The sequence below is a fragment of the Nocardia coffeae genome, assembly GCF_019890715.1.
Classification (GTDB): domain Bacteria; phylum Actinomycetota; class Actinomycetes; order Mycobacteriales; family Mycobacteriaceae; genus Nocardia; species Nocardia jiangxiensis.
This window is the reverse complement of record NZ_JAINZY010000004.1, coordinates 230,069-287,739: the sequence shown is the minus strand read 5'-3', so window position 1 is coordinate 287,739 and position 57,671 is coordinate 230,069. Positions and strand designations below refer to the sequence as shown.

The following is a 57,671-nucleotide window of genomic DNA, read 5'->3' as shown; positions in this document are numbered from 1 at the left end:
GCGATCGAGAATGCGCAGGACGTGCGTCGCGGCGGACTGCATTCCCAGCGATACCCGGGTGTACCCGGCGGTGCGGAGGCGCTCGAAGAACGCCGGGGAGGTGGATTCGGGATTGGATTCCGTGGTCACCTCGGCATCGGCGGCCAGGGTGAAGTTCGCGCGGACGACCTCGAGTACGTCGGCCAGCCCGTCCCCGCCCAGCAGCGAGGGCGTCCCGCCGCCGACGAAGACCGTCGACACCGGCGGCTGCCGACTCGGCAGCGCATCGAAAGCCGCTGCGGCCGTGGACATCTCACCGCGCAATGCGTCGAGCCAGGACTCCGGCGAGGCCGAGCTGCCCAATTCGCCCGCGGTGTAGGTGTTGAAATCGCAGTACCCACAGCGCGTCGCGCAGAACGGAACGTGCACGTAGATGCCGAACGGCCCGCCGCCGAAATCACGCAGCGGCGCGGCGGGCAGTGCGGTCTGCTGGACGGCGGGGCTCACCCCTCCAGTGTGCGGCCGGGCCACCGCGGGGCCGGGCGCGGGTGCCGGTTCCGCACGCGTTCGATCGGGGCGATTTCGCGCCGGATCCGAAAGTGCGCACCCGGCTGTGACGGACATCTCCCGGGAGCCGGCCCCTCTCCCGCGCGAACCCGGGGATCGGCATTCGGGAGGTCGCGATCCGTGTTTGCGCGGATGATCTATGACGCATCTCACAAACTGGGACGAGCGTCCAGGGAATTTCCCTCGAATCTTCGGAAAATATGGGCGGTCGGTCCGAACTACCCGGTTGACATGGCACAATAGACCGCATGACCGGACTTGGAGTGCGCCTCGTGGCTCGTCGCCACGTCGACTTCAAGCGTGTCTGCAGTGCGAGCTGTCTGTCGGAAAGCCTCCGGTAGTTCGGCCCCTGTTCCCGGTTCCGGCGTCACCGTCGCGGCGTCCCGGCCGCTGACTACCGAAGGCGCGAGCAGCCCCTCCCGCCTGTCGCCAGGTCTGATCATCACCCCCAGGAGCGACCCCTATGACGTCGAGTACCGACGCCGGTCATACAGCCGAGTCCGAGCCCGTCGCACGCGCGGAATCCGAGCGTTCCGCGCGCGAGCAGGAAGTCGCGCGCGAGCGTGCGCAGGCCGCCCGCGAACGCCGAGCGCGCTCCCGCGCGGGCGAGCAGACCAGCGGCCCGCGTGAACGCACCGGAAAACCGCTGCGCCGCAAGTCCGAAGGCCAGTGGGCCCTGGGCTACCGCGAGCCGCTGAACGCGAACGAGCAGAGCAAGAAGGACGATCACCCGCTCAACGTCCGCACCCGCATCGAGAACATCTACGCCCCGGGCGGATTCGACTCGATCGACAAGGCCGATCTGCGCGGCCGGTTCCGCTGGTGGGGTCTGTACACCCAGCGCGAGCAGGGCTACGACGGCACCTGGACCGGCGACGAGAACATCGACATTCTCGAGGCCGCGTACTTCATGATGCGGGTCCGCTGCGACGGCGGCGCGCTGAACGTCGAGCAGGTGCGCACCCTCGGCGAGATCTCCACCGAGTTCGCCCGCGACACCGCCGATCTCTCGGACCGGGAGAATCTGCAGTACCACTGGATCGAGATCGAGAACGTCCCGGAGATCTGGCGGCGCATCGAGGCAACCGGCCTGCAGACCACCCAGGCGTGCGGCGACTGCCCGCGCGTGGTGCTCGGCTCCCCGCTGGCCGGTGAATCGCTGGACGAGGTCATCGACGGCACCTGGGCCGTGGAGGAGATCACTCGCCGCTACGTCGGCAAGAAGGAGTACTCGAACCTCCCGCGCAAGTTCAAGACGGCGATCTCGGGCCAGCAGGACGTGGTGCACGAGATCAACGACATCGCGTTCATCGGCGTCGAGCACCCCGAGCACGGCCCCGGCTTCGACCTGTGGGTCGGCGGCGGGCTGTCCACCAACCCGATGCTGGCCAAGCGGGTCGGCGCGTGGGTGCCGCTCGCGGAGGTGCCCGATGTGTGGGAGGCGGTCGTCTCGCTGTTCCGCGACTACGGCTACCGCCGCCTGCGCACCAAGGCGCGGTTGAAGTTCCTGATCAAGGACTGGGGTATCGAGAAGTTCCGGCAGGTGCTCGAGGACGAGTTCCTGAAGCGCAAGCTGATCGACGGCCCGGCGCCCGAGGCTCCGGTGCGGCCCATCGACCACGTGGGCGTGCAGAAGCTGCGCAACGGACTGAACGCGGTCGGCTTCTCCCCCATCGCCGGACGCGTCTCGGGCACGATCCTGACCAAGGTGGCCGAGGCAACCGAGCGGATCGGGTCCGACCGCATCCGGTTCACCCCGTACCAGAAGCTCATCGTGCTCGACGTCGCCGACGACAAGGTCGAGGAACTGATCGCCGAGCTCGAGCCGCTGGGCCTGCAGGCGCGGCCGTCCAAGTGGCGGCGAAACCTGCTGGCCTGCAGTGGTATCGAGTTCTGCAAGCTGTCCTTCGTGGAGACCCGCAAGCGCTCCCAGGTGCTCGCGCCCGAACTGGATCAGCGGCTGGCCGATATCAACGCCCAGCTCGATGTGCCGGTCACGATCAACATCAACGGCTGCCCGAACTCCTGCGGCCGCTCGCAGATCGCCGATATCGGCTTCAAGGGTCAGCTCGTCGACGACGGCGACGGGAATCAGGTGGAGGGTTTCCAGGTTCATCTGGGCGGCACCCTCGGCCTCGATGCCGCCTTCGGCCGAAAGCTGCGCCAGCACAAGGTGACCAGCGACGAGCTCGGCGACTACATCGAGCGCGTGGTGCGCAATTTCGTCAAGAGCCGCAACGACGGTGAGCGGTTCGCGCAGTGGGCGGTTCGCGCCGACGAGGCCGACCTCCGGTAAGGGAGTTAGAGACGCTATGACAACCACTTTGGATAAGCTCTCCGAGGACGAACTGCGGCGCATCGCCGAGGACGGCGCGGCCGCGCTAGGTCCCGACGCCTCGTCCGCCGATCTGCTGCGGTGGACCGAGGACACCTTCGGCCCGGGTTACATCGTCGCGTCGAACATGCAGGACGCGGTGCTGGTACATCTGGCCGCGCAGACCCGCGCCGGGGTGGACGTGCTGTTCCTGGACACCGGCTATCACTTCGCCGAGACCATCGGCACCCGCGACGCGGTGGAGACGGTGTACGGCGTGAACATCGTCAACGCGCAGCCCGAACACTCTGTGGCCGAACAGGATCGGCTGCTGGGCAAGGATCTGTTCGCCCGCGAGCCCAACGAGTGCTGCCGCCTGCGCAAGGTCGTGCCGCTGAAGCAGTCCCTGAGTGGTTACAACGCCTGGGTGACCGGCATCCGCCGGGTCGAGGCGCCCACCCGCGCCAACGCCCCCCTGATCTCCTTCGACGAGGGCTTCGGCCTGGTGAAGATCAACCCGATCGCCGCCTGGTCCGACGAGGAGATGGCCGAGTACATCGACCGGCACGGCATCCTCGTCAATCCCCTTGTGGAAGAGGGATATCCGTCCATCGGTTGCGCTCCGTGCACGCGGAAGCCGGAACCGGGAGCCGATCCGCGAAGCGGCCGCTGGGCCGGCCTCGCCAAGACCGAATGCGGGTTACACCAGTCATGACTCCTACCGCGACCGATACCCAACCGACCGACGCCGCCGACATCGACCGCGCGCTGCGCACCCCGGCCGCGCAATTCGACACTCTGGCCGCGCTGGAGTCCGAGGCCATTCACATCTTCCGCGAGGTGGCGGGTGAGTTCGAGCGGCCGGTGATCCTGTTCTCCGGTGGTAAGGACTCCACGGTGCTGCTGCACTTGGCGCTCAAGGCATTCTGGCCCGCGCCGCTGCCGTTCGCGCTGCTGCACGTGGACACCGGGCACAATCTGCCCGAGGTCCTGGCCTTCCGCGATCACGTGGTCCAGAAGTACGGGCTGCGGCTGCATGTGGCCGGCGTCGAGGAGTACCTCGCCGACGGGCGGCTGACCGAGCGTCCCGACGGCATCCGCAACCCGTTGCAGACGGTGCCGCTGCTGGACGCGATCACCGACAACCGGTTCGACGCGGTGTTCGGCGGCGGGCGTCGCGACGAGGAGCGTTCGCGCGCCAAGGAGCGGATCTTCTCGCTGCGGGACGCGTTCGGGCGCTGGGATCCCAAGCGGCAGCGGCCCGAGCTGTGGAACCTCTACAACGGTCGGCACGCGCCGGGTGAGCACGTCCGGGTGTTCCCGCTGAGCAACTGGACCGAGCTGGACATCTGGCGGTACATCGCTCGCGAGGACGTCGAGCTGGCGACCATCTACTACGCCCATCAGCGCCCGGTCTACCAGCGCGACGGCATGTGGATGACCCCGGGCAGCTGGGGCGGGCCGCGCGAGGGCGAGGAGCTGGTCACCAAGTCGGTGCGCTACCGCACCGTCGGCGACGGATCCACCACCGGCGCGATCATTTCCGACGCCGCCGACAACGCCGCGATCCTCGCCGAGGTCGCTGCTTCCCGGCTCACCGAACGCGGGGCCACCCGCGGTGACGACCGGGTGTCCGAGGCCGCGATGGAGGACCGTAAACGAGAGGGTTATTTCTGATGTCCGACCTATTGAGACTGGCCACCGCCGGCAGTGTCGACGACGGTAAGTCCACCTTGGTCGGACGACTGCTGTACGACACGAAATCCGTTCTGGCGGATCAGATCGACGCCGTCACCCGGGCCTCGGTCGACCGGGGCCTGTCCACCCCGGACCTGTCCCTGCTGGTCGACGGCCTGCGCGCCGAACGCGAACAGGGCATCACGATCGATGTCGCGTACCGCTACTTCGCCACGCCCCAGCGGTCTTTCGTCCTCGCCGACACCCCCGGGCACGTGCAGTACACCCGCAACACGGTTTCCGGCGCGTCCACCGCGCAGCTGGTGATCCTGCTGGTCGACGCGCGCAAGGGCGTCATCGAGCAGACCCGCCGCCACGCCGCGGTGATGGCGCTGCTGGGTGTGCCCAAACTCGTTCTGGCCGTGAACAAGATCGACCTGGTCGACGACGCCGCGGGCGTCTTCGAGAAGATCGTCGACGAATTCACCCAGCTGACAACGAAATTGGGCTGGGCGCGGGAGGACATCACCGAGATCCCGGTCTCGGCACTGCACGGTGACAACATCGCGTCTCGCTCGACGAACACCCCCTACTACGACGGCCCCTCGCTGATCGAGCATCTCGAGTCGGTTCCGGTCGACGCCGATGTGCACGGACGGCACCAGGTGGGGCTGCGTTTCCCGGTGCAGTACGTCATCCGGCCGCGCACTTCGGAGTACCCGGACTACCGCGGCTATGCCGGGCAGATCGCCGCCGGTGTGGTGCGCCCCGGGGACGAGGTCGTGGTGCTCCCGTCGGGCACCCGCACCACGGTCGAGCGGATCGACACCGCGGACGGTGAGCTCGAGTCGGCGCAGCCCGGACGCAGCGTCACCTTGATCCTCGCCGATGACGTGGACGTCTCGCGCGGGGATGTGATCGCCGCGGCGGCCGACGCCCCGGAGCCCATCGACACCTTCGACGCCACCGTGTGCTGGCTCGGCGACAAGCCGCTGCGGGCGGGCGCGCGACTGCTGCTCAAGCACGGCACCCGCACCACCCAGGCGGTCGTGGGCGCACTGCTCGAGCGTTTCGACGAACAGCATCTGGCAGCGGACACCGAGGCGGAGTCGTTGGCGCTCAACGACATCGGCCGCATCTCGGTGCGCGTCGCGGACCCGATCACCGCCGACGACTACCGGGTCAACCGGCACACCGGCAGCTTCCTGCTCATCGACCCCGCCGGCGGCAACACCCTGGCCGCGGGCCTGGTCGGCGACGTGCTGACCGCGGTCGAGGTCGGCACCGAGAGCTGATGTCGTACGACGGCGGCGAACCGCTCGACAGCGTCGGCCTCCGGGCCGGAGCCGGGCGGGTTCGCGGCGGTCTCGTGGCGCGGGGCCGGTTGGGTTCGCTCGGTGGTCCGGCGCTGATCGCGGTCGCGCACGGTAGCCGGGATCCACGGTCCGCGGCAACGATGACCGCGGTGATCGCCGACGTGGCACAGCGGAATCCGGGGTTGGACGTCCGGTTGGCGTTCCTGGACCTGAATACGCCGTCGGTCGAACAGGTCATCGATGCCGTTGCCGCACAAGGACATCGGGAGGTCGTCGTGGTGCCGCTGCTGTTGGGCAGCGCATTTCACGCACGCGTCGATCTGCCCGGCATGCTCGCGTCGGCGCGTGCACGTCATCCGCGACTGCGGCTGATCCAGGCCGACGTGCTCGGTCCGGACGCGCTGCTGATCACCGCCCTGCGCGAACGCGTGCTGGCAGCCGGGTTCGATCGCGACGACGACACGGTGGGCGTGGCCCTCGCGGCGGTCGGCTCCTCCTCCCCCGAGGCCAACCGCCGCACCCGCACCCTGGGCCGCCTGCTCGCCGCGGGCACCGCCTGGCGTACCGAGGCATGCTTCGCCACCACCGAACCCTCTCTCCCCCAAGCGATCTCGGCGCTGGATGCGCTGGGGTGCAGCCGGGTCGTCGTCGCACCCTGGTTCCTGGCTCCCGGTCTGCTGACCGATCGGCTCGCCGCCGCCGCGCCGCACGTCACCCATGCCGATCCGCTCGGGAGTCACGGGCTCGTCGCGAAAGTCGTTGTCCAGCGGTACGCGACAGCGGCACACGACCTGCGGGTGCGGTCCGACTCCGCTATCGCCGTCGCGTGATCAGTTGCCGAACCAGCGCTCCAGGACCACGGCGACGCCGTCCTCGTGGACCGAGCCGGTGACCTCGTCCGCGGCGTCGCGAGCAGCATCCACGGCATTGCCCATGGCGACGGAATGCCCTGCCCAGGAAAGCATTTCGCAGTCGTTGTAACCGTCACCGATGGCCAGGGTGGCGGTCAGGGGGACGTCGAGTTCGCGGCGCAGGCGTTCGAGTGCCCAACCCTTGGATACGCCCTGGCGGGAGGCAACGAGCCAGGGCTCGTCCTCACCGGACACCCAGCCCGCTCCGGGGAGCTCGTGCTCGCCCATCACCTCGACCATGTCGGCGAGCGAACCGCTGGGCCACCAGCCGTTCAGGCGTGTGGTCGGTTCCAGGCTCAGGTCACGGTCCTCGACGAAACGGAATTCGCCGAGCCGGAAGCTGCCGGGGTAGTAGCCGGTGGTCCAGGTGCCGATGCCGACCTTCTCCACCGACAGGACCATGTCCGGGAACAGTTTCCGCAGGACGCCGACGGACGGCTCCGGATCGAAGGTGTGCACATCTCGCGGCTTCCAGGTCGAAATATCCGCCTGCACAGCGCCGTTCGAGCAGATCGTCCGTCCCTCGCCCAGTCCCAGCTCCTGCACCACGAGCCGGGTCGCCAGGAGCGTTCGACCGGTCGCCACGACCACGTGCGCACCCGAGTCGACCGCCGCGTGCACCGCCTCGCGCACCCGCGGGGTGACCGACTCACCGGTCCGCAGCAGGGTTCCGTCCACATCCAGAGCTATCAATCGAGGTCTGTCGGCAGTGTCGTCCACCACCTCATTCTTGCCGATCGCACGAATGCACTTTCATCGCCGTGGATGATCACTGCCGATCCTCGAATTCGGGCAGTGGCAGATAGGGGGTGATCGCATGTGCGAGATTGGCAACGGTCAACGACTGCAACCACACTCGGCCCGGACCGGTGAGCGCGGCCAGGAACAGACCGTCGCCGCCGAACAGGATGTTCCGGATGCCGCGCAGGATCGTGATGTCGAATCCGACCGTGGCGTCGAACATTCCGACATGTCCGGGATGTACCCGCAGGCGCTCGCCCGGCGCCAGGTCGTATCGGATCACCTCACCGGACAACTCGGCCCACATTCGACCCGACCCACTCACCCGCTGCAACGTGAACCCCGCACCGCCGAAGATCCCCGCCCCGAGCCGCCGCTGAAAACTCAGCGAAATCCGGACATCACCTGTAGCACAGAGGAACCCGTGCCGATGCAGCAAGTAGTCCCGTCCCGGCTCCACCGGCACCGGCACGATCTGCCCCGGCAGTTTCGTCGCGAACGCCACCGTCCCCGGATGCCGCGCCGCCGTGTACTCGGTCATGAACAACCCGGCCCCCGCCAGCGCCCGTTTCACCGCCCGGAACACCCCACCCGACCCCGCCCGCGTCGAGGTGTGCAACCGAATCGACTCGGTCATCCACGACAACTGCCCCGACTCGGCAACCAGACTCTCCCCTGGCTCGAGCGAGACCTCGAGCACCGGCATCACACTTCCGATGATCCTGGGTTCCATCACTCCAGTGTGCGCCCGCCCCGCCCCCACCACCCCGAGATCCGATCCGCTTGCCGCACAGATGATCAACGAGTGTCGGCGATCGTTCGGTCACTGAATCGCACGGCCCGGCTGAGCAAGCTCGGCACTCGGCGACCGGCGGCACCGACGAGCTTCGACCATACGGTCGAGAGGGCCGGGTCGCTGGTCAGCGGGGGTCGAGGATGAGCACCGGAATCGGGCGGGAGCCGATGGCGCGTTGGTAGAGGTCGAAGGCCGGGAACAACGCCACGAAGCCGGGCCACAGGCGGGCGTGCTCGGCGTCGGTGGCTACGCGGGCGCGGACCTGGCGGCTCTCGGGGCCGAGTTGGATGGTCGTGTCGGGGTGGGCTCGCAGGTTGTGATACCAGGACGGGAGTTCGGGCTGTCCGGCCTTGGAGGCGGCGATGGCGGTGATGGCGCCGGTCTGCTGGACGATCACCGGCGAGGCCACGCTTCGCGCCGATGTGGTCGAGCAGCAGGATGCGGGCGTTCGGATAGCCGGTGATCCGGCCGCCGATGCGACCACGCGACCAGCGATACACCGCGACATGCCAACGCGTGGAACGTCTCCCGAGATACACCCCACGTCGATCGGCGAACTGCGACACCGCCGGCACCGGTCGAGCGAAGATCGACATACCACCATTGGAACGCGCCTCGCCGATCGAAGACCAGAGCAACGGCGCTGTGTCATCGTGTCGAATGGCTGCGGGGTCACATCGCGGGCCTCCGCCGTGCAGCCACAACACACTGTTCAATTCGGGTTGTCCAGTTCGGGGTCCTGCGTATCGAAGGCTCGCGCGACGGCGAGGGTGTCCTCGTAGACGTGGTAGCGGACGATGAGGCCGTTCTCGATCGTGAGGTGCAGCGCGAAACGGGAGCGGTACGCGCGGGCGGTGGGGCGGGCGGTCTGACAGATCTCGCCCAGTACCACCGCATCCGGGCCGTCGACCAGGATGCGCTCGATCACGGTGCCGACCTGTTCGGGCACGTGGTGGCAGGCGAGCTCGCGGAAATGCTCGGCCGCGTCGGCGCGGGTGGCACGGTGCCGGATCCACGGGGTCGCGGGGCGGTGAGTGTTCGTTGTCTGGCCAGTTCAGTTTCCACTCGACGGCCGGGGCGTACAGCGCGGCGATGGCGTCCGGATCGCCGACACCCATTCGACGCAGCAATTCTTCGACGACAGTGCGTGTGTTGTTCGTCCCGGGATCGTTCATACCCGACACCGTGCCCGCAGTAGTTCGTCCCGTCGATTACCTCCGGCGTAATGCCGTTGGGCCGCCGCCGGATACCCCGCCGCACCCCGCACTACTCCGCATTCGATGTCTCGGCAGGACATCGGACGGGGCAGGCGAACGGGGTGCGGCCGAGTCGGATTCGGACCGCCGCCCCTCATTTCGCGGCGGTCCGGATGGCATCAGTGGTGTCCGCCGCCGCCCGAGGAACCACCGTGCGAGCCGCCGCTCGACGCGCCGCCGTGGAAGCCGCCGCCGAAGGAGTTGCCACCTGCCGTGCTGTGCGAGGTGGCACCGCCCAACGAGTTGGAGGTGCCGTTCGACAACGCACCGCCCAGGGAGTTGTGCGACGTGGCGCCCCCCAGCGAGCTGGATGGTCCGTGCGAGGTAGAACCGCCCGAAGAGTTCGGGGTTCCATTCGACAACGCACCACCCAGGGGGTTGTGCGATGTGGCACCACCCGGCGAACTGGACGTGCCGTTCGAGGTCGCACCGCCCAAGGAATGCGGGATCCCGTTCGACGTGGCGCCGCCCAGCGAAGTGTGCGGTGTGGCGCCGCCCGGCGAGCTGGACGTGTCGTTCGACGACGCACCACCCGAGGAATTGGCGGTCGCGGTCCCGGGTGAGCTCGACATGTTGTGGGGCGCAACACTTCCGGGGGAGCTCGACAGACCGTTACCGGAGCCCGGCGAGGCCGCGGCAGCGCCTTCGTCGGAAGCGGCGGGCGCGCTCGGGGCCTGGTTGCCGTCGGCGGGACCGGTCGATGTCGTGTTGCCGCCCGACGACAGGGCCCCTCCCGGATGGGAGGTTGTGGAGTCCCCGGCAGCGGTTCCAGTGCCCGGATTCGTCCCGGGGCCGGAGGAGACCGTGCCGGGAGTCGTCCCCGGAGCCGAATTCTGCGCTCCCGCTGCCGAATTCACGTCCGGCAGATCGGCCCCGGCCTGCGGTCCCGTCATGGGCGGCAGAGTGCCGGTACCAGGCCGTGTCGCACCGGGATTCGTCAGCGAAGTCTTCGAGATCGAAGGCGGTGTGACTCGGGCCCCCGGATCCCAGGTGCCAGGCAGTTTGTCGTGGTCCGAAGAATGCCGGGGAACGCTGTCGCCCGAACTGTTGCTCGGACGAGGCAGGCTGATCCTGGGGACGATGGAACCGGACGTACTCGCGAACGGCAGCGGGTTGACGAACTGCGCGGGGTTGGCGTACGTCGAGGGCTGGAGACGATCCAGCGGGCTACAGTGCGTACCGGGGCCGTACTCACTCAACGCGTGTTGCGCCCGATCACTCGCCGAAGCCGAAAAGGTCTGCGCCACAATGCTGTACGCCTGCGTCCCGGAATAGGTTCGCAACGGCAACGCGGCATCGGACAGCACCGGGGAACTCATCGATCCCACCCCGGGGCCGGCGCCGTCGATCACCTGCACATCGCGCGCCGGATCGGGCGCGGGCCCCGCGAGGGCGGGCGCGAATTCCAGTGCCGGACCGTCGGCTCCGATCGGACCGCCGCCGAGCATGGTGGCCGCGGACATGGCCAGCGCCGAAGCTACCGCGGCACTGGACAATACCGCCGCGCCGCGCGCGTAGCGGCCGAGATCGGCGCCGGTGTCGGCCATCCGGAACGAAGCGAGCGCGGCGCCCGCCGCGACGGTGTGCGCCGGATCCGGCGAGATCACCACCGGGCGTCCGAGTTCCGCGATCACCTGCGCCACCTCGATCGGCCGCGCCGCGCCGCCGACCAGCAGAATCCGGTCGATATCGCCGATCGTGAGCCCGGCCGCGCGGACGCAACGCCGCGCCAGCCGAAGGGAATTGCGGATGTTCCAGGTGCGTAATCGGGCGGTGTCGTCGGCCGGGACGACCTTCGAGACCGGCGAGGACGCATCGGGCGCGAGCGCCCTGGCGTAGCGGGCGAGCGTAGTACCCAGCGGCCGCCCGCCGTATTCGTAGGAACGCACCGGTTTGCCCAGCACACCACGCTTTTCCCGGTCGGCCTCGGTGCGCACGACCGCGATGTCGAGACAGTTGCCGCCGAGGTCGTAGACGAGTGTGAGACCGGCCTCGGAGACGCCGTACTCGGCATCGAGCCACTCGACGGCCGCGACCGGCTCGGGCATCAACAGCGTCGCGGTGGCGCCGGCCCAGTCCAGGGCGTGCCGCAGTGCGGCCACCTGCGAGTCGGAATAGCAAGCGGGATAGGCGATCACCGGCTCGCCGTCGAATTCGGTGGCGCCGATCAGGCAGGTGGCCACGGCGGCAACGAGATCGGCCGAAGTCCAGATCCGCCCGCCCACGACGACCGGCTCGATCTCGCGCGTGAGGTCGGCGAAATCCGTTACCACGGGCGCGAATCGAGGCAGGCCGCCGATTCGCGCACCACCGGCGCTGTCGAAGGTGACGGCGGTGCGGCGAACCCGCACGGCGGGGAGGTCAGCATCTCCGGAAGTGGCTGCCCACACGGAGTTCACTGTGCCGATGCTCATGCCGAAGCCAACAGTCATTGCCATCCTGTCAAACGCACCGAGACCACGGCCCGGGGGACGAACCTCGTGGTCGCGGTCGTTTACCAAACAGCGCCCACAGGTTAGCTGGTCGATATCGTTCGCGGATGCCCAATGGGCGGAAAAGGTTTCATACCCACCGGTCCACATCGCATATCCCCTGATAGACCGGCGTCCAGATCAGAAAAATGGATGGCGGAATATGCGACACGCCCAATCAACCACAAAAACCAGCTACCTTTCAGTAACTGACTCCACAAACCAACCGGTGCGCTGTGAATGTGCCACAACGACTTTCCGGCATCCTCATTCGATGAGGCAATATGGAGTGGCTGAATAGTTGCCCCCGAAAGAACGGCGAACGTTTCAGACAGAACGACCACTTCGGACAGACCAGCCGGTATTCGATATCCGGCCTCGGACAGCGACATTCGCAGCCGACATCAGCACCCGTCGACGACGTGCCGCGCAGGGATTCGACCGCAGAACCGCTCCGCCATCCGACCCCGCGCGAGCGGCAGCCACCGACCCGGGCCACACTGCCGGACACCACAGTCGGCGGACCGCGTCTCGGCCTGGGCAGAAGCCGATTCACCCGGGAGGCGAGAATCAACTTCTGCCACACCGAACGAAACGACTTCGGCCGCAGAACAGAACGGCCGAGGATTCAGGCGCGCGCCAGCAGACGGCGCTTCCACCCGGGCCGCGCCGCTGCCGTTGCCGCCGCACCGCTGCGGATGGCCGAGGGACGACGAGCGGAGACGAGCGCATCGAAATCGACCGCGCCGCAGGCGGGTTCGGTGAGCCGACCGGTGTTGAAGTCCTCCACGAGCCCGCGCACGGTCTCCTGAGCACAGGACTTGTTGGTACCGATGAACCCGGTCGGACCGCGCTTGATCCAGCCGGTCACGTAAACGCCCGGCACGACCTCGCCGCCGGGAGCCGACTGCGCCCGTCCGGCGTCGTTCGGGATGACCCCGGCCGCATCGTCGAAAGGCAGGCCGGGCAGCGGCACACCGCGATAACCGACCGAGGTGAGAACCAGTCCGGTGTCGAGGGTTTCGGTGGAGCCGGTGGGCACCGCACGCACCGCGCCGTCCGCGTCGGTGGCGAGTTCGTTGTGCGCCAACTCGATTCCGGTGACCCGGTCGGTGCCGACCAGGGCCGTCGGCGAGGACAGGTAGCGGAATACGATCCGCTTGCGCCCGCTCACCGGACGATCGGCCAGACCGCGCAGCAGCCGCAACTTGTGCTCGATCTTCTGCGGCATACCCGGAACAGGTTCGGGCACATCGCCTTCCACGACAATGTCCACGTCGGCGGCAAGCAGTCCCACGAATTCCGGCACAGTGAAGGCGGATTCGGCCGGACCGCGCCGTGCGATGATCACGACCTCTTCGATCTTGCTGTGCCGCAACGCTTCCAATGCCCGAGGTGACATATCGGTATGGGACAGCGACTCGGGGTCCGCGGTGAGAATCCGCGCGACGTCGAGTGCGACATTGCCGTTACCGACGATGACCGCCCGGCGCTGGGTCAGATCGTATTCGCGCTCGGCCTGATCGGGATGGCCGTTGTACCAGGCCACGAAGTCGGTCGCCGACGCGCTGCCCGGCAGGCCCTCACCGGGAATGCCGAGTTTGCGATCGGTCGAGGCGCCGACCGCGTAGATCACCGCGTGGTTGTGCTCGAGCAGTTCCTCATGCGAAACATCCTGTCCCACAGTGAGGTTCAGATAGGCGCCGAATCCTGGCTGCTCCGACATCACGTCGTACAACCGGCTCACCCGACGAGTCTTGGTGTGGTCCGGCGCGACGCCGAACCGGGCCAGGCCGTACGGCACCGGCAGCCGGTCGATCACCGTCACCGAGACATCGGGCTGGGTCAGCAGTTCGTCGGCGGCGTACATCGCCGAGGGGCCCGAACCAACGATCGCCACCCGCAGCGGCCCGCCCTCGACCCGCGCGGCGGGCACCGGCTGTGCCAGCACCGCGCGCGGGCGCACCTGCCGATAGAAGTCGGCATTGATCTCGATGAAGGGCTGCTGCTCGGGAGTGAGCCGCTTGGTCGAGGTGATGGCGTCGACGGGGCAGGCCGTAGCGCACGCCCCGCAGTCCACGCAGGACGCCGGATCCACGTACAACATCTCCGCACTCAGGAAATCCGGCTCGTCCGGAGTGGGGTGGATGCAGTTGACCGGGCATGCGTAGACGCAGGACGCGTCGCTACAGCAGGATTGGGTGACGACGTACGGCACTGTGCGCTCGCCCTCAGCTCGCCTTGGCCACGCGCAGCGGCTCCGACCGGTAGCGGCTGCTCGGGCCGTCGATGCGCAGCATCTTCCACATCTGCTTGGCGACCGGATTCATCAAGCCGATCTCCTTGGCCAGCGCACGCACGTCGACGAAGTAGTCGGCGAAGACCTTCCGGGCCTCCTTCGAGCCGTAGAACAGCTCCTTGCGGACCTCTTCGGGAATGTCGAACTCGTCGAAGAAGGACTTCGGCGGCGTGGCGATCGACCGGCCCAGGATCCACATGATTAGCGGCATGGCCAGCGACAGCACGAACTTGTTGAACGACTTCTGCTCGGGCACATGATGCTTGAGGAATTCGTGCGCGAAGGAGATGTGCCGCGCCTCCTCGGCGACGTGGATCGACATGACCCCGCGCATGATCGGGTGCACCTCCTCGCCCGAACGCAGGATCGCCTTCTGGATGTGATCGATCGGCTCCTCGCCGGCGAGCACGGCCATGAAGAACAGGTTCGGGGTCAGCGTGGCCACCGGAACGCCCAGGTACCGCAGCTTGCGCACGAGCGGGCCCATGCCCGGTACGTCCGCGCCGATGCGGTTCACCATCTCCTGGAACATCTGGGTGTGGTTGAGTTCCTCGGTCATCTCGTGCGTGCAGTACCGGAACTCCGGGTCGCCGTTGGGCAGCGCGAAGGTGTGGTTCACCATGCCGCTGATCAGGATCGACTCGAACTGCAGACCGACCTTGGCGACGTTGGCCTGGCGGTACTTGCCGATCTCGATCTGCCGCGCCTTGGACTGCGACAGATACCACGGGTGCCGCCCGAGCGGGTCCGCCGAAACGGGCAGAATCCACCGCTCGGGAGCGGCATCGGGATCGAAATCAGGGTTTTCCCAGTCGATGTCCTCGAAAGGATCGAAGTGGCGGTTGACCGAACCTTCCGACAGCAGGGTCAGCTTGGCCGCGTACTCGCGTGCCTCACGAACGATCGGATCCTCGGGCTCGACGTGGTCGGCACCAGGCGTCGTGGCAACGGACGTCATCGTCACAGCCTCTCCACTCGTTGGGTAACTGTTTCCAATAGTTACACCAACCAGAGGTCACGTCAACCGCTGCAGGTCATCGATCCAGCGGCACCAGCCCCGCCTGGGCCGATCCGGCCGCCACCGCGGCCTCGGGCACCACGACTCCGGCCATCGCGCCGCCGCCGGCGATCAGCACCGCCGCCGCGACGCGCACCAGCCGCCGCTGCGACCACGCCGAGCGGATCCGGCGACGTTCTACCGCCCCGTGCGCCGCCTCGGCCGCGCGCTGCGCCAGGATCGCCGCACCCTCGGCGATCGTGCGCCCAGGATCCGCCGCCACGATCACCGGACGCGCGAGCTCCTCACCGAGCACCTGCGCGACCTCGCGCGGACGAGCAGCACCGCCGATCACCAGGACCCGATCCACATCGGCCATGGTGACATCGGCCGTGCGGAGGCATTTGTAGACCAGATCAACCGAACGCAGCACATGAATCGAACGCAGCGCCGAGATCGCGACATCGGAATCGGTGAGCGAACGCGGCGAGGCCAGGCGGCTCGCCCGCTTGGTCATCAGCGCCCCGAAGCCTCGGCCGCCGTACTCGCTCGAACGCACCGACGTGCCGACCACGCGATTGTCCGGCGCACCCGCGCCCACGCGGACCAGAGTCACGGTCAGCCCCGAACCACCCAGGTCGTAGACGAGCATCAGGCCCGGCGTGACCGGGCCCTGGGTGGCCTCGAACCAGGCCGCCGCCGCGACCGGCTCACAGATCAGCTCGGCCCGCGCGAGGCCCACCGTCTCGAGGGCCGCGCGTAGGTCGCCGACCTGCTCGTCCGAATAACCGACCGGATGCGTCATCGCCAGCGCGACATTCTCCTGCGGCTCCGCGCCCAGCGTCTCGGCGATCACGCCTTGCGCGACGGTCGCCACCAGATCCGCCGCGGTCAGCGTGCGGTTGCCGACCCGCGCGGTCGGCGTGGAACGCTGACTCAGATCGGCGAATTCGGCCAGCGCGCGGCCGTGTTTGGGAATCCGGCCGACGCGCGCGACGCCGACGCTGTCGAACGTCAGGGTCGTGCGCCATGTCGTGGGCACGCCCTTCTTCTTGTTCCGATGCGCGGCTCGGCCGGTTTCCCCTGCCGCGGCGCACACCGTATTGACCGTTCCGATGCTGATTCCGAGCCCAACCGTCATCTACACCCATCCTCGATCGACGAACAGCGTTTATGCAATCGTGATCCGAACGAGTCCCAGGCAATCATCCGCAACCCGGTGCTGACAACCACCGGACACGTGGTTGTCCGCTCGTGACATCTCCTGCACACACCGCTCAGAAGTGGGCACACAGCGCGGATCGACCGTCCGCACGTCTATCGGCGAACCGGGCGAATCGCCGTGGCGACTCGCCCGCGGCCGCACTCAGACTCCCGCCGGCAACTCCGGGATCCGGGTCGCGCGGGCGTACACGGTCTCACCGTCGCGCAGGTGCAGCGCCTCGGCGTCACCGCGGGTGACCTGTGCGGTGAACAGATCGCCGGTGGCGGCGTTGCGCAACTCCAGCCGCACCTCGAAGCCGAGCACCACCACCCGCTCCACCGTGGCGCGGGTGACGCCCGCCGATTCCGCGGTGCCCTCGTGCGAGGCCAGCGTCATCTCCGGATCGCGGCCGATCCGGATGTCGTGCGGACGCACCAGATGTCCGTTCAACTTTGCTACCGCGCCCAGGAAGGACATGACGAATTCGTTCGCCGGACGGTCGTAGACGTCCTCGGGAGTGCCGATCTGCTCGATGCGCCCCGAGTTCATCACCGCGATCCGGTCCGCGACGTCCAGGGCCTCCTCCTGATCGTGCGTCACCAGCACCGTGGTCACGTGGACCTCCTCGTGCAGCCGGCGCAGCCAGGTCCGCAGATCGGTGCGCACCTTGGCATCCAGCGCGCCGAACGGTTCGTCCAGCAGCAGCACCTGCGGATCGACCGCCAGCGCGCGCGCCAGGGCCATGCGCTGACGCTGACCGCCGGACAACTGCGACGGATAGCGGTGCTGGAAACCGTCCAGGCCGACGATGCCGAGCAGTTCGTCCACCCGCTTGGCGATCTCGTTGCGCGGCCGCTTGCGGATCTTCAGACCGAAGGCGACGTTGTCGCGCACCGTCATATGTTTGAACGCCGCGTAATGCTGGAAGACGAAGCCGATATCGCGCTTCTGCGGCGAGACCCGGGTGACATCGCGGCCGGAGATGGTGACCACACCCGAATCCAGCGATTCCAATCCGGCGATCGAGCGCAGCAGCGTCGATTTGCCCGAGCCCGAGGGGCCCAGCAGGGCGGTCAGCTCGCCCGCGGGAATATCGATGCTGACATCGTCGAGTGCGGCGAAGGTGCCGTAATTCTTCTTCGCATTCGCAACGGTGATCATGTGCTCGCCTCCGGCGGGGTTTGTCGAGGTCGTCATTTCGCGGTGCCCCGCTTGCGTTCGAGAAGGGTCATCAGAAGGAGGGTGACCAACCCCATGGCCATCAGCAGCGTCGCCGCGCAGTAGGAACCGAAGATGTTGCGGTCGTCCATGTATCGCGCGTTCACCAGCAGCGTCAGCGTCTGGCCGCCACCGGGCAGGCCCGTGGAGACCATGATCACCGCGCCGAATTCGCCGAGCGAGCGGGCCACGGTCAGCACGATGCCGTAGGTCAGGCCCCAGCGGATCGCGGGCAGGGTGATCCGCCAGAACGTCTGCCAGCGCGAGGCGCCCAGCGTGGTCGCGGCCTGCTCCTGATCGTCACCGATCTCGTGCAGTACCGGCTCCACCTCGCGCACCACGTACGGCAGTGTCACGAACAGGGTGGCGATCACCATTCCGGGCAGTCCGAAGATCACCCGGAAGCCGAGATGTTCGATGCCGCCGAACCATCCGGTCACCCCCCACAGCATGATCAGCGAAACACCAACCACCACAGGCGAAACCGCGAAGGGGAGATCCACCACGCCCTGAAGCAGGCTGCGGCCCGGGAAGTTTCCGCGCACCAGCGCGATCGCCGTGACGATGCCGAACAGGACGTTGAGCGGGACCACGATCAGCAGGATGATCATCGTGATGTTGAACGCGGAGATCGCCGCGGGCGTGGAGATCCAGTCGTAGAACTGGCCCAGCCCCTGGGCGAAACTGCGCCACAGGATGATCACCAACGGCGCCACCAGCAGCGCGAACAGATAGATCAGCGCGACCACGCGCAGCGAAATGCGGCTCAGCGGTGAGAGTTTCATCGGCTCGCCAGCTCCTTGCGCGCGGTGCGGTCGGCGAACAGCCGCAGCACCAGCAACGTCACGAATGAGATAACCAGCAGCGCAACGGAAACCGCGGCCGCACTGACCGGCCTGTCCACCTCGATCTGCTGCTGGATGTACTGCGAGGCCACCTGCGTGTGGCCGGGGATGTTCCCGCCGATCAGCACCACCGAACCGAATTCGCCGATGGCGCGGGCGAAGGCCAGGCCGCCACCGGAGACGATCGCCGGAACCAGCGACGGCAGCACGATGGTGCGGAAGGTGGTCCAGTTGCTCGCGCCCAGTGAGGCCGCGGCCTGTTCCACCGAATGATCCGATTCCAGTAGCACCGGCTGCACGGCCCGCACCACGAACGGCAGCGTGACGAACGCCAGGGCGATGATGACGCCGGGCTGGGTGGCGTTGAGGTGGATGCCGATCGGGCTGTCCGGTCCGTACAGCGCCAGCATCACGATGCTGGCGACGATGGTGGGCAGGGCGAACGGCAGGTCGATCAGCGAGTTCACGATCGACTTGCCCGGGAACTCGTCACGCACCAGCACCCAGGCCACCAGCGTGCCCATCACCACATTGAGCAGGGCCACCAGCACCGACAGCAGGACGGTCACCTTCAGCGCGTCCAGCGCCGCGGGTGCGGTGGCCGCGGACCAGAATCCGGACCAGCCGTTGTCGAATGCGTGAAATGCCAACGCCGCCAACGGAAGCAGGACGATCACGCTCAGCCACAGCACCGCCGTGGCAATGCCGAGCGGGCCGACCGATCCGGTCACCCGCAGCCATGATCTACGACTCGGTGTACGCACCGAAGCCGCGGTTTCGATCTCGGTCACTATTTCGTCGCCTTGTCGTAGATGGTCGCCACACTGCCGGTGTTCGGCGTGAACAGTTGCTTGTCCACCGTCTTCCAGCCCCCGAGATCCGTGATGGTCCACAACTTCTTCTCGGGCTTCGGGAAGTCCTTCCCGTACTCCGCGGCGACCTGGGGATCGACCGGCCGGAATCCGGCATTGGCGATCGCGCGCTGGCCCGCCGGGGTGTAGAGGAAGTCCTTGAACGCCACGGCCTTGTCCAGGTTGCGTGCGTTCTTGACGACGGCCACCGGATTCTCGATCTTGAACGTGATCGGCGGGATCATGTACTCGATCGGATCACCCTCGCGCTGGGCGAGGATCGCCTCGTTCTCGTAGCTGATCAGCACGTCACCGGTGCCCTGCAGGAAGGTCTCGGTCGCCTCGCGACCGGATTTGGGCTGCACCTTGATGTGATCCTTGGTGATCAGCTTGCCCAGGTAGTCCAACCCGGCCTGCGGGTTCTTCCCGCCCTCGCTCTCGGCGGCGTACGGGGCGAGCAGATTCCATTTCGCGGACCCGGAACTGAACGGGTTCGGGGTCACCACCTGCACGCCCGGCTTCAGCAGATCGTTCCAGTCGTGGATGCCTTTCGGATTGCCCTTGCGGACCACGATCGCCACCACCGAGCCGAACGGAATTCCCTTGTCCGCGTCGGCATTCCACTTCGAATCGACCAGACCCGCGGTGACCAGCCGGGTGATGTCCGGTTCGACGGAGAAGTTCACCACATCGGCCACCGCGCCCGCGGCGACCTTGCGGGACTGATCTCCCGAGGCGCCATAGGACTGCTGTACCTGCACGCCCGCGCCCGCGGCGGTCTTGTTGAACGCGGCCACAGCCTTGTCGAAGGCCGGTTTGGCGGTCGAATAGGCGAACAGCGTGAGCGCGCCGTTGCCTCCGCTACCGCCCTTGCTGCCGGGCACATCGCTGGTACCGCCACTACAGGCGCTGAGCAGCGCCACCAAGAGCACGACCACGGCGGCAGCCGGGAATCGCCGGGGGCCGGGCCCCTTGCTGGGAGACATTTCGGATGTGGACCTTCCTGCCTGCCCGCCTGGACTGCGGGTGAGGGATCGAGATGCCGCTTTCGTTGCCCTGCAAGAGATTCCGGCAACGCCGCGACGAGGCCCGAAGGGGCCTGGCGAATACGAACACATCTGGAAATTCGATCGCGGCCAGTCTAGGCGCGCAGTAGTGTCCGCCCTATCAGCGACAGTAGATATCCGCGACCACGAGGCAACCGACCGCGATCAACGCCAATTCATGGCGGACCTTCGGCATTGCACTCGATGACACGGGCAGACTGTAGCAGAACGGGACGAATCACCGCGACCCAACGAACCCCAGGGGGCATCTGTGACCGCAACGCCGAGCGAGTCCACCGACGGCGGCCGGACGACGGGCGAATCCGCCGCTCCGGACCGCGTCCGCCGCACTTTTCCCGGTATCAGCACACGTGCGTGGGAGCATCCGGCGGACCGCACCGCACTGGTGGCGATGCGCACCTTCGCCGGATTCGACACCGTGCTGCGCACCCTGTCCGGCCTGCTGCGGGAGCGCCAGCATCGGCTGATGTATCTGGCGACCGCGGTCCGGGTGGACGAGCGGCAGTTCAAGACACTGCACGACCTGCGGACCGATGCGGTGCGCATCCTGGACGCACCCGTCGCCCCGGAGATGTTCGTGCTGCAGGACCCGGTCGCGAACGCCTTCACCATCGGCATGGACGAGCCTTTCATCGTGCTGACCACCGGACTGGTCGAACTACTCGACGTGGAGGAGTTGCGGTTCGTCGTCGGGCACGAACTCGGGCACGCGATGTCCGGGCACGCGGTCTACCGGACCATGCTGATGCACCTGCTGAACCTGGCGTCCTCGTTCGGCTGGATGCCGATCGGCGGCTGGGCGCTGCGCGCGATCATCGCCGCGCTGATGGAGTGGAGCCGCAAATCCGAACTCTCGGGCGACCGGGCCGGACTGCTGTGCGGACAGGATGTGGAAGCCTCGGTGCGGGTGCACATGAAGTTGGCGGGCGGCGCGATGGTGAGTGAGATGAGTCATGCCGCATTCCTGCAGCAGGCCGACGACTACGACCGCACCGGCGATCTGCGCGACGGCGTGCTCAAACTGTTGAACATGGAACTGCAGACGCACCCGTTCTCGGTGCTGCGGGCGGCAGAACTGCGCCGCTGGATCACCGGCGGTGAGTACGACCGGATCCTGGACGGCCGTTATCCGCTGCGCGAGCAGGACAAGAACACCCGGATCAGCGACGAGATCCGCGAGGCCGCCCGCACCTACCGGGAAAGTTTCGACGCCTCGGAAGACCCCCTGGTCCGCACGGTGCGCAACCTCGGCCGCGATGTCGGGAGCGCGGTGAGCACCGTGGGACAGGAGGTAGGCGAGACCGTCTCGAAGATCGGCAAGAAGCTCGGGCTGTAATTGTGGCCTCCGCTCCGCTCCGGCGGGTTTGCGGCGCCCTTGGGCTCACCGCCCGGCCCCGTGTCGGGCACTCGTTCCTCGCACCCGCCACGCGTCCGGGCGGCAAGCCGCGCCGCAAACCAGGGGTTTGCGTTGTCTCAGGTTGGTGGAACGAGGTGTCCGGGGGTGTCCGGGTTGTGGCCGGAGATGTGGCTCGACCGCGCCGCATATTCAGCCGGTCGACCGAGCCGCGAAACCTCTAGTCCTCATCGACCTCGGGCGGGCTCTCCAGCAGATCCAGGATCCATTCCTCGGAGGCCGACTCCTCGCCGTCCTCGTCGGCCTCTTCGATCCGCAGGCGATTGTGCAGCCGAACCCCCAGGCCGAGCAGCTGGGCGGCACGCACCATCTCGATCGCCTCGTCGGGAGTGGCGTAATGGGTGGCGATCAGTCGGGGGCTCTCCTCGAGCTCCTCGGTGTCGAGCAGCTGGGTGAGCTCAGCGAAATCCTCATCGGTTGACATGGGCGAGAGCGTACCCCGGGCTACCGACAGCGGCAGGGCGTTCATGCCAGGGCAGAGGCGTACTCCCGTCCCACCGGTACGCGGGCTAGGCTGAGCCTGTGCATCGCATTGCTGGATGGTGGGACGGGTTCGAACTGTGGGTCGCCGGCCTGCCGTTCCTACCGCAGTTCGCGGTGGTGCTGATCGGGATGGTCCCGATCAGTTTCCTCATCGCCTACCTGCTCGACGGTCTCCTGCGCGAGGGCCTGCGCATGCTCGGCCGCGACCGTGTGACCGAACCGGAGCCGACCCCGCCGATCGATGCCGAGAACCACGCGGTCCCCACCGAGCCGGACTCCGAGTCAGCGGAATACGGGCCGCACCCGCTGGAATACGGACCGCAGCCATTGGAGTACGGACCACCGTTGCCCCGGCCCTCGGACGTGCGGCAGAAGGAAACGGTGTGATGCCCCGCTCGCGAGTCCAACTGGCCCTCATCGCACTGATCGTGCTCGTGATCGTCGCCTGGCTGCTCACCCGCTAGACAGCGCGCATTGCTGGACGGCAGTGCGGTAGCGGGCCGATGATGTCCCTATGACGTCATACGACGAACCGCTGAGCGACGCACCCGACGACGTCAGCGATGCGGACCTCCCGCCGCAGCCCGTTCCCGACGACAGCGTGCCCGCACACCGCGGGGATCCCGCCGTGCGCCGCAACGCGCTCGGCGATGTCGCAGACGATCAGCTCAACGCCGGATATCTGCCCACCTCGTCGGGTGTGACGCACAAATCCGCCTATCCGCCCATCGACGACTACGCCTTCCTGTCCGACTGCGAAGCGAACTGCCTGATCGCCCGCAACGGAGCGGTGGAGTGGATGTGCCTGCCGCGGCCGGATTCGCCGAGCGTCTTCGGCGCGATGCTGGACCGCAGCGCCGGACATTTCCGGATCGGCCCGTACGGGGTGAACGTGCCCGCGGCCCGCCGCTATCTGCCCGGCGGCATGATCGTGGAGACGACCTGGCAGACCGACACCGGCTGGCTGATCGTGCGCGACGCGCTGGTGTTGGGCGCATGGCACAACAACGACAAACGCAGCCGCACGCATCGCCGCACGCCGATGGACTGGGACGCCGAGCACATGCTGCTGCGCACGGTGAAATGCGTCAACGGAGTGGTCGAGCTCGAGGTCAGCTGCGAACCGGCCTTCGACTACCACCGGGCCCCGGCCCGCTGGGAGTACACCGGGAAGGTCTACGAGCAGGCCACCGCGACCTGCGAGGGCGAGGCCGACTGCACCAGCCTGACCCTGACCACCGATCTGCGCATCGGCATCGAGGGACGCGAGGCCCGCGCCCGCACCCGGATGAAGGAGGGTGACGAGGTCTACGTCGCGCTGTCCTGGTCCGAACTGCCCGCACCGCGCAGCTACGCCGAAGCGGCGGAGAAGATGTGGGCGACCACCGAATGCTGGCGGCAGTGGATCACCCTCGGCAAGTTCCCCGACCACCCGTGGCGCGGATATCTGCAGCGCAGCGCGCTGACCCTCAAGGGCCTCACCTACGCCCCCACCGGCGCACTGCTCGCCGCGGCCACCACCTCGCTACCGGAAACCCCTGGCGGAGAACGTAATTGGGACTACCGCTACGCCTGGGTGCGCGATTCGACCTTCGCGCTGTGGGGTCTGTACACCCTGGGGATGAACCGCGAGGCCGACGACTTCTTCGCCTTCCTGCACGACGTGGCCACCGACGGCAACGGCGATACGCTCCCGCTGCAGGTGCTGTACGGCATCGGCGGAGAACGCACCATCACCGAATACGAACTCGGCCATCTGCACGGTTACGACGGCGCCAAACCGGTCCGCATCGGCAACGGGGCCTACAACCAGGACCAGCACGACATCTGGGGCACCATCCTGGATTCGGTGTATCTGCACGTGCGTTCCCGCCAGCAGGTGCCCGAAACGCTGTGGCCCATGCTGGAGAAACAGGTGCAGGGCGCGATCGAGCACTGGCGCGAACCCGATCGCGGTATCTGGGAGGTCCGCGGCGAACCGCAACACTTCACCTCCTCCAAGGTGATGTGCTGGGTCGCGCTGGACCGCGGCGCGCATCTGGCCGAGATGCACGGCGAGACCGACTACGCCAAGAAATGGGCCGAGCTGGCCAGGGAGATCCACGCGGACATCCTCGACAACGGCGTCAACGAGGACGGCATCTTCACCCAGACCTACGGCGGCGACACCCTGGACGCGTCCCTGCTGCTGGTGCCGCTGCTGCGGTTCCTGCCCGCGGACGATCCGCGGGTGTGCAAGACCGTGCTGGCCATCGCCGACAACCTCACCGAACAGGGCCTGGTGCTGCGCTATCGCACCGACACCACCGACGACGGCCTGTCCGGTGTGGAGGGCACCTTCACGATCTGCTCGTTCTGGCTGGTCTCGGCGCTGGTGGAGATCGGCGAGGTGCAGCGCGCCCGGCACCTGTGCGAGCGGTTGCTCGGCTACGCCAGCCCGCTCGAGCTGTACGCCGAGGAGATCGACCCGCGGACCGGACGTCACCTGGGCAACTACCCGCAGGCGTTCACCCACCTGGCCCTGATCAACGCACTGACCCACGTCATCCGGGCCGAACAGTCCATCAGCGCAGGCAAATTCCGCCCCGCGCACCCCGCGGGGTGAGGCGTTCGTCGTCGGGGTGAGCCAGCGCGCGGAAGCCGTCGGCGAGACAGTCCTGTAGGACGGCCAGGTCCGGCACGGCGGCGGTATCGGCGTTGATTCCCACGCAGCAGTTCCCCGCGTGGGAAATCAGGATCACGTTGAATGCCGTGCCGAGTGTCGGGCCGAAGGCATACATCCGCTCGATTTCCGCACCGGCGATGTACATCGGCACCGGCGAGCCCGGGACGTTCGAGGCAACGAAGTCCACATGCTTCAACATGGCCCCGACCATGCCGACGGGTAACCGATTCAGCACGGCCGCCGCGGCTGCCGAATACGGCATGGCGGGTTCGCGACGACACTTCAGCACCGTTGCGTGCAGGGTCCGCATCAGATCCGCGGGGTCGGCGGTGTCGGCCGGAAGCGCGAGCCGGGCCAGGGTGATGCGATTGCCGCCGACCGGGTCGTCAGGCTTGCGCAGGCTGATCGGCATCGTCACGCGAAGCCGATCGATGGTCGCGCCATGACGGGCGTGGTAGGCGCGCAAACCCAGCATGATCGCGGCCAGGAAGGCGTCGTTGAACGTGCAGCCGGTGGCCTGCGCCGCCTCGCGCAATTGCGCGACCGGCACGTCGAGCGTCGCGAAGCGCCGTCCGAGACCACGCCGCGTCATCACCGGAGACCAGGTATCGGTCACCGGCCACACCAGATGCGCGAAGGATGCGGCCATCGCTGCACCGTCCCGGATGGTGCGGATCGGGTCTCGCACCGCCCGCCGGGCCAGTGGCAACAGGTGCGACAGACCGCCGCGAGCCAGCGCCGAGCCGACGGCCCGGTTCCAGGCCAGGATGGCGGCCAACTCGCCGGGCTGCTCGTAGGGCTGCACAGGCGCCGGACCACGATCGGCCGCGGACCGAGTGAAATCGACGATCTCGTTCGCCAGTTGGATGCCACCCACGCCGTCGCTCAGCGAATGATGGAACTTCAGAACCAGCGCCGCCGCACCGTCGGTCAGGCCGGTCAGCAGGGTCAGCTGCCACAGCGGCCGTACCGGATCGAAGGAGGTCATCGCCTCGTAGCGGGCGAACTCCAAAACGGACGACATTTCCGTCGATGCGGGCAACACGATGTGCCGCACATGCCAGGACAGGTCGAAGTCGGTATCCCGTGTCCATCGTGGCGGAGCCGAACCGATCGGCATCGCGACCAGCCGGTCCCGGAATCTCGGCGCCACTCGCGACGCGCGATCCACCGTCCGCAGCAACCGATCCACCTCCGGAGCGGTGTCCAGGAGCAGGATCGACACGACCGTAGAGCGCAGGATCGCGTCACGCTCCATGGTCCAGGAGAACAAATCCGACTGGGTCAGATGGGATTCGCGTGGATCGGTCGTCATCGTGCAACCGACGCTATCCACCTCGATCGGCGGACCGCTAGAGACCGAACGCCCACCCGGCGGCGCCCAAAGACCCTAAGGAGCCGGAGCAGGTCTTATCTCACGCACGCTCGCGGATTTCCCGGAGGCGGATCAGGGAGGATTCGATCTCGGTGAGGCGGCGGTCGCGGGCCGGGCCGGATTGTTCGGCCGCGGCCTCCTCCGCTGCGCGCAGGGATTCGTCCACCGAACGTAGTGTCTGATTGGCGATTTCGGTGAAATGGTCGCGCAGGGTGCGCTGCACGCCGCGCAGGCGGTGCCGGGATTCCTTGCTGACCTGGAAGATCACGTCGTCCATCAGGCGCGCGACGGCCGTCTTGGCCTCGGCCTGACGACGTTCGCGACGCAGTTTGCGGTCCTCCCACAGCGCGTTGACGCCCAGCAGTACCGCGGCCGCACCCGAATACCAGTTCACCGGCGGAATGTTCAGCACACTGGCCAGCACCACGCCGACCATCAGCAGACCGCCGTAGGAACCCCGCATGATGTTCAGGATCGGTTGGATCACACCGATTTTCGCCGATGCGAGCGGTTCCAGAGAGGCCACCGGCTCGAGCACGTCGGCCGGATTCTCCAGGCGCAGATCCGCGAGTACCGCGTCGTAGTCGGTGTCGGGGAACTTCTCCGCGACCTCCTGCGCCAATTCCACCGAGCGGTAGTGCGCGATGACGAAGTTCTCCTCCACCGCCTCACAGATGCGCGCGTCCAGATCCGCGCCGAATTCCTTCCAGCCGCGCGCCGGATCGCCCTTGACGATCTCGGCTTCGGCGTCGCGGACCAGGCTGCGCAGCCGGTGACGCAGATCGTGTTCGATATCGGCCATCAGATCCGAACAGCCGTCCGCGAGGGTGATCTGCCAGTTCGCCGAACGCTGCCGCAGACTGTCGGCCTCGGCGCGGGAACTGCGCAGCTGTTCGGTGATCTCGGTGAACCGCTGCGGATCTCGTAACGTCTCGGCCTCGCTGCGCAGGGTCAGCGCCAGATGATCGGTGATGGTGCGGATATCGCGCACCGCCGCCTCGTGGGCCAGCGCGTCCGCGCGCCGCAGCACGTACTCGCGCAGATGCTCGATCAGTTGCGGCACACCGGATTCCAGGTCCCGGCGCTGATCCGCACCGGCCCGCAGATGTTTCTCGGCGGAGATGGGCGCGACCGCGAATCCCAGACCCGCCTGGTCCAGCAGTTCGCGATTGCGTTGCTGCACCTGAGCCCAGACCGGATACCGGTCGATCTTGTTCAGCACGCAGATCACCGTCGGGCAGACCTGCTGGATCCGCGCCAGCAGCACGATCTGTTCGGGGGTGTACTCATTGCCCGCGTCGGCGACGTACAGCACGGCGTCGGCGGCGGCGATCAACGACCAGGTGGTGGGCGTATCGGCGGGTGCGCCCGGCGCGTCCATCACGACGAAACCCTCGGCCAGCAGCGGGCTCGGATCGGTGAACTCCGCGCGGACCACACCGTCCAGGGACATCGCCGCGGCCGGATTCAGCGGGTCGACCGGCTGCCGTTCGGTGCGGCCGCCGGCGACCGTGCGCACCAGCGTCGCGGTGGCCTGCGGCCCGTATTCGGCGATCACCGGGACGCTGACCGGACTGTCGGTGGCGCTGACCACCGTCCCGACCAGGCCGTTGACCAGGGTGCTCATCCCGTTCTTGGGTTCGCCGACCACGACCAGGCGCACCCGGGGATCGGCGACCCGGGACCGGGACATGCTCAGCCGGGCGGTCAGATCGGCGCGCCCGGCCGCACGGGTGAGCCCCAACAGCTCGTCGAGCTGCCGCAGCAGCGGCGCCATCACGTCGGGATGTTTGGCCGCGGCCGGATCGACCGTGGTCACAGTGCGATATGCGGGTCGGGAGCGGGATGGATCAGCAGGTGTGCGGGATCGGTGTCGGTTCCGGGCAGCAGACCGCCGGACAGCCCCGCGGTCAGCCCGACGTGGCCGGAATCCTGCCACGGGGTGTAGTCGTTCGAATCGTGCACCTGCGCAATGGGTTTCGTCGGCAGGTGCGGGCTCATGGTCAGCTGCGGCAGCGTCGGGGCGGGCACGCCGGGCACGGTACCGTGGGCGCCCGGAATCTGCGGCGCGGTGACGGCGGGCGGGGTTTCGTGGCTCGGCATCGTCGGCATGCTCGGCGTGTGGGAGGGCATGCCCGGCTCGCGGGTCGGCATCGGAACCTCGTGCGACGGCGTCGAATCGTGCGACGGCACGGGCTGCCGGGTGACGCCCGAATCGGAGGTGGACGTCGGGCCGTGGGTGGGCCGCGGGCCGTAGGCCGGCGTCGAATCGTGCGTCGGGGTGACCTCGCGCGTCGGCGTGGAATCCCGTGTAGACGTGGAGGATTCGTGACTCGGGGTCACGGTGGTCGGCGCGGTACCGGTACTCGGGTCGACCGTGGTCGGTCCGGGACGCGCGTCGGTGGTCGTGTCGTCCGTGTACGTCGGGTTCGGGTGCCCTGCGATGGTGGAGGTGGTCCCGGCGCCGTGCTCACTCGACGGCGTTCCGGTCACAGTGGGCTCGGTGGAGGGGCCGTATGCGTGGGACGGTGCCGTGCCGCCCGCGGTCGGGCCGTAGGTCGAATGCGTCGGCTTCAGCGGGTGCGACGGGTTCGCACCGCCCAGCTGCGGGATCGGCGGAATGGTCGGCATGGCCGGGATGCTCACGTGCGGCAGCGGGGAATGATCCAACGTCGCGGTCAGGGGTTGTGCGACCGTCGGCCCGGTGCTCGCGCCGTGCTCCGAGCCCGGGGAGGTGGGCCCCGGTGTGGCCGCGGGGACCGGACCGGGTTTGGGCAGACCGAGGAACGCCGCGGGCCCGACCGCAGCGGCCGCACCCAGCGGTATCGGCCCGAGATGATCCGGCAGCGCGCCGACCAGCGTGTGCACCGCCGCATCCGGATGCGCCGCGGGTTGCAGTGGCGTCGTGACGACCGGCTGCGGCACCGGGGGTGCGGCGATCGCCACGACAGCGGGCTGAGGCGCGGTGGCGACGGCGGGCGTGGTCACCGCCGCGGGCGCGGCGACCGCCGCGGGTACGGACGAGACGACGGGCCCGGCCACGGGCAGCGACGGCGACAATGCGGCGGTGGCCGGAACGACCGGCCCGGCAGCGGAGACGACCGGTCCCGCGATACTCACCGGCATCGCCGCACCGGGCACCGCTGCCTGCGGGATACCGGCCACCGGAACCACGCCGGGCGTGCCGACCGGGCCGTGCGCGGACCCCGGCCCTTCAGTAGCGGAAACGCCCATCCCCGAACGGATTCCGGGCGTCGGCCCGACGAGGTTCTGGACCAGTGCGGACTCCTGGCCCGGCGCCGCGGTCGGAGCGGACTCGCCGCCGCCCAGCCACTGTCCGTAGGTGTCGATCTGCTCCCCGATACCGCCGGCGACGCCACCCGCGGCCTGCGCACTCGCATGCAGCCAGACCCCGTCGAGTCCGGCATGCGCGTCGAGATGCGCCTGAACCCCGGCGTACACGCTCAACTCGACACTGCCCACCCCGTCGAATCCCGAAACCACGTGCAGCGCATCGTTTTCCGAGCCGAACGGACCGAAACCCGCTCCCCCGTCGGCGGCCGAGGCCGACGGATCACCCAGATCGATGGGCCCGGGACCGTCGGCGACGTCGGACATCGAGGCATCGGCCGGATGGACCAGGCTCGTCAACGTCGCGCCCTGACCGCCCTGCGCGGCGATCGGCGCCGCCGCCGGATGAATGCCGGGCAGACCGAAATCCGAACCCCCGTTGCCGGAATTCAGCTTCGGGATCTGAAATTCCGGGACCGAGGGGACGCTGGGCATCGCCGGGACGTCCGGCATCGCGGGAACGCTCGGCAGATCGAACGGCGAATCACCGGTGCCGGGAGTGTTCCCGAAGCCGGGAATACCGTTGTTCAGACCCGGGATTCCGTTGCCGAGGTTCGGCACCCCGTTGCCGAGACCGGGCACGGCGCCCGTACCCGGCAGATGATCGGTGCCGGTACCCGGCACGACCCCTTCGCTCGGACCGGGGACCACACTCAATCCCGGTGTGCTGCCATCGGTTCCGGGCATCCCGTGCATACCGGGAATCTTGCTCAGATCGGGCTGCTGTGCCCCGGCTGCGGGCCCGGTCTCGATCTGAACGTGAAATTCGAAGCCCGGCGGAAGATTAGGGAAGGCGAGCAGCGGATGGTCCGAGGCGGCCGCACCCGGATGGCTGAGGACCGGCGGCACCGAATCCGGGGCCGGATCCGGATAGGTGACGACCGGGCTGGGCGCATTGGGCTGCGGATCCTGGAGCGACCAGCCCGCAATCCGGCTGGCGTCGTGGGATTCACCGTTCTCCGGCGTGGTGCTGCCCTCGGCCACCAGGGCACCGCCGGTGACGTACGCCCCTGCCCTCGCGACCCGCGCAACGCCGGTCGCGACGCGATACGCGGTGTCCCCGGCGTGATCGCCCGGGTCCTTCGCGTCTGCGTCGAGGGGCAGGTCACGCGTCATACACACTCCACTCTCAGGTGTCCGGCCCGGAAACCGAACGGGTCTTGCCATCTGTCGAGAACAGGTAACACCATATTTCCGGATGGACCGGCTGTCACATCCTCCAGGCACGGTGAATACCGGATCATGGTGCGCCACACCAGGGTGCCAGTGCGCGGTTCGATTCGAAAGCCCCGATATCGACCGGCAGAGCGGACCGAACGACCGGAAACATCCCCGCCCGATCCCGCGATCAGAACGAGCACACCGGCCGGAGGCTATTTGCCCTTCGGTTTGTCCGATCCGGCCTCGGTCGACAACGCGGCGACGAAGGCCTCCTGCGGAACCTCGACACGTCCGATCGTCTTCATTCGCTTCTTACCCTCCTTCTGCTTCTCCAGCAGTTTCCGCTTGCGGCTGATGTCACCGCCGTAGCACTTGGCCAGCACGTCCTTGCGGATCGCCCGGATGTTCTCGCGCGCAATGATCTTCGAGCCGATGGCCGCCTGGATGGGCACCTCGAACTGCTGCCGCGGAATGAGTTCGCGCAGTTTGGTGGTCATCTTGTGGCCGTAGGCCTGCGCGGCGTCGCGGTGCACGATCGCGGAGAACGCGTCCACGGCCTCGCCCTGCAACAGGATGTCGACCTTCACCAGATCGGCTTCCTGCTCACCGGCCTCCTCGTAGTCCAGGCTCGCGTAACCGCGGGTGCGGGATTTGAGCGAGTCGAAGAAGTCGAAGATGATCTCCGCCATCGGCAGCGTGTACCGCATCTCGACGCGGGTCTCGGACAGATAGTCCATGCCGCCGAGTTCACCGCGCCGGGACTGGCACAGCTCCATGATCGAACCGATGAATTCACTCGGCGCGATCACCGTGCACTTGACCACCGGCTCGTACACGTGCCGCAGTTTGCCCTCGGGCCAGTACGACGGGTTGGTCACCACATGTTCGGCGCCGTCCTCGAGCACCACGCGGTAGACCACGTTCGGTGCGGTGGAGATCAGGTCCAGACCGAATTCGCGCTGCAGGCGTTCGCGGGTGATCTCCATGTGCAGCAGGCCCAGGAAGCCGCAGCGGAAGCCGAAGCCCAGCGCCACCGAGGTTTCCGGGGTGTAGGTCAGGGCGGCATCGTTGAGCTGCAGCTTCTCCAGCGCGTCACGCAGGTCCGGATAGTCCGAGCCGTCGACCGGGTACAGGCCCGAGTAGACCATCGGGCGCGGGTCCTGATATCCGGCCAGGGCCTCGGACGCGCCGTCGCGGGCGGTGGTGACGGTATCGCCGACCTTCGACTGCCGCACATCCTTCACCCCGGTGATGAGGTATCCCACCTCGCCGACGCCCAGGCCCTGCGTCGGCTTGGGCTCCGGGGAGACGATGCCGATCTCGAGCAGTTCGTGGGTCGCACCGGTGGACATCATCTTGATCTTCTGGCGCGGGGTGAGCTTGCCGTCGACCACACGCACGTAGGTGACCACGCCGCGGTAGGTGTCGTAGACCGAGTCGAAGATCATCGCGCGAGCCGGAGCGTCCGCCGCGCCCACCGGCGCCGGGATCTGCTCGATCACCGCATCGAGCAGCTCGGTCACGCCGACGCCGGTCTTGCCGGACACGCGCAGCACGTCCTCGGGCTCGCAGCCGACGATGTGGGCGATCTCGGCCGCGTAGCGGTCCGGGTCGGCGGCGGGCAGGTCGATCTTGTTCAGCACCGGAATGACCGTCAGATCCTTGTCCAGCGCCAGGTAGAGATTGGCCAGCGTCTGCGCCTCGATGCCCTGCGCCGCATCGACCAGCAGGATCGCACCCTCACACGCCTCGAGCGCCCGGGACACCTCATAGGTGAAGTCCACGTGACCGGGAGTGTCGATCAGGTGCAGGACATAGTCCGAACCGTCGACGGACCAGGGCAGCCGCACGTTCTGGGCCTTGATGGTGATACCGCGCTCACGCTCGATATCCATCCGGTCCAGGTACTGCGCGCGCATCGCCCGCTCCTCGACAACTCCGGTGAGCTGCAGCATGCGATCGGCCAGGGTCGACTTCCCGTGGTCGATGTGCGCGATGATGCAGAAATTCCGAATTTGCGACGGATCGGTAAACGTGGTATCGGCGAAGCTGGGCACTGGGCTCCTGGTCACGAAGGGTATTCAGGCGGCATCCATGATCCCACGAGCCCGCACCGACCCGACCCCGAGGTCCGAACTGGCCGCGGCAGTGCGCAAACCGGCGGCACGGCCGGTTCGGATCGCATATCTCGGATCGCATATACCGAGACGCCTCGAGAATTCGATACCGTGCGTGCATCGGACTATTCATCATCGGTGTTGGACAGGCATCAGTGACCGGCCGTAATGTCGTCGGGGCGTGAGGCGAGTCACTCGCGGTCCGGACATTCATTTCACGGGTTCGCGGCGCATTACGCGCCGTATTTCCCGGATCGAAAGGAGTGGACGATGGCGTTCACTCGCAATTCCGCGACGCCCCTGGACTCGGCGGTGAGCAAATTCTTCCGCCGCGTCGTCCCACTGCTGATCATCATGCTGATCTGCAATCAACTCGACCGCGCCAACATCGGATACGCCACCAAATACCTGGAGGCGGACGTCGGAATCGGCGCGGCCGCATACGGTTTCGGAGCGGGCATCTTCTTCGTCGCGTACGCGATATTCGAGTTGCCCAGCAATATGATGCTGGAGAAATTCGGCGCGCGAATCTGGCTGACCCGGATCATGGTCACCTGGGGCCTGGTCGCGGCCGCCATGGTCTTCGTCCGCAATGCCGAGATGTTCTACGCCCTGCGCTTCCTGCTCGGCGCGACCGAGGCGGGTTTCTTCCCCGCGGTGATCTTCTATCTGGCCAAATGGCTGCCCAACGCGCACCGTGGGCGGGCGACCGCACTGTTCGTCGCCGGATCCTCGGTGGCCGCTGCGGTGTCCGGCCCCATCTCGGGACCGCTGCTCACCATGAACGGACTGCTGGGTGTGCACGGCTGGCAGTGGATGTTCGGTATCGAAGGGCTGCTGTCGGTCGTCGTCGGCGTGATCGCGTACCTGCTGCTGGATTCCCGGATCGCCGATGCCCGATGGCTCAGCGACGCCGAACGGACCGCCCTGTCCGAGGCGGTCGAGGCCGAGGAGCAGCGCATCGTGGCCACCTCCGACAAACGCACCCTCTCCCGGTGGCGGATGCTGGCCGATCCGCAGATGCTGCTGTTCTGCTGGATCTACTTCGCCATTCAGCTCTCGATCTACGCCAACACCTTCTGGCTGCCGACCATCGTGCGACGTATCCACGGTCTCGGTGACATCACCGTCGGACTGCTCTCCGCGCTGCCCTGGCTCAGCGCCGTCGTCGCGATGTATCTCACCGCCCGGATCGGCGACCGCCGCGGTAATCGTCGTCCGTTGCTGATCGGCTCCCTGCTCACCGCAGCCGTGGGCACCTATCTGGCAGCGGTGGTCTCGCCCTGGCCTGCACTGATCTTCCTGTGCGTCGCGGCAATGGGCTTCAAGAGCGCGAGCCCGCTGTTCTGGTCCATTCCACAGTCCACCCTGCATCCGCTGGTACTGGCGCCGGCCATCGCGGTGATCAATTCGCTCGGCAATCTGGGCGGCTTCGTCGCGCCCTACGGCTTCGGCCTGATCAAATCGGCCACCGGCACAGTGACCTGGGGGCTGTACGCGCTGGCCGCGGCCTCCGCGCTCGCCGCGGCGTCGGTTCTGTTGATCCGGCGTCATCGACTCGGCGGACCGGCCGCCGCATCCGGCGCGACCGAGTCCACACCCCGTTTCGACAGCGGTGAACCCACCCCTGCCTGATCCTCGCCCACCCATCGGACAGAAAGTTGTTCATGACCGTGTCCTCCGCGACTACCCGATCCCACCCGGCACCCCGCTCCGCCGCGATCCCCGTCGTCACCGAGATGCGCGTGGTCCCGATCGCCGGACACGACAGCATGCTGCTGAATCTCAGCGGGGCGCACTCGCCGTACTTCACTCGAAATCTGTTGATACTCACCGATTCCGACGGCAATACCGGTGTCGGCGAGGTGCCGGGCGGCGAACCCATCCGGCGTACCCTCGAGGACTCGCGCGAGCTGGTGGTGGGGCGGCGCATCGGCGATCACCATGCGGTCCTGGCCGACATCCGGCGCACCTTCGGCGAGCGTGACGCGGGCGGGCGCGGAGCGCAGACCTTCGATCTGCGAGTCACCGTCCACGCGGTCACGGCGGTGGAATCGGCGCTGCTGGACCTGCTCGGACGGCATCTGGATGTACCCGTCGCCGCGCTGCTCGGCGAGGGCCAGCAGCGCAGCCGGGTGCGGGCGCTGGGATATCTGTTCTTCGTCGGGGATCGGAACCGGACCGACCTGGCCTATCGCGGTCCCGCCGACGAGGCCGCGGACGCGGACGAGTGGCTGCGCCTGCGGCACGAGCAGGCGCTCACGCCCGAAGCGGTGGTGCGCCTGGCCGAGGCCGCGCAGGCCCGCTACGGATTCGCCGATTTCAAACTGAAGGGCGGTGTCCTGGCGCCCGCCGAGGAGGCCGCCGCGGTCCGCGCACTCGCCGAACGGTTCCCCGAGGCCCGGATCACCCTGGACCCCAACGGCGGCTGGCTCCTGGACGAGGCGGTGCGCACCGCACGGGATCTGCGCGACGTCCTCGCCTACGCCGAGGATCCCGTCGGCCCGGAGGGCACGCTGTCCGGCCGCGAAGTGATGGCCGAATTCAAACGCGCCACCGGCCTGCCGACCGCCACGAACATGATCGCCACCGATTGGCGTGAGATGGGCCACGCCATCCGCTCGAACGCGGTCGACATCCCACTCGCCGACCCGCATTTCTGGACGATGGCCGGTTCGGTGCGCGTCGCGCAACTCTGCGATGCCTGGGGCCTGACCTGGGGCTCGCACTCCAACAACCACTTCGACGTGTCGCTGGCCATGTTCACTCATGTTGCCGCGGCGGCGCCGGGCGAGATCACCGCCATCGATACGCACTGGATCTGGCAGGACGGCCAGCGCATCACCGTCGATCCGCTGACCATCCGTGACGGACAGCTCACCGTCCCCGACGCGCCCGGCCTGGGCGTGGAGCTGGACCTCGAACGGGTCGAGGCGGCGCACGAGCTGTATCTGCGCGAAGGGCTGGGCGCGCGCGACGACGCCCGCGCCATGCGATACCTGATCCCGGACTGGCAGTTCGACAGCAAACGTCCCGCACTGTGCCGCTAGGCGGTTCGCTGCGACCAGGCGGGATGAGAACCGTGGAATCGGCCGTTATGCTCGCGGACTATGGCCGGTACGTGGAGCTCACTAGGCAAGCAGTTGGGAACCCTTGCCCGGGAACAGGGCCCTCGGATCGTCCGACAGCAGGCGCCCAAGCTGGTCGATCGGATGCAGCGCTCCACGATGTGGGATCGGGCGGTGGGCAAACGCCGTCCGCCCGGTGTGGCGGTGCGGCCGACGGCATCGGTTCCGGTGCCGACGCACGAGCGGGCCCGTCAGGTGGTCTACTGCCCGCGTCTGGACGGGCGGGCCGATCCCGGCGAAATCGTCTGGACCTGGGTGCCGTTCGAAGAGAACCCGAACGAGGGCAAGGACCGCCCGGTGCTGGTCGTCGGCCGCGCCGGGAACACTCTGCTCGGGTTGATGCTCTCCTCGAATCCGGAACGTTCGCGCGATCACCATTGGGTCGAGATCGGTTCGGGCCCTTGGGATTACCAGGGCCGGACGAGTTGGGTGCGGCTGGATCGCGTACTCGACGTGCCCGAGGAGGGCATCCGGCGCGAGGGGGCGATCCTGCCGCGCCGGACCTTCGACATCGTCGCGCATCGACTGTGCCGGGAGTATCACTGGCAGTGAGCCGGGCCGGAAGTTGGCGGCATTCTCCTGATTTCGATACAGTTCCGTCCGTAGTAAACGTCCGACCAGGGCGATTTCACTCGGAGTCCACCCGGCTGGTAGTCTCGATCGTCGGTGCGGCGCTACCCGAGCATCACGGTTTTCGACGTAGTGCGCCCAGAGACTTCCCGGTAGTACAGAACACACCACACAAACGACAGGAATCAGAGGAACTACGCGTGGCCAACATCAAGTCCCAGATGAAGCGGATCCGCACCAACGAGGCGGCGCGTCTGCGCAACCAGTCGGTGAAGTCCGCGCTGCGCACCTCCATCCGCAAGTTCCGCGAGGCCGCCGCGGCCGGTGAGAAGGACCAGGCCAAGGACCTGCTCGTCACCGCGAGCCGCAGCCTGGACAAGGCCGCCTCCAAGGGCGTCATCCACGCCAACCAGGCCGCCAACAAGAAGTCGGCGCTGGCGCTGGCGTTCAACAAGATCGGCTGATTCTTCGCGGTAGTACCTACCGCATACGCTTTACCGCCGCCGTGGCAGAGGGTCTGTGAAAGCAGACGACCACGGCGGCTTTTGTCGTGCTTGCAGCATTCGTTCTGACCCGGGATCGAACTTTGCGTGCCGTGATCGACCGGGGCGGGGAGCTGCGGCATCGAGATCGGCGGTGACTCGCCCGCGACCGGGAAGGATTACCTGCCCGCGATCCGGGAGCCGAACCGCAGCCGAACCGCCGATGGGTGGGACTCAGCGTGCAAACGGGTGGGACTCAGGCAACGCCGTGTAGGTCCAGAATGGTGGACAGGGCGTGTTCGAGGGCGTACGTCGTGTCGGCGGCCCCGCCCTTGACGTCGGCATTGAGGGTGGCGACGATCTGCAGGGCCGAACCGATCGTCGCGGCTGTCCAGCCGCGGGCCTGGCCCTGTGCCTTCTTCACTTTCCACGGGGGCATGCCGAGCTGAGAGGCGAGTTTGAACGGGTCGCCGCGACCGGCCGAGCCGACCCGGGCGATGGTGTGCACCGAATCGGCGAGGGCGTCGGCGAGCAGGACCGCGGGCACGCCGCGGTCGGTGGCCCAGCGCAGCGCCTCCATCGCGGCGGGACGATCGCCCGCGACGGCCAGATCCGCGACATCGAATCCGGTCACCTCCGCCCGGCCCGAGTAGTAGCGACGCACCGCGGCGATATCGACCTTGCCGCCGGTGTCGGCAGCGAGCTGGGAACAGGCCGCGGCGAGCTCGCGCAGATCCGAGCCGACCGCCTCCAGCATCGCCTGCACCACCTCTGCCTGGACCCGCAGACCCGCGGACCGGAATTCGTTGCGCACGAACTCGACCCGCTCACCGGCCTTACTGATCTTGGCGCAGTTGTGCGTGACCGCACCAGCCTTCTGCAGCGCCGGAGCCAGCGCCTTGGCGCGACCGCCGCCGGAATGCAGGATGACCAGAACCACGCCCTCGGGCGGCTCCGCCGCAGCGCTGGTGATGACCCCGACCGCATCCTTGCCCGCCTCGGCCGCGGACTCCAGGACGATCACCCTGTCCTCGGCGAACAGCGACGGGCTCAGCAACTCGGCCAGCTCGGCGGTGCTCGCATCACCGGCCCGCAACCGATCCACCGGTAGCGCTTCGGGATCCGGGGCGTCCGCACGCACGCCGGAGACGATCGAGGCGACCGCGCGCTCGATGAGCAACTCTTCCTCACCGAGCACGAGATGGACGGAGGCAGGACGATCGGTCACGTCCCGCATCCTACGGTGAGCCACCGACACCGCCGCACCTCGCCGCCGCAAGGGTTCGGCGAGCGTCACCGGGCGGCACGGCTGTCCTGCGACCGCTCTTCGGGTGGATCGGCCCCTGACGGATCCGGCGGGCGGGTGATGCGGTGGAACAGGATCAGCAGGCCGCCGACCAGTATCGCGAGGGCGAATCCGCCCCGCGGCCCGTCCGGTAGCGACACCGAGATACCCAGCGACGCACCATGTTCGGCGACGAACAACAGCCACCACAGCGGTGGTCCGGTCAGTCGCAACACCAGTACCCCCGCGGGCAGCCAGGCACAGGACAGCACCGCGCCGAGCGCACCGATCACCGTGATCGGTGCGATCACCGGCTCCACCAGCAGATTCGCAACGATGGCGAGCAGCCCGACCCGTCCGGTCAGTGCGACGATCAGTGGGGCGGTCAGCAGGAAGGCCGCCGTGGCGACGCCGACGGCCTCGGCCGGACCGCGCCGCCAGCCACGTTCCTCGAGCCAGTGCGACCATCGCGGCGCCAGCACGATCAGCCCGACCGTCGCCAGTACCGACAGCGCGAACCCGATGTCCAGGGCCAGCTCCGGAGACCACCCGATCAACCCGATCGTCGCACCGCACAGCGCGGGCAGGGCTTGCTTGCGACGACCGAGCAGCACCGCGAGCACGGCCACACCACCCATCACCGCCGCGCGCAGCACCGTCGGCGAGGGCCGCGCCAGAACGACGAAACCGATCAGAGCCAGTGCCGCGAGCACCGCGCCGACGCGAGGATCGATGGTCAGCAGACGCATCGAAATCATCACTGTGGCAAGCACAATCGTCACATTCGTGCCCGACACGGCCACCAGATGCGAGAGCTCGGTGTGCTGGAAATCCTCGCGCACCTGATCGGGCAGCCGGGATACGTCACCGTCGACCAACCCCGGCAGCAGCCCGGCCTCGGTGCGCGGCAGGGCGTGCGAGGCCGCCGCGGCGAAGTTCGCGCGAACCGATCCGGCCGCGCGCTGCCACCACGGCGCGCGCTCGACGGTGACCGGTGGCCCCTGCGCCCGAAGCACCGCCACCGTGAGATCGCGCCGCCACGGCCGATCCAGACGCGCCCGGAATCGCACCACCTGCCCAGGCAGCAGTCCCGGCCACCCGGGCTGCGCGGCGAGCACGATCACCGCACCACCCGCCCGCACCGGCACCGTACCGTGCCGATACTCCCGCAGATCCGCCTCGACCATCCACTGCCGACCGCCGAAGGATTTGGCGGGCAACGGTTTCGGATCATCGGTCGGCACGGCGATCACCGTCAGATAGGTACCCACCGCCGCCGTCCGCAACGGATGCGTCGCAACCCGGTACTCGCGCCACGCCGCCGCGATCCCGAACCCCGCCCCCGCGACCAGCGCGGCCAACAGCACCGCGGCAGCCATCCGCCACCCGCCCCGGCGAACCCGAACCGCCCCCACCCCCACCACCATCGCCACCCCGACCAACACACCCACCACCATCACCCCCACCCACCATCCCGCCAGCACAGTCACAACCGTTATCCCCCAACACATCACAGCCGCAGGAACCAACCGCGCATCCAACACCGTCGGCACCAACCCACCCGCCCCATCTCCGGTGCAAGCCTGGGGCGGGGTCATAGCGTCACCAGGTCGCGGAGACGGTTGAGGCGGGATTGGCCCAGGCCCGGGATTTCGGCGAGTTGGTCGATGGTGGTGAAGGGGCCGTGTTCAGTGCGCCAGGCGATGATGCTGCGGGCCGTGGCGGGGCCTACGCCGGGGAGTTCGTCCAGTTCGGATTCGGTGCCGGTGTTGAGATTCACCTTGGCCGCAGGGGCCGAGGAGGTGCCGGAGGTGTCCAGCGGGTGTTCGCTGCCGGATATCACGGCGCTGCCGAGTTGCGGTGCGCCCTCGTTCGGGCTCAGTGCGCCGACGATGATCTGATCGCCGTCGGCCAGTCGTCGCGCGAGATTCAGGCGTGCCAGATCGGCGCCGTCCCTGGCCACCGCGATCGCCACCGCATCGGCGACCCGGGAGCCGGCCGGAAGGTGCAGCAGACCGACGTGTTCCACCAGTCCGACCACGCTCACCACCAGCTCCGCCGGTCGGCTGGGTGGAGGCGCGGACGTGGTGGTCTCGGCCGATGTGCGGGATGCGGCGGGTACGGCCGCTACGTCCGAGGTCTGCACCATCGGCAGAGGTGGAACCGGCTGTGCGACAGGGCTTTCCTGCTGCGTCGCCAGAACAGCCACCAGCACCGCGGCAACCCCGACTACCGCGAGAACCAGCACCCCGCGCCGCCCCGGATGCAGCCGGACGCCGCGAAACCGCTCGGGCACCAGCCGCTCGTGCCACAGCGAGACGCTGCCCACCGGCTCGCTCAGCCAGTGCGGGGTATTCGGCACCCCGGACACCTCGTCGTCCCATCCCCCGGACGGCTCACCATCCCCATCGGACTCCTCGAACTCGACCTCCTCGGCATCCCACCGTCCCCCGCGCACCGCCCGCCGACCGGGGACCTGCCCATCGAGCGCCCCCAGCCGCTCTCGAACCCGCATCCGCTCGTCATCCCGCGCCATGCCAGCCACCGTAGGACCGACACCACCACCCGCTACCGCGCCGACCTGCGGTTACAACTCCCCTGTGGACAACCGATCGGCTGTGGACAACGCACCCGACCGGACCCGCGTATGTCGGTCCCCTGTGCTGATGCCGAGAACCACGCCCCGAGGTCAGCCGCAGCCGCCGGGAACCACCAGTACACCGACCGCACCCGAACCCAGGTGCACCCCGAGGGTCGGGCCGAATTCCGCAGTGATCAATTCGCGGATGTCGGGGATCAGTTCGTGGAGCTGGGTGGCGAGCGTGACGGCGGCGTCGGGGGCAGCGAGGTGCTGGACGGCGATCGCCGCGCCCGCCTCTCCGGCCGCATCCACCGCTGCGGCAACGAGTTTCGCGTAGGCCTTGGACCTGGTACGGGCCTTCTCGCGCAATTCGAGGCGGCCCTCGACCATCTGCAGCAGGGGTTTGGTCACCAACTCGGTGCCGAAGAACGCGGCCGCACTGCTGAGCCGCCCGCCGCGACGCAACTGCTCGGTGCGGTTGACCATGATGAACGCCCGGCCCCGACCGGCCGCGGCGACCGCCGAGTCGTAGACGATGTCCAGCGGCGCACCGGCCTCGGCGCGGCGCGCGGCGGCCAGGACCGGCAGCCCGGTGCCCAGCCCGGCGCCGAGCGAATCCACCAGACGAACCCGGTCGGCGGCGTCCATGTCGAGCACGGCCTGTCGCCCGGCCTCCCAGGTCGCCGAGAGCTGACGGGAAATATGTACGGCCACAACGCCATCGCCGCCGCTGAGTTCCAGCGCGCGCTCGTAGACGGCGCGCAGCTCACCCGGCGAGGCGGCCGAAGTGCTCACCGTCGCCGAGGCGTAGTCGATAGCGCATTCGTCCACGCCCTCGCGAATTTCACGGTCGTCCACCAGCACATGCAGCGGCACCACGAGAATGCCCAGGTCCGCCACCAGATCGGCAGGCAGGCTCGCGGAGGAATCGGTCACCACAACTACGGACATCGCCTCAGCGCCCTCCGGTCCGCATCGTCAGCAACTCACCTCCGAGATCACCTTCACCATCGCCCGCGCGACCGCGGTGTGCCCTTCCCAACCCCAGTGGATGCCATCCGGATTCGACTCGCCGTGGAAGACGTTGTCGCGCACCGCCTCCCCCAGATCCACCAGTGGCACAGCGGTTTTCGCGGACCATTCGCGCAACGCCCGCACCGCGGGCTCGCGCCCGGTGTGCACCCGGCCGTACGCCTCGCAGTCGTGCACCGACGGCAGCACACCCACCACCGGCAACTCGGGACGCAACTGCGCCAGCGAGTTACGGCACTGTTCGAGGTAGTCGATGCTCACCTGCGGCGGCAACGCCACCGGCCGGCCCAGTTTCGACAACCGCGGCTGCAACCAGTTGTAGCCGTCGCGCACGCGCCGCCGCACCGCGGGCGGCCGCACGTAGCGAATCAACTCACGCAGTGCGGTCGGCAGCGGCGAGGGCAGCGAGTCCATCCCGCCGGTCGCGAAGACCACCGCACCGGCCCGCGGCACCGCGGCCCACACCCGCGGGTCGCCGATCAGCGCCCAGTACGCGTCGCGGCAGGTCCAGCCGATCCGGCCGATCAGCTCGACGTCCCAATCCAGCTCCGCCGCAACCAGGTTCGGCCAGATGCGCGGATCATCGGCAGGCAGCCCGCCCTTGGGGCCGAAATAGGCCAGCGAGTCGGCGATCACCAACAGCACCGGCCGCCGGGATCCCTCGGCCACCGACTCCGGCTCGGCGCTGCTACTCACCGCGGAGCCGGTCTCGGCGACGGCCGGAGCATCCGCGTCGTCCGCGACCTCGACCTCCTCAGCCGAATCACTCTCGCCCGAACCGGATCCCAACTCCACATCGAGTGATGGGAGCTGTGCAACCTCGTCCGAGGACCCGGAACCGGCCTCGGACGACTCGCCAACGACTTCCGGCTCACCCTCGAGAACAACGGTATTCACCGACTCAGCCGATAGGGAGCCGGCGCGTTCCGCATCCACCGAAGCGTCAGCCTCGTCCGCTGTCACTTCCCCGGCATCGGACGATCTACCGATACTCGGCGAACCGACGCTCGAATCTGCCAGGTCAGCAACGGAATCCGCCGCGAGGCGGGTATCCGGCCCGGACTCGGCAGGCAACACCGGATCACCGGAATCACCAGCGACCACAGCGGTTTCGATATTCACCGACACCCCGGGCGGTCCGGTATCTCCCTCGGAATCACCCGGAGCAGTCTCCGAACCGACGTGTCCGTCCTCGTTCGCCCCCGAGTTCGGTTCCGACGCAGCCGGTTCCGGCGCGGGCCCGCCGAACAGCAGGTCCGGCAGATGCCGCACGGGCCCGCCGGACGCCTTGCGCAGCAGTTCGTCGGAAACGGTCCCGCCCTGCTCGGGTGCGGGTGTGTCACCACCGGCCGATACGTCACCGGGCCGAGCGGGCGCGGGCCCGCCGAACAGCGCGTCCGGCAGATGCCGGACCGGCCCTTCGGACGCCTTGCGCAGCAATTCGTCCGAGACCTGCCGGGTCGCATCGTCCCGGTCGTTCGGGGTGGGTTTCTCAGAGGACATCAGGTGCTACCTTCGCCGCCGCGTTCCATACATCCAGCCGCCACCCGGGCTGCTCGATGCTCGGACCGTGACTGCTGAGCTGCACCCAGCTGGTATTCGCCAGTCCACCCAGGACGGGCCAGTTCGCCGCAGGCAGTTCGAGCAGCGCGGCGGTCAGAGCCGCGATCAACCCGCCGTGCGCGACGAGGATGATCGTACGGCCGGGCCAGTCGGCGCGCGCGTCGAACAATTCGCGTACCACCGGCAGTGCCCGCGCGCCCACCTCGAGCTTGCTCTCACCACCGGGCGGGGTGAACGAAGCATCCAGCCGCCACCGTTGGCGCGCACCGGGATAGCGTGCGTCCACCTCGATATGGGTCAGGCCCTCCCAGTCGCCGAGCCGGGTCTCGCGCAGCCGCTGATCGGGCACCACGTCCAGATCGCTGTGATCGGCCAGGGCGCCGGCGGTGTCGAAGGCGCGACGCAGATCCGAGGAGATCAGCGCGATCGGCTCGATCCCCATCAGTTCGCGGGCCGCGTCCTTGGCCTGCCGACGACCCAGTTCGCTGAGATCGGTGTCGTACTGGCCCTGCATGCGGTCGGCAGCATTCCATTCGGTCTGGCCGTGCCGCAGCAGGATCAACCGGCGAACGCCGACGTGCTTAGTCATCTGTATCCGTATCCGTCTCCGACGCCGAGCCGACCACCGGACGCCGTGTCCTCGAACACGCCGCCGCGGATCCGTCGGTCACTCGGGCGATCCATCCGCCGTCCGGGCCTCGCCGACCCCCTCGACCGGCACCTGCGGGCAATCCTTCCAAAGCCGTTCCAGCCCATAGAAATCGCGCTCGTCGCTGTGCTGGATGTGCACCACCACCTCGACGTAGTCCAGTAGCACCCAGCGCCCCTCCCGGGTGCCCTCCCGGCGCACCGGCTTGTGCCCGGCCAGGCGTAGCTGCTCCTCGACGGCGTCGACGATCGCGTTGACCTGTCGCTCGTTGGGTGCGGACGCGATGACGAAGCAGTCCGTGATCACCAACTGTTCGGACACGTCGAGCACGACCACATCGGTGGCCAGCTTGTCGTCGGCAGCGCGCGCGGCCACCTGTGCCATCTGCACCGCTTCGGCGGATGCTGTCATTACGCCCGGCCTACCTTCCCGTTCCCTACCGGCACGTACAGATGCCGCTTCGATATGTACTGCACGACCCCGTCCGGCACCAGGTACCACACCGGCCTGCCTTCGGCGGCCCGGCGACGGCACTCGCTCGAGGAGATCGCCAATGCCGGGATCTCGATCACGGTCACCGCGTCGGGCGGGCTGCCCTGCAGATGCTTCTCCAGATGATCGGTGTTCAGTTCGTACCCCGGACGGCTCACCCCGACGAACTTCGCCAGTTCGAACAGTTCGGCCCAATCCTGCCATGTGAGGATGCTGGACAGTGCGTCCGCACCGGTGATGAAGTACAGCTCCGCGTCGGGATGCTGTTCCTTGAGGTCACGCAGGGTGTCGACGGTGTAGGTGACCTTGCCGCGGTCGATGTCCGCGCGACTCACCGAGAACCGCGGATTGGACGCGGTGGCGATGACCGTCATGAGATAGCGGTCCTCGGGCGGACTGACCTGCTTACCGGACTTCTGCCAGGGCTCGCCGGTGGGGACGAAGATCACCTCGTCGAGCTCGAAACGATGCGCGACCTCGCTGGCAGCGACCAGGTGTCCATGGTGGACGGGATCGAAGGTTCCGCCCATCACGCCCAGTTTGCGCCGGCCTGTTTCTTGCACGACTGCCGAGCTTACTGGGCGGCGTTTCCCTGGCGTGTCACTCCCCGCCCGTCGCGGGCGCTCGGGGGCGGCGCTCAGCGGTGTACCAGCGACCTGAATCCCGCCGCCGCGCAGCGTTCCACCCGGACCACGGACGTCCGGTGGTGATGTCCGGACTGGGTCGCGGTGCAGGAGGCCGATCCGGAGCCGGCCCACAGACATGCGCCGATCACCGCGAGGATCACCAGCACCAGGGCCGCGCGGGGCGCCATGCCGGTCATATCGCGCTCGCCTCCTCTCGCATCGTGTCGAGCTGTCGGCGGGTCTGCAGGAGTTCACCGCGTACCTCCGCTGAGGATGCGATCCGTGCGAGCCGCTCCAGATCTTCCAGCAGAGTCCGCATGGTCGCCAATCCGACGCGCTGTGCCGCCGCGACCGATTCCCCGCCCCAGAACTGCAGCCATGCCGCCGAACGCAGACTGCGCGCTCGCGGACCGACGCGCTCGAGGGTCTCGAACAGATCCGCGGCCCGCAGATACGCGACGAGTGCGTCGGCGTCGCGGCCGCATACCGACAGCGCCGCGGCCTCGGCGTGCACCAGTTCCGCGGTGAGCCCGCGCTGCTGCGGATCGTGCTCGATCAGCCGGGCAGCCTCGGCGAATTGCGCGGCGGCGTCGTGGTATCGGTTCAGCGCGTTGAGCGATTCCCCGAATTGTTTTCGGATCAGCGCGATCTCGGTCGGCGGATAGGGAATCGCGGTGTCGGGCAGGGCTTGTCCGGACGAACCGGACTCCAAGGCCAGCGGCTGCTCGAACAGCGCCGCAGCCTCGCCGTGCCGCTCGGCGCGGTGATAGGCGCGCGCCGCGACCAGGGTGTGATGCAGTGTGTCGACGGCCGAGAGCGGCTCCCACCGCCAGGCCGCGACGAGCGCCGCGTCGGCCAGGGCGGATTCGCGTCCGCGCTGTCCCGAGATCGCGGTCACCAGCAGCGAACTCAACCGGGCCAGTTGCTCGCCGGGCAGTACCGACGCGCCCGCCTCGAGTGCCCGGCGCAGGCGCTGCTCGGCCCCGGCCGGATCCACTCCCAGCCGGGCGACGGCCACTTCGGCCAGCCGCTCGGCCTCGGGCCGTGGTCCGGACCTCGCGGTCGGCGCGGTGGGCCGGATCGGCGGCCGCACATCGACCGCGGCACGAACTCCCAGCGGCAGATGGTCCACGAGGGGAGCCCGGTCCAGCCGTGCGCGTACAGACCTGCTGATCGAATCGGTGCCGTTGCGAGCGTCGTATCGGGCGCACAGTCCGTAGATCTCCGCGGTGAGCGTCTCCAGCAGCGGCGCGGCGGCGCTCTTGCCGATCCGCACGTCGGCGCGTCCCAGTTCGACCAGCCGCCGCAGCAGTACGCAGACGCCGGTGAGGAATTCCAGTCGCAGATTCGCGTCCGCGGCGCCGTCGGTCAGCCAGTCGATGTGCTCGGCGAGGATGTCCAGACCGCGCGCCTCGTTACCGGTCAGCGCACAGAACTCGATGTGCTGAGCCACCGCGTGACGTAGTCCGAGAACGCCTCTGACCAATGGGTATCCGGTGAGGTGCGCGGCACGGGCCGCATCGAAACCGCCGGTTCGCACCAGCGGCAGCAGGGCGTGCGCACTGACCCGGTGCGGCTCGTGCGCACACCGCCGCCTACCGTCCAGCACCGGAGCCCACCGACGCAGCGCATCGACGTCCGCGTCCATGGCGACCGACAGCGATCCCGCCCAATTACATTCGCACGCTTCACAATCGGTCATCTCATCCCGCGGGGCATCGAGTGCGAGGGCGCGCAACCGCGCGGCCTCCTCGTAGTCACCGAGGTCCCGGGCCAGGATCGATCGCAGCTTCAGTACCGGGCGCAGGCTGTATCCCGCCGCGCGATAGCGGTTTTCGAGTTCGCCGAACCAGCGGCGGACGGTACCCAGCGGAACCGCCGGATTGTCGATCAGGTCGCTGGTCATCCATTTCATGTACCAGTGCACCGAACGCGACAACTCCGCGGTGGCATCGGGATGCTCGTCGAAGATCCGCAGCAGCCGGACGATGGCGATGGGCGCCAGATCCCGTTCTCCCGCATACGTGTACGCCTGCACCAGGTCCAGCAGCACCTCCGCCTCCGCTGCGCGATCGGCGCCGATGCGCGCGGTCGCGGCGAGGGCTTCCAGGCACCGGGTGCGCTCACGGCCCTCGGGTACCGTGCGGGCACGGGTGAGTGCGTGCCTGATCTCCGCCGAATCCATGCGTGGATGATCGCTACCCGCTCATGCGGTGCGCTTAATAAAAGCTAATGATCACCCCGCCGCTCAGATCGGGAGCAGTCCCCCGACGACGGCGGTCAGCTGCCGGGCCGACCGGCATTCGTACATCTCGACGATCTCCGCATACCGTTTGGCGGCAGAATCACCTGTGCCCCAGGACTTTTCCGCCTCGGGATTGAGCCAGTACGCATGTTTGGCGGTATCGGCGAGACGGCGAAGAGTATCGAGCGCGGGATCGCGATAGTTGGTGCGCGCGTCGCCGAGAATCAGCAGCGAGGTGCGGCTGGTGACCGCGTCCGGCCACTGTTCGGCGAATCCTTCCAGGGCGGCACCGTAATCCGAGTGCCCCTCGATGCCCACCACCTTGGTCTCGGTGAAGATGCGCCGAGTCACCTGATCCAGCGGCGTCACCTGATCGAACAGGTGCGTCACCTCGTCGGCGCGATCCACGAACGCGAAGATCCGCACCCGGGAGAACTGTTCGCGCAACGCGTCCACCAGCAACATGGTGAAACTGGAGAATCCCGCCACCGAGCCCGAGATATCGCACAGCAGAACCAGATCCGGACGTCCGGGACGCGGTTTGCGCGAGGCGAGATCGATCGGCACCCCGCCGGTGGACATCGACCGCCGCAACGTCTTGCGCAGATCGATCTCCCCGCGCCGGGCGCGACGACGGCGCGCGGCCAGCCGGGAGGCCAGCACCCGGGCCAGACGCTGACTGCTGCGCCGCAGCTCGGCCAGTTCGTTCTCGGAGATGCGCAGGAAATCCGCATCCTCGGCCTGTCGCTGCACGCCGTAGGTGGCGACGCGTTCGCGGCCGATCCGCTCGGCCACCCGGCGCCGGGTCTCGGCCTCCACGGTGCCGCGGAACTCCTTGACCCGCGCCCGCGCGGCCCGGCGCGCGACCTCCGAACCGAAATCCGAATCGTCCACTCCCGCGGCCAATCCCGCGAGCAACTTGCTCACCAGCAGTTCGGGCTGCACATCCTTGAGCGTCTGATAGGCGGAGAACGACGGGCCGTTGGCCGATCGATACTGTCCCATCTGCTCGACCATCTGCGCGGCGAGCTGCTGCAACTGCTGGGTCCGCTCGCCGGAGGGATCCGCGACGAGCAACTCGGCCAGCATCTTTCGCAGTTCGAGGATGTCGACCTCGCCGTCGGGCCGACGCGGGATCTCCACCTCGTCCGCACCGGTGCGCTCGCCGAGCGCAGCGGGGAACCACAGGTCGAACAGGCCGTCGAAGGTGGCGCGCTGGGTGGTGCGGCGCAGCAGCGCGCAGGCCAGGCCCTCGCGCACCATCTCGCGGTCCATCAGATCCAGGACCGCGATGACCTGCCCGGCGTCCACCGTCTCCGAGGGACCGACCGGAATTCCCCTGGCGCGCAACGCCTCCACGAAGCCGACCAGATGCCCGGACAGCCCGTGCGGCGCCGCGTCCGGGAGGTCGGCGGGCGGGCGTTCCGTTCCGGGCGTTCGGGCTTTGCCGCCGAACATCAGGCCAGCTTCAACTCGGCCAGCGCACGCTGGTGATCGCTGTGATGTTTGAGCACCACGCCGAGGGTGGCGCGCACGGACCTGTCGTCCAGATCCTTCAGGCCCAGAGCCAGCAGCGTGCGGCCCCAGTCGATCGACTCCGCCACCGAGGGCAGCTTCTTGAGCTGCATACCGCGCAGCACGTGCACGATCCGCACCAGCTGCGCGGCGACCGCCGGTTTGAGTTCGGGCACCCGGCTGGCCAGGATGCGCCGTTCGAGCTCCTCGTCGGGGAAGTCGATGTGCAGGTAGAGGCAGCGGCGCTTGAGCGCCTCGGACAGCTCACGGGTGGCGTTGGAGGTCAGCACCACGAACGGGGTGCGGGTGGCGGTGATGGTGCCCAGTTCCGGGACGGTGACCGCGAAATCGCTGAGCACCTCGAGCATCAGGCCCTCGATCTCGACATCGGCCTTGTCCGCCTCGTCGATCAGCAGCACCGTGGGATCGCTGCGCCGGATCGCGGTCAGCAGCGGGCGAGAGAGCAGGAACTCCTCGCTGAACACGTCGGATTTCGTTTCCGCCCAACCGTTCTCGGCCGTACCGGACTCGGCTCCGGCCGCCCCGGCCTGGATCCGCAGGATCTGCTTGGCGTGATTCCACTCGTACAGCGCCCGCGCCTCGTCGATGCCCTCGTAGCACTGCAGCCGGACCAGTTCCGCGCCCGCGACCTGCGCGACCGCGCGGGACAGCTCGGTCTTACCGACACCGGCCGGACCTTCGATGAGTAGGGGTTTGCCCAGGCGATCGGCGAGGAATACCGAGGTCGCGGTCGCCTTGTCGGACAGGTAGCCGGTCGTGGCGAGGCGGGAGATCACATCCTCGACCGACGCGAAGATCGGTTCGTGCACCGGGGTCTGCACTGTTGGACTCCATCCTTGCGAAGTGGGCGGCCACTCCCGTCGGCCCTATCGGCCGCTACTCGACTGTATACCGTACAAACGTAACTTACCCATCGGTAACGTCACCTCGACGGTAAGGGTGCTGTCGCCGTCATGCGCCTCGCCTCATGGCCTGACCTGGCCGTCTCCCCACACGATCCACTTGGTGGAGGTGAGTTCGGGCAGCCCCATCGGGCCGCGGGCGTGCAACTTCTGGGTCGAGATGCCGATCTCCGCGCCGAAGCCGAACTGCTCGCCGTCGGTGAACGCGGTGGACGCGTTCACCATGACCGCGGCCGCGTCCACGCGATCGGTGAACTCGCGCGCGGCGCGCAGATCCGCGGTGACGATGGCCTCGGTGTGGCCGGTACCCCACCGATTGATGTGTTCGACGGCCGCGTCCAGGTCGTCGACGACCTGCAACGCGATGTCCAGCGACAGATACTCCTGCGCCCAGTCCTCCTCGGTGGCGGGCACCAGTCCCGGCAGATCACCGTGCACGGTGACGCCCACGCCCTCGAGCGCACCGATCAGCCGGGGCACGGCGGCCTCGGCAACGGCCCGGTCGATCAGCACCGTCTCGGCGGTGTTGCACACGCTCGGCCGCCTGGTCTTGGCGTTGAGCAGGATCGACTCGGCCATATCCAGATCGGCGGCGGAGTGCACGTAGACGTGGCAGTTACCGGTGCCGGTCTCGATGGTGGGCACCTGCGCGTCGCGCACGACGGCCTCGATCAGCCCGGCGCCACCGCGCGGGATCACCACGTCGACCAGGCCGCGCGCCTGGATCAGATGGGTGACGCTGGAGCGGTCGTGACTCGGCAGCAGTTGCACCGCGTCGGCCGGAAGTCCCTGTGCGACAAGCGCATCGCGCAGCACCTCGACCAGGGCGGCATTCGAGCGCGCCGCCGAGGACGAGCCGCGCAGCAGCGCGGCGTTACCGGATTTGAGCGCCAGGCCGAACGCGTCGACCGTGACGTTGGGCCGCGCCTCGTAGACCATGCCGACCACACCGAGCGGCACTCGCACCTGACGGATCTCCAGACCGTTGGGCAGCGTGGAACCGCGGATCACCACGCCGACCGGATCCGGCAGGCCCGCGACCTGACGCAGGCCCGCGGCGATGCCGTCGACCCGGGCCGAGGTCAGGCGCAACCGGTCCAGCAGCGAATCGGCGGTGCCGCCGGCGCGGGCGGTCTCGATGTCGTCGGCATTGGCCGCGAGCACCCGGTCCGCGGCGGCGAGGAGGGCATCGGCGCACGCCTGCAACGCGTCGTTCTTCTCGGCGGTGGTCAGCCGGGCGAGCGTGCGCGAGGCCACCCGGGCACGGCGAGCCGCGTCGTGCACCGCCGTGCGGACGTCGTCGAGATCCGGGGCAGTGGGAGTGGGACCATCCGTCACCCGACCGCCGCCCGTCAACGAATCACTACGCGATGCTGTCATGTCGACCAGCGTACTGACCGGGTGATACATCCCACCCCGGCATCCCCCGGCGAACCATTGCCGACCCGGGAGACCCATTCCTAAGATGTCTGACATCTGACAGGAGGTATCGCCGTGGAGCTGACGCCGGTGGCGACCGGATCGACCGTGGACGCCGTGCTGGACCAATTGCAGGCGAGTGTGATGAGCGGGACGTGGCCGGTGGGCCAACGCATTCCCGGCGAACTCGAGCTCACTCGGCAGTTGCGGGTCAGCCGCCCCGCGGTGCGCGAGGCGATCCGGGCGCTGAGCCACATCGGCCTGCTCGAGGTGCGGCGCGGCGACGGCACCTATGTGCGCAGCACCGCCGATCCGCGCCCGCTGCTCCAGCGGATGCAGCGCTGCGACGTGCGCGACGTCTTCGAGGTACAACTCGCCTACGACGTCCAGGCGGCCCGCCTGGCCGCGCGCCGTCGCACCGACGCCGACCTCGCCAGGCTCACCGAACTGCTCGAGGCGCGCGATACCGCCTCGGACGCAGGCGAATTCGGCGACGCCGATGCGCAGTTCCACCTCGCGATCATCGAGACCACCCGTAATCCGGTGCTCATCGAAGCCGCCCGGTTCTTCGCGACCCGGTTGCGCGAGGCGCTGGGCGCGGTGCGCCTGGATCACGAGGTGCCCGAGGCGGGCCCCGCGCCGCACCGCGCGGTGCTCGACGCGATCGCCGCGGGTGATGCCGAGGCGTCCGGGCGATTGGCCGCCGCCGTGGTGGAACCGACTCTGGCCGTGCTGGATTCGCTGACCGAGCAGGAGAGACGATGACGGGACATCGGCTACGCCTGCTGCTGATCGTGCTGGTCGCGATCAATCTGCGCCCGGCGGTGACGGCGGTCGGCCCGCTGCTCGACGAGATTCAGCGGCAGTTGCACCTATCCGGCGCCGCGGCGGGCGCGATGACGACGCTGCCGCTGGTCTGCTTCGGTCTCTACGGTCTGATCGCGCCGTTCCTGCGACGTTCGCCCGCACCGGAAACTCTGCTGGTCGCCGCGATGGGCTTGCTCACCGCGACGTTGCTGATCCGGATCATCCCGGTGACGGCGGTGTTGTTCGCAGGCTCGCTGGTGGCCGGTGTCGCGATCAGCATCGGCAATATCGCGGTGCCCGCGATCATCAAACGCGACTATCCAGAGCGGGTCACCACGGTGACGGCGGTGTACACCGTCGCGGTCACCGTCGGCGCGGCGGGCGCTTCGGCGCTGGCCGTCCCGGTCGAGCACGGTCTGCGTTCGAGCTGGCGACTTCCGTTGGCACTGTTGGCCATTCCCGCGCTGGTGGCGGGGCTGGCCTGGCTGCCGCGGATGCTGCGCGCCCGTGGACAGGGCGCGAGCGCACCGGGCGGGCACGGCGAGTTGTGGCGCGACAAACTCGCCTGGCAGGTGACCGCGTTCATGGGGTTGCAGTCGCTGCTGGCCTACGCGGTGATCGGCTGGATGCCGACCATCTGCATCGATCGCGGCATGGGCAAGGAAGCCGCCGGATACGCGGTGTCCCTGGTCAGTCTGACGCAGGCGGTCGGGGCGATGGCCGTGCCGATCTTCGAGCGACGCCTCACCGATCAGCGTCCGCTGGTGGGCGCCGTCGTGGTGCTGAACCTCATCGGCTTCGCCGGAATCGCCTGGGCCCCCATCGGTTCGGTGTGGAGGTGGGCGGTGGTGCTGGGCATCGGCCAGGGCGTGGCCTTCGCCGCCGCACTGTCCTTCCTGGGCCTGCGCGCCCCCGACGCGCACACCGCCCGCCAATTGTCCGGTATGGCACAGGGTGTCGGTTACGTCCTCGCCGCGACCGGTCCGCTGGTCCTGGGCGCGCTGCACGATGCGGCGCGCAGTTGGACCCTGCCGATGATCATCATGCTCGGCGTCGCGGTACTCACCGGCCTTCCCGGTCTGGCCGCGGGCCGCGACCGCACCGTCCTGCCCCATCGCGCACCGGCGGCCCGAGAAGCCGCGCATGCCACTAATTGACCACTAGCGCAATCCCGCTCGTGACAGACGCAACAATCACGCGCGGTCGACTGCTCAGGCGGCCGCGGTGTGATGAGCCACCAGGGTGGACATCTGGGCGGCGACGCGTTCGAGAGGTGCGGGCGAGCGGGTGGCCAGGGACATCACCACCGCGCCCTCGACCGCGGCGATGATGGTGGTCGCCAGGGACCGGGCCAGTTCGGGTGCGATGCGTTCGGCGCGCAGACGTTCGGCGAGGATCGACTCCCAGTCGGCGAAGGTCTCCCCCGCCGCGTCGGCGGCCTCGGGGGCGTCGGCGCGGCCCAGGGCGGCTGCCACGATCGGACAGCCCGCGGTGAAATCACTGTCGATGACCGTATCCCGCCAGAGCGCCGGAAATGCGGCCAGGCACGTGGCCATATCCGAACTCGCGGCGACCGAGCGCATCAGCGCGCTGTAGGCGCGACCGGCGCTACGGGTCGCCTCGGCGACCAGTTCCGATTTGCCGGACGGGAAATTCAGATATATCGAACGCCGCGAGACGCCGCTGCACTGCAGCAACTGCGCGATACCGGTCCCGGCCACGCCGTTGCGCCGGATGAGATCGATCGCGCCCTCGATCAGCCGATCCCGCACTCCCATGGGCGACCTTCCTGGTACGCATTTCCGCTGTCTCACCAGCATACCTTGCCGCTATACCGATCGGTGTACTACCCTCCCATTACACCGATCGGTCTACCCGTTGGTGACCGCAGACGAGGGAGCACGACGATGGCGAATCCGCACGACCCCCTACCGCTGCCCTGCGGGCAGACACTGCCCAACCGGATCATGAAATCCGCGCTCAGCGAGGGGCTGGGCAACGCGGCCCTGGCCCCGGACGAACGCTTGCGGCGGCTCTACAGTCGTTGGAGCACAGGCGGTTTCGGCCTGATCGTCACCGGCAACGTGATGATCGACCGGACACAGCTCGGCGAGCCGGGCAACGTCACGATCACCGACGACCGGGACCTCGATGCGCTGACCCGCTGGGCGAAGGCGGCGAAGGAGGGCGGCACGCCGATCTGGATGCAGCTGAATCACCCTGGGCGGCAGGCCAATCCGCTCGCCGGACGGCACCGTCCCGTCGCTCCCTCGGCGATCGCGCCGTCCATCCCCGGCATGCCGACGCCGCGGGCGCTGAGCGAGGATGAGATCGTCGAGCTGATCGAGCGTTTCGCCACCGCCGCCCGGGTGGCCGAGGCCGCGGGGTTCGACGGGGTGCAGGTCCACGGCGCGCACGGATATCTCGTCTCGCAATTCCTCTCGCCGCTGTCCAACCAGCGCACCGATGCCTGGGGCGGGGACGCCGCGCGGCGGATGCGTTTCGCCCTCGAGGTGGTGCGGGCGATTCGCGGCGCGGTGCGGCCCGGCTTCGCGGTGGCGGTGAAACTCAATTCCGCCGACTTCCAGCGCGGCGGATTCAGCGAGGACGAATCGCGAGACGTGCTCGAGGCGCTCGCCGCCGAGAGTCTGGACCTGCTCGAAATCAGCGGCGGCAGTTACGAATCCCCAGCCATGATGGGACGGCCGCGCCAGGCCGAGAGCACCCGGGCCCGCGAGGCGTACTTCCTCGAATACGCCGAGACGGTCCGGCATTCGGCGGGCGCGGTGCCGCTCGCGGTCACCGGCGGTTTCCGGTCGCGGGCGGCGATGTCCGCGGCGATCGAATCCGGAGCGTGCGATGTGGTCGGCATCGGTCGGCCGACTGCCGTACTGCCCGACGCCGCACGCGATCTGCTGGAGGGCCGCACCGATGTGCTACGCACACCGGCCATCTCGCTGGGGCTGCGCGGACCACTCGCCCGCAGCGGCGGTCTCAAATCCTTCGACGGCGCGCTGGATCTGCAGTGGCACACCGATCAACTGCATCGGCTCGGCGCCGGACTGAATCCGGATCCGGCCCGTTCCCCGTGGCGCACGGCGGCCACGATGGTGCGGCGCAACGGAATCGAGGCGCTGCGGCCCCGGCGCGGCGGGTCCGGATCGCGCCCCGACCCGCTGGCTCGCAAGTTCGCCGTCGAACGCAATGTCGGTCGGTACGTGGTGAATCCGCTGTTCCGCAACCTGAACCGGATCGGGATCCGGTCGAGTTTCGCGACCGAACTCGAGACGATCGGCCGCAAGTCCGGACAGCCGCGCCGGGTTCCGGTCTCGGTCCGGTTCGAGGACGACGGCGCCTGGATCATCTGCCAGCACGGCCTGCGCTCGGGCTGGGGCAACAATGTCGCCGCCAACCCGAATATCCGTCTGCGTCAGGGAAACCAGTGGCGTAGCGGGATCGCCGAACTACGTCCCGAGGACGATGTCGTCGCCCGCGCCCGCGCCTTCGCACCCCATCGGCTGCTCGCCCCGCTCACCGCAGCCGGGTTCGCCGCCCTGCAGACGACCCCGGTCTCGGTGCGCGTGACGTTCACCGACGACCGGTAACCGCACTCCCGTCTCGAAGGCGAACGTGCGCCGGGCGTCCGGATCGGTGATCCCGATCCGGACGTAGCCGAGGAAACTGAAGGCAGCCACTGGGATCACTCCTCGGGTGTTTCCGGTCGAGCCGAAAAGACATATAGCCGACGGTAATCGGAACAGCTCGGAGCGCTCGGTAGTCAATACGTAGCCCCGGTGACCGGGACGAATCGGTAGAAGATACGTAGTTCCACCGATTCGCCGTTCCCCGCGAGAGTCCACTGTGACTGGTAACACGAGTATGCAACCCGAACATGCCCAGTCCACATACTTCGAGACTGCATATGAGCCAACGGAGGAACATATGACCGTCACCGCGCTGCCCGTCACCGAACGCGCCGTTCCTGCCCGAGGCCACGCGAGCGATTCCGACCGGCAGCCCGCGCACGCCGCGGCCCGGCCGATCCCGGTGTCGATGATCGAGCGGATGACGCTGATCCTGGACGTGTTCGACGCCGCGACCCCGACGCTGACCCTGGTGGAAATCGTTGAGCGGACCGGACTTCCGCGGTCGACCGTGCACCGGATCCTGGATCAGATGATCCGGCTGCGCTGGCTCGCGCACACCTCCGGCGGCTACCGGCTGGGCATGCGCACCCTGGAACTGGGCGGCCTGGCCGCCGATCACAACGAGACCCGCGACGCGGTCGGCCCACTGCTGCACGAACTGGCCCAACGCACCGGTCTGGTCGGTCATCTGGCCGTACTGGACGGCCGCGAGGTGGTGTACCTGGACAAGGTCGGCGGCCGGTTCGCCGCCGCACTGCCGACCCGCCTCGGTGGCCGGATGCCCGCGCACGCAACGGCTCTGGGCAAGGCGATGCTCTCGACGCTGGAGCCGCCCATCGCCGAATCGGTGGTCCGCACCCGTCCGGCGCGGCTCACCGCGCGCACGGTCTGTGAGCCCGAGGCATTGCGGCGCGAACTCGAGCGCATCCGGCTTCGCCAGGGCGTGGCGATCGACCACGAGGAGGCGATGGCCGGAATCGCCTGTGTCGCAGCGCCGGTGCGCGTGCGCGGCGCGGCCCCCGCGGCGCTGTCTCTCACCGGCCCGGCCGATGCGATGGGTTTCGATCGGCTGGCCCGGGTCGTACTCGAGGTCGCGCACGAGGCCGGACGCGCCCTGTTCCCGAGGCGTGCGCGGGGCCGTTAGTCCGGACGTGGATTCACCCGGCGCGCGATCCGCGCCACCCAGGCCGCGGTCTCCACGTTCCCGTCCGCGTCGGCCCGCACCCCTTCGAGGGCTTCCGGCGACAGGACCGCGGTGATCCGGCCGCGATAGCGCGCGGGCTGCAGGTCCTCCAATTCCCATCCCTCGCCGAATGATTCGCGAATCATGCTGTCGCTGATCCGCGGCCCGAAGCCGGGCTCGGCATCGGAGAGCGCCAGCAGCAGGACTCGACCGCCCGGTGCGCACAGCGCGTGCAGGGCCCGCACGTAGGCGGACCGCGCCTGGGAATCCTCCCGGAAGACGTGGAACAGCGCACTGTCCAGAATCGTGTCGAAGACGCCGAGTTCGGCCGCGAGGCCGGGATCGCCGCCGATCGCGACCATATCGGCGAGTTCGAATCGCGCAGCGGGAACGCCCTTGTGCGCGGCGTTGGCGCGCGCGTAGGCGACCGCGCTGGGCGAGAGATCCAC

General features: G+C 68.3%; 50 protein-coding genes (2 of these 50 running past the window's edge). 16 read left to right on the top strand and 34 right to left on the bottom strand.

All coding sequences use genetic code 11. The annotated features are described in order from the left end of the window. Window positions 1–486, bottom strand: partial view of a radical SAM family heme chaperone HemW gene (gene hemW, locus K7711_RS18115; RefSeq protein WP_372460155.1) — the 5' portion only. The gene continues 717 nt to the left of window position 1, outside the view; only the first 486 of its 1,203 coding nucleotides appear in the window; it begins with the start codon at window positions 484–486; its stop codon lies beyond the left edge, outside the window. Between the two features lie 523 nt (window positions 487–1,009). Here hemW and K7711_RS18110 point away from each other — a divergent pair. From K7711_RS18110 to K7711_RS18090, 5 genes are read left to right on the top strand one after another with little or no spacing between them, the layout of a single operon-like run. Then, entirely contained in the window at window positions 1,010–2,842 is a 1,833-nt protein-coding gene (locus tag K7711_RS18110) for a nitrite/sulfite reductase (RefSeq protein ID WP_222970582.1), read from the top strand. A 16-nt stretch (window positions 2,843–2,858) separates the two neighbouring features. After that, on the top strand, window positions 2,859–3,575 hold the full coding sequence (locus K7711_RS18105; RefSeq protein WP_222970581.1) for a phosphoadenylyl-sulfate reductase: 717 nt from the start codon (window positions 2,859–2,861) through the stop codon (window positions 3,573–3,575). After that, the gene (gene cysD / locus K7711_RS18100) at window positions 3,572–4,537 is read left to right on the top strand and encodes a sulfate adenylyltransferase subunit CysD (protein ID WP_372460154.1); all 966 of its coding nucleotides are present in this window, start codon (window positions 3,572–3,574) and stop codon (window positions 4,535–4,537) included. The genes K7711_RS18105 and cysD overlap by 4 nt, the downstream gene beginning before the upstream one ends. Next, window positions 4,537–5,832, top strand: a complete 1,296-nt coding sequence (locus K7711_RS18095; RefSeq protein ID WP_222970580.1) for a sulfate adenylyltransferase subunit 1 — start codon at window positions 4,537–4,539, stop codon at window positions 5,830–5,832. Before cysD ends, K7711_RS18095 begins: the two co-directional genes overlap by 1 nt. Further along, the gene (locus tag K7711_RS18090) at window positions 5,832–6,683 is read left to right on the top strand and encodes a sirohydrochlorin chelatase (protein WP_222970579.1); all 852 of its coding nucleotides are present in this window, start codon (window positions 5,832–5,834) and stop codon (window positions 6,681–6,683) included. Before K7711_RS18095 ends, K7711_RS18090 begins: the two co-directional genes overlap by 1 nt. Here K7711_RS18090 and K7711_RS18085 read toward each other — a convergent pair whose 3' ends face one another. From K7711_RS18085 to K7711_RS49320, 13 genes are all read right to left on the bottom strand, one after another. Continuing rightward, window positions 6,684–7,484, bottom strand: a complete 801-nt coding sequence (locus K7711_RS18085) for an HAD family hydrolase (protein WP_308014809.1) — start codon at window positions 7,482–7,484, stop codon at window positions 6,684–6,686. It abuts the gene before it with no gap. Window positions 7,485–7,533: 49 nt separating this feature from the next. Continuing rightward, the gene (locus tag K7711_RS18080) at window positions 7,534–8,238 is read right to left on the bottom strand and encodes a TIGR00266 family protein (protein ID WP_222970578.1); all 705 of its coding nucleotides are present in this window, start codon (window positions 8,236–8,238) and stop codon (window positions 7,534–7,536) included. Between the two features lie 187 nt (window positions 8,239–8,425). Beyond that, entirely contained in the window at window positions 8,426–8,710 is a 285-nt protein-coding gene (locus K7711_RS18075; RefSeq protein ID WP_222970577.1) for a nitroreductase/quinone reductase family protein, read from the bottom strand. Window positions 8,711–9,013: 303 nt separating this feature from the next. Beyond that, window positions 9,014–9,313: a nuclear transport factor 2 family protein gene (locus K7711_RS47645; RefSeq protein ID WP_372460165.1), complete on the bottom strand. Its 300-nt coding sequence runs from the start codon at window positions 9,311–9,313 to the stop codon at window positions 9,014–9,016. 363 nt (window positions 9,314–9,676) lie between these two features. Next, window positions 9,677–11,989 carry an FGGY-family carbohydrate kinase gene (locus tag K7711_RS18065; protein WP_222970576.1) on the bottom strand — a complete coding sequence of 771 codons (2,313 nt, stop codon included), beginning with the start codon at window positions 11,987–11,989 and terminating at the stop codon, window positions 9,677–9,679. A 667-nt stretch (window positions 11,990–12,656) separates the two neighbouring features. Further along, entirely contained in the window at window positions 12,657–14,246 is a 1,590-nt protein-coding gene (locus tag K7711_RS18060) for an FAD-dependent oxidoreductase (protein WP_222970575.1), read from the bottom strand. 13 nt (window positions 14,247–14,259) lie between these two features. Continuing rightward, window positions 14,260–15,285 (bottom strand): AurF N-oxygenase family protein, encoded by a 1,026-nt coding sequence (locus K7711_RS18055; RefSeq protein ID WP_222970574.1) that lies wholly within the window; start codon window positions 15,283–15,285, stop codon window positions 14,260–14,262. A gap of 76 nt (window positions 15,286–15,361) precedes the next feature. Continuing rightward, window positions 15,362–16,465 (bottom strand): Hsp70 family protein, encoded by a 1,104-nt coding sequence (locus K7711_RS18050; RefSeq protein ID WP_222970573.1) that lies wholly within the window; start codon window positions 16,463–16,465, stop codon window positions 15,362–15,364. A 225-nt stretch (window positions 16,466–16,690) separates the two neighbouring features. After that, window positions 16,691–17,689 (bottom strand): sulfate/molybdate ABC transporter ATP-binding protein, encoded by a 999-nt coding sequence (locus tag K7711_RS18045; protein WP_222970572.1) that lies wholly within the window; start codon window positions 17,687–17,689, stop codon window positions 16,691–16,693. A gap of 32 nt (window positions 17,690–17,721) precedes the next feature. After that, the gene (gene cysW / locus K7711_RS18040) at window positions 17,722–18,531 is read right to left on the bottom strand and encodes a sulfate ABC transporter permease subunit CysW (protein ID WP_040820438.1); all 810 of its coding nucleotides are present in this window, start codon (window positions 18,529–18,531) and stop codon (window positions 17,722–17,724) included. Continuing rightward, on the bottom strand, window positions 18,528–19,382 hold the full coding sequence (gene cysT / locus K7711_RS18035; RefSeq protein ID WP_245567719.1) for a sulfate ABC transporter permease subunit CysT: 855 nt from the start codon (window positions 19,380–19,382) through the stop codon (window positions 18,528–18,530). The genes cysW and cysT overlap by 4 nt, the downstream gene beginning before the upstream one ends. Further along, the gene (locus K7711_RS18030; RefSeq protein ID WP_222970571.1) at window positions 19,382–20,428 is read right to left on the bottom strand and encodes a sulfate ABC transporter substrate-binding protein; all 1,047 of its coding nucleotides are present in this window, start codon (window positions 20,426–20,428) and stop codon (window positions 19,382–19,384) included. Before K7711_RS18030 ends, cysT begins: the two co-directional genes overlap by 1 nt. A gap of 181 nt (window positions 20,429–20,609) precedes the next feature. Further along, window positions 20,610–20,684, bottom strand: coding sequence for an Ms4533A family Cys-rich leader peptide (locus tag K7711_RS49320; protein ID WP_372460164.1), 75 nt, complete (start codon window positions 20,682–20,684; stop codon window positions 20,610–20,612). A gap of 75 nt (window positions 20,685–20,759) precedes the next feature. On the opposite strand from K7711_RS49320, the gene K7711_RS18025 reads away from it, so the two are divergent. Beyond that, window positions 20,760–21,845, top strand: a complete 1,086-nt coding sequence (locus K7711_RS18025) for a M48 family metallopeptidase (protein WP_308014808.1) — start codon at window positions 20,760–20,762, stop codon at window positions 21,843–21,845. Between the two features lie 238 nt (window positions 21,846–22,083). Here K7711_RS18025 and K7711_RS18020 read toward each other — a convergent pair whose 3' ends face one another. Continuing rightward, window positions 22,084–22,347, bottom strand: a complete 264-nt coding sequence (locus K7711_RS18020; protein ID WP_222970570.1) for a hypothetical protein — start codon at window positions 22,345–22,347, stop codon at window positions 22,084–22,086. A gap of 98 nt (window positions 22,348–22,445) precedes the next feature. Here K7711_RS18020 and K7711_RS18015 point away from each other — a divergent pair, with 98 nt between their 5' ends. Then, the gene (locus tag K7711_RS18015) at window positions 22,446–22,793 is read left to right on the top strand and encodes a hypothetical protein (protein ID WP_222970919.1); all 348 of its coding nucleotides are present in this window, start codon (window positions 22,446–22,448) and stop codon (window positions 22,791–22,793) included. A gap of 127 nt (window positions 22,794–22,920) precedes the next feature. Next, window positions 22,921–25,011, top strand: a complete 2,091-nt coding sequence (locus K7711_RS18010) for a glycoside hydrolase family 15 protein (RefSeq protein ID WP_235747362.1) — start codon at window positions 22,921–22,923, stop codon at window positions 25,009–25,011. On the opposite strand, the gene K7711_RS18005 is transcribed toward K7711_RS18010, so the two are convergent. The 4 genes from K7711_RS18005 to lepA all read right to left on the bottom strand — a co-directional run bounded on the left by K7711_RS18005 (window position 24,971) and on the right by lepA (window position 33,030). Next, the gene (locus K7711_RS18005) at window positions 24,971–26,386 is read right to left on the bottom strand and encodes a wax ester/triacylglycerol synthase domain-containing protein (RefSeq protein WP_222970569.1); all 1,416 of its coding nucleotides are present in this window, start codon (window positions 26,384–26,386) and stop codon (window positions 24,971–24,973) included. The genes K7711_RS18010 and K7711_RS18005 overlap by 41 nt on opposite strands. Before the next feature lie 100 nt (window positions 26,387–26,486). Continuing rightward, the gene (locus tag K7711_RS18000; RefSeq protein WP_308014807.1) at window positions 26,487–28,265 is read right to left on the bottom strand and encodes a P-loop NTPase family protein; all 1,779 of its coding nucleotides are present in this window, start codon (window positions 28,263–28,265) and stop codon (window positions 26,487–26,489) included. Beyond that, window positions 28,262–30,913: a hypothetical protein gene (locus K7711_RS17995; protein ID WP_222970568.1), complete on the bottom strand. Its 2,652-nt coding sequence runs from the start codon at window positions 30,911–30,913 to the stop codon at window positions 28,262–28,264. Before K7711_RS17995 ends, K7711_RS18000 begins: the two co-directional genes overlap by 4 nt. Window positions 30,914–31,170: 257 nt before the next feature. Further along, window positions 31,171–33,030, bottom strand: a complete 1,860-nt coding sequence (lepA, locus tag K7711_RS17990) for a translation elongation factor 4 (RefSeq protein WP_372460153.1) — start codon at window positions 33,028–33,030, stop codon at window positions 31,171–31,173. A gap of 315 nt (window positions 33,031–33,345) precedes the next feature. Here lepA and K7711_RS17985 point away from each other — a divergent pair, with 315 nt between their 5' ends. The 4 genes from K7711_RS17985 (at window position 33,346) to rpsT (ending at window position 37,237) form a co-directional block, all read left to right on the top strand. Beyond that, window positions 33,346–34,710 (top strand): MFS transporter, encoded by a 1,365-nt coding sequence (locus tag K7711_RS17985; RefSeq protein ID WP_222970567.1) that lies wholly within the window; start codon window positions 33,346–33,348, stop codon window positions 34,708–34,710. A gap of 32 nt (window positions 34,711–34,742) precedes the next feature. Continuing rightward, window positions 34,743–36,125: a glucarate dehydratase gene (gene gudD, locus K7711_RS17980; RefSeq protein WP_222970566.1), complete on the top strand. Its 1,383-nt coding sequence runs from the start codon at window positions 34,743–34,745 to the stop codon at window positions 36,123–36,125. Between the two features lie 60 nt (window positions 36,126–36,185). Continuing rightward, window positions 36,186–36,755 (top strand): type II toxin-antitoxin system PemK/MazF family toxin, encoded by a 570-nt coding sequence (locus tag K7711_RS17975; RefSeq protein WP_222970565.1) that lies wholly within the window; start codon window positions 36,186–36,188, stop codon window positions 36,753–36,755. A gap of 218 nt (window positions 36,756–36,973) precedes the next feature. After that, window positions 36,974–37,237 carry a 30S ribosomal protein S20 gene (gene rpsT, locus K7711_RS17970; RefSeq protein ID WP_040820425.1) on the top strand — a complete coding sequence of 88 codons (264 nt, stop codon included), beginning with the start codon at window positions 36,974–36,976 and terminating at the stop codon, window positions 37,235–37,237. Window positions 37,238–37,511: 274 nt separating this feature from the next. On the opposite strand, the gene holA is transcribed toward rpsT, so the two are convergent. From holA to K7711_RS17905, 13 genes are all read right to left on the bottom strand, one after another. Next, window positions 37,512–38,483, bottom strand: coding sequence for a DNA polymerase III subunit delta (gene holA, locus K7711_RS17965; RefSeq protein WP_308014806.1), 972 nt, complete (start codon window positions 38,481–38,483; stop codon window positions 37,512–37,514). Window positions 38,484–38,548: 65 nt separating this feature from the next. Then, window positions 38,549–40,030, bottom strand: a complete 1,482-nt coding sequence (locus K7711_RS17960) for a ComEC/Rec2 family competence protein (RefSeq protein WP_308014805.1) — start codon at window positions 40,028–40,030, stop codon at window positions 38,549–38,551. Window positions 40,031–40,134: 104 nt separating this feature from the next. Then, window positions 40,135–41,076, bottom strand: a complete 942-nt coding sequence (locus K7711_RS17955; protein WP_222970563.1) for a ComEA family DNA-binding protein — start codon at window positions 41,074–41,076, stop codon at window positions 40,135–40,137. Between the two features lie 153 nt (window positions 41,077–41,229). After that, window positions 41,230–42,072 carry a DegV family protein gene (locus K7711_RS17950; protein WP_222970562.1) on the bottom strand — a complete coding sequence of 281 codons (843 nt, stop codon included), beginning with the start codon at window positions 42,070–42,072 and terminating at the stop codon, window positions 41,230–41,232. A 27-nt stretch (window positions 42,073–42,099) separates the two neighbouring features. Then, window positions 42,100–42,849 (bottom strand): diglucosylglycerate octanoyltransferase, encoded by a 750-nt coding sequence (octT, locus tag K7711_RS48935; RefSeq protein ID WP_308014830.1) that lies wholly within the window; start codon window positions 42,847–42,849, stop codon window positions 42,100–42,102. A 796-nt stretch (window positions 42,850–43,645) separates the two neighbouring features. After that, a complete protein-coding gene (locus tag K7711_RS17940) occupies window positions 43,646–44,305 on the bottom strand; it encodes a histidine phosphatase family protein (protein ID WP_040820340.1) in 660 nt (219 codons plus the stop codon). A gap of 78 nt (window positions 44,306–44,383) precedes the next feature. Then, window positions 44,384–44,776, bottom strand: a complete 393-nt coding sequence (rsfS, locus tag K7711_RS17935) for a ribosome silencing factor (protein WP_040820339.1) — start codon at window positions 44,774–44,776, stop codon at window positions 44,384–44,386. Further along, entirely contained in the window at window positions 44,776–45,387 is a 612-nt protein-coding gene (gene nadD / locus K7711_RS17930; RefSeq protein ID WP_235747425.1) for a nicotinate-nucleotide adenylyltransferase, read from the bottom strand. The genes rsfS and nadD overlap by 1 nt, the downstream gene beginning before the upstream one ends. A gap of 107 nt (window positions 45,388–45,494) precedes the next feature. After that, complete coding sequence (locus K7711_RS17925) at window positions 45,495–45,680, bottom strand: hypothetical protein (RefSeq protein WP_222970560.1); 186 nt, start codon at window positions 45,678–45,680, stop codon at window positions 45,495–45,497. Then, the gene (locus tag K7711_RS17920; protein ID WP_222970559.1) at window positions 45,677–47,668 is read right to left on the bottom strand and encodes a hypothetical protein; all 1,992 of its coding nucleotides are present in this window, start codon (window positions 47,666–47,668) and stop codon (window positions 45,677–45,679) included. The genes K7711_RS17925 and K7711_RS17920 overlap by 4 nt, the downstream gene beginning before the upstream one ends. A gap of 63 nt (window positions 47,669–47,731) precedes the next feature. After that, complete coding sequence (locus tag K7711_RS17915) at window positions 47,732–49,186, bottom strand: vWA domain-containing protein (RefSeq protein ID WP_222970558.1); 1,455 nt, start codon at window positions 49,184–49,186, stop codon at window positions 47,732–47,734. After that, the gene (locus tag K7711_RS17910) at window positions 49,186–50,085 is read right to left on the bottom strand and encodes an AAA family ATPase (protein WP_067890863.1); all 900 of its coding nucleotides are present in this window, start codon (window positions 50,083–50,085) and stop codon (window positions 49,186–49,188) included. The genes K7711_RS17915 and K7711_RS17910 overlap by 1 nt, the downstream gene beginning before the upstream one ends. A 144-nt stretch (window positions 50,086–50,229) precedes the next feature. Continuing rightward, window positions 50,230–51,546: a glutamate-5-semialdehyde dehydrogenase gene (locus K7711_RS17905; RefSeq protein WP_222970557.1), complete on the bottom strand. Its 1,317-nt coding sequence runs from the start codon at window positions 51,544–51,546 to the stop codon at window positions 50,230–50,232. A 114-nt stretch (window positions 51,547–51,660) separates the two neighbouring features. Here K7711_RS17905 and K7711_RS17900 point away from each other — a divergent pair, with 114 nt between their 5' ends. Continuing rightward, complete coding sequence (locus K7711_RS17900) at window positions 51,661–52,350, top strand: FadR/GntR family transcriptional regulator (protein ID WP_222970556.1); 690 nt, start codon at window positions 51,661–51,663, stop codon at window positions 52,348–52,350. After that, window positions 52,347–53,549, top strand: a complete 1,203-nt coding sequence (locus tag K7711_RS17895) for a CynX/NimT family MFS transporter (RefSeq protein WP_222970555.1) — start codon at window positions 52,347–52,349, stop codon at window positions 53,547–53,549. Before K7711_RS17900 ends, K7711_RS17895 begins: the two co-directional genes overlap by 4 nt. Before the next feature lie 54 nt (window positions 53,550–53,603). Here the strand turns inward: K7711_RS17895 and K7711_RS17890 are convergent, their stop codons facing one another. Further along, window positions 53,604–54,170, bottom strand: a complete 567-nt coding sequence (locus K7711_RS17890; protein ID WP_222970554.1) for a TetR/AcrR family transcriptional regulator — start codon at window positions 54,168–54,170, stop codon at window positions 53,604–53,606. A gap of 129 nt (window positions 54,171–54,299) precedes the next feature. On the opposite strand from K7711_RS17890, the gene K7711_RS17885 reads away from it, so the two are divergent. Together K7711_RS17885 and K7711_RS17880 are read left to right on the top strand one after the other, a co-directional pair. Beyond that, a complete protein-coding gene (locus tag K7711_RS17885) occupies window positions 54,300–55,997 on the top strand; it encodes a nitroreductase family deazaflavin-dependent oxidoreductase (RefSeq protein WP_222970553.1) in 1,698 nt (565 codons plus the stop codon). 337 nt (window positions 55,998–56,334) lie between these two features. Beyond that, the gene (locus tag K7711_RS17880) at window positions 56,335–57,183 is read left to right on the top strand and encodes an IclR family transcriptional regulator (protein WP_222970552.1); all 849 of its coding nucleotides are present in this window, start codon (window positions 56,335–56,337) and stop codon (window positions 57,181–57,183) included. Here the strand turns inward: K7711_RS17880 and K7711_RS17875 are convergent. Next, window positions 57,180–57,671: the 3' portion of a class I SAM-dependent methyltransferase gene (locus K7711_RS17875; RefSeq protein WP_222970551.1), read on the bottom strand. The gene runs 192 nt beyond the window's last position; 492 of the gene's 684 nt are visible here — the last part of the coding sequence; its start codon lies off the right edge, out of view; its stop codon occupies window positions 57,180–57,182. The genes K7711_RS17880 and K7711_RS17875 overlap by 4 nt on opposite strands.

Bases quoted from the DNA above. Each gene is read 5' to 3' on its own strand.
- K7711_RS18020 (WP_222970570.1), bottom strand. From the start codon at position 22,347: ATGTCAACCGATGAGGATTTCGCTGAGCTCACCCAGCTGCTCGACACC.
- K7711_RS17915 (WP_222970558.1), bottom strand. From the start codon at position 49,186: ATGTTCGGCGGCAAAGCCCGAACGCCCGGAACGGAACGCCCGCCCGCC.
- K7711_RS17925 (WP_222970560.1), bottom strand. From the start codon at position 45,680: ATGACCGGCATGGCGCCCCGCGCGGCCCTGGTGCTGGTGATCCTCGCG.
- K7711_RS18090 (WP_222970579.1), top strand. From the start codon at position 5,832: ATGTCGTACGACGGCGGCGAACCGCTCGACAGCGTCGGCCTCCGGGCC.
- K7711_RS17940 (WP_040820340.1), bottom strand. From the start codon at position 44,305: ATGACTAAGCACGTCGGCGTTCGCCGGTTGATCCTGCTGCGGCACGGC.
- K7711_RS18045 (WP_222970572.1), bottom strand. From the start codon at position 17,689: ATGATCACCGTTGCGAATGCGAAGAAGAATTACGGCACCTTCGCCGCA.
- K7711_RS18080 (WP_222970578.1), bottom strand. From the start codon at position 8,238: ATGGAACCCAGGATCATCGGAAGTGTGATGCCGGTGCTCGAGGTCTCG.
- K7711_RS18055 (WP_222970574.1), bottom strand. From the start codon at position 15,285: ATGACGTCCGTTGCCACGACGCCTGGTGCCGACCACGTCGAGCCCGAG.
- cysW (WP_040820438.1), bottom strand. From the start codon at position 18,531: ATGAAACTCTCACCGCTGAGCCGCATTTCGCTGCGCGTGGTCGCGCTG.
- K7711_RS17995 (WP_222970568.1), bottom strand. From the start codon at position 30,913: ATGACGCGTGACCTGCCCCTCGACGCAGACGCGAAGGACCCGGGCGAT.
- K7711_RS18005 (WP_222970569.1), bottom strand. From the start codon at position 26,386: ATGACGACCGATCCACGCGAATCCCATCTGACCCAGTCGGATTTGTTC.
- K7711_RS17905 (WP_222970557.1), bottom strand. From the start codon at position 51,546: ATGACAGCATCGCGTAGTGATTCGTTGACGGGCGGCGGTCGGGTGACG.
- K7711_RS18110 (WP_222970582.1), top strand. From the start codon at position 1,010: ATGACGTCGAGTACCGACGCCGGTCATACAGCCGAGTCCGAGCCCGTC.
- K7711_RS18010 (WP_235747362.1), top strand. From the start codon at position 22,921: ATGACGTCATACGACGAACCGCTGAGCGACGCACCCGACGACGTCAGC.
- K7711_RS17950 (WP_222970562.1), bottom strand. From the start codon at position 42,072: ATGTCCGTAGTTGTGGTGACCGATTCCTCCGCGAGCCTGCCTGCCGAT.
- K7711_RS17920 (WP_222970559.1), bottom strand. From the start codon at position 47,668: ATGGATTCGGCGGAGATCAGGCACGCACTCACCCGTGCCCGCACGGTA.
- K7711_RS18095 (WP_222970580.1), top strand. From the start codon at position 4,537: ATGTCCGACCTATTGAGACTGGCCACCGCCGGCAGTGTCGACGACGGT.
- K7711_RS18050 (WP_222970573.1), bottom strand. From the start codon at position 16,465: ATGACGGTTGGGCTCGGAATCAGCATCGGAACGGTCAATACGGTGTGC.
- K7711_RS18105 (WP_222970581.1), top strand. From the start codon at position 2,859: ATGACAACCACTTTGGATAAGCTCTCCGAGGACGAACTGCGGCGCATC.
- cysD (WP_372460154.1), top strand. From the start codon at position 3,572: ATGACTCCTACCGCGACCGATACCCAACCGACCGACGCCGCCGACATC.
- K7711_RS17895 (WP_222970555.1), top strand. From the start codon at position 52,347: ATGACGGGACATCGGCTACGCCTGCTGCTGATCGTGCTGGTCGCGATC.
- gudD (WP_222970566.1), top strand. From the start codon at position 34,743: ATGACCGTGTCCTCCGCGACTACCCGATCCCACCCGGCACCCCGCTCC.
- K7711_RS17880 (WP_222970552.1), top strand. From the start codon at position 56,335: ATGACCGTCACCGCGCTGCCCGTCACCGAACGCGCCGTTCCTGCCCGA.
- K7711_RS17885 (WP_222970553.1), top strand. From the start codon at position 54,300: ATGGCGAATCCGCACGACCCCCTACCGCTGCCCTGCGGGCAGACACTG.
- K7711_RS18030 (WP_222970571.1), bottom strand. From the start codon at position 20,428: ATGTCTCCCAGCAAGGGGCCCGGCCCCCGGCGATTCCCGGCTGCCGCC.
- K7711_RS17890 (WP_222970554.1), bottom strand. From the start codon at position 54,170: ATGGGAGTGCGGGATCGGCTGATCGAGGGCGCGATCGATCTCATCCGG.
- K7711_RS17955 (WP_222970563.1), bottom strand. From the start codon at position 41,076: ATGGCGCGGGATGACGAGCGGATGCGGGTTCGAGAGCGGCTGGGGGCG.
- K7711_RS18065 (WP_222970576.1), bottom strand. From the start codon at position 11,989: ATGACTGTTGGCTTCGGCATGAGCATCGGCACAGTGAACTCCGTGTGG.
- K7711_RS17975 (WP_222970565.1), top strand. From the start codon at position 36,186: ATGGCCGGTACGTGGAGCTCACTAGGCAAGCAGTTGGGAACCCTTGCC.
- rsfS (WP_040820339.1), bottom strand. From the start codon at position 44,776: ATGACAGCATCCGCCGAAGCGGTGCAGATGGCACAGGTGGCCGCGCGC.
- K7711_RS17985 (WP_222970567.1), top strand. From the start codon at position 33,346: ATGGCGTTCACTCGCAATTCCGCGACGCCCCTGGACTCGGCGGTGAGC.
- nadD (WP_235747425.1), bottom strand. From the start codon at position 45,387: ATGGGCGGAACCTTCGATCCCGTCCACCATGGACACCTGGTCGCTGCC.